We start from the raw sequence: 57,294 nt of genomic DNA on the forward strand, positions 1-57,294 counted from the left end.
CGAAGAAACAACTTGCTTTTGCTAAAATTCCCCAATTTCAGAAAATGCACCGACTGCGCCATGCACCAACCGCTGCTGAGCAGAAAAACAGTATTTATAGTGCCATAAGCCGTGTTGAGCAACAGGCGGGATTCGTGAAAAAGTTCGGGCTCTGCCCTTGCATTCAGCCCCATAAAAACCAGGGCAATCCCGAAGGTTACCAATTCCAAATAAATAATAATCCACAGCAGGATGCCGCCCGGTGGGTAAAAAATGTTTTTGTAATCTATTTTGGCCGTAGTGTCCATTTTAGCTTTGGTGTTTTATTTTATCGTACAGTTTTACCAGCGATTGCAGCAATTCCACGGGCGTGGTCAAAATCTGGAAATGGTTCTGCCCAAACATCTGTGGCAAGTAATATTTTGCCTGCGCTTCAATAGCCAAGGCATACGAATTGATGTTCCGCTGGTTCAATTCCCGAAGTGCTTGCTTTACATCGTTAATGCCGTATTTGCCCTCGTACTTGTCGTAATCATTGGGTTTTCCGTCAGAAATCAGGATGACCCATTTGTTTTTGGTATCGCGTTTATCGAGCAAGGCTCCCGAATGCCGCAATGCCGTACCGATGCGCGTATAGCCACTTGGCTGCAGGGCGCCCACCTTTTTTTTTGCCTTTTGCCACTGTTCGTCAAAATCCTTTAAAGTTAGATAGGTGCTGTGGTTTCGGGTTTTGGAATAGAATCCGGCGATGGAAAAATCCACATTAAATTCCTCCAAAATTTCCCCAAAAATGATGGAGACCTGTTTTTCCACATCAATCACCCTGTTGTCGGCAGCATAGCCATCGCTGGAAAGGCTACTGTCCAAAAGCATCAAAATGGAAAGGTCTTTTTCCTTTTTGCGTTTTGAGAGATAGATATTTTCGGAAGGCGTATGGCCCGAATGGACGTCAACGTAAAGGTCCGTAAGCGCGTCGAGATCAAATTCCTCGCCCTGCAATTGCCTGCGCTGCTGCTGGTATTTATTGTTTACCGAAGTGAGCATCTTCCGCAGGCCCATCAAAGTGGAAGCGTGCTGGCGAAGCGTATTTTTGTAATAATCAAAATCGGTTTCGGTTTGGGTTTGGGGGAAAACCTTGCAGAAATCCGCTTTGTAAGTGCGTTTGGAATAATCCCACTCGTCATACAAAATGTGATGGCCCGAAGTTTCCAATTCGGCACTCTCCGAAATGGTAGTATTTTCAATAAACTCGGCCTGATAGATGGAATGCGTTGGGTCGTCCACCCGCACGGTCTGTTTCATATTCAAGTCCTCCAGCGCATTGGCGTGGTCGTCCAGTTCGTCATCGCCATCAAAATCGCGCCAACCGCCCTCCCACTCTTCCGCGGTTTCGGCCTTTTCAAAATTGTGGGTAAGCACGTAATCTTCCTGCGCTTTCTTGTCAACTTCAATGGATTTTATCTCCTCCACCGCATTGGCCTTCAAAATGGTGTTTATCTCTTCCTCAATGGCGATTTTTACTTTTTCCGAAATATTCTCAAGTACCTTTTTCTTCACAGTTTCCGGGGAATTCTCCATCCATTTCCCATAAATAAACGAATAATCGGGCAGATTTTTTTCCGAAGCATTTTCTTCAAAAAGCAATTTCAGTTCGGCATAAATGGTTTCCGTTCCCGGGAATTGACTGAAAATCTCCTTCAATACTTTTTCAGAATTTTCCTCGGAAACCTTTCGCGCTTCTTCCAAAGTGTGCTCCTCGCCCAATTCATAATTTAGCTGAAAACTTTTTTGGATGGAAAGATAAAGCGTCCTAAAAATGTAAAAACCAAGATTTTTTTCCGAAGTATCAAAACCCGAAAACCGTTCGGGCAAAAAGAAGGCATTGTTCTTATAACCGCCCTCCTGCTCTGCCTCAAAAATTTCGATGGGATGGCCCGTTACGGCCCGTGCCATCAACGTAAGCCGTGGCTTTATTTCGCAAAGCTTTACGGTGTGCGCAATGGCTTCCCTCGCACTTTTTTTTCGGTGCTTTAGAAATTTGGCAACCTTCGCAAAGATAAACTCATCGGGTTCAAACATGGCTTTTGGATTAGATCATCAAATCGCAGAGGTCGGTGAGCGCTTGGGTAATTTCCACGTCGTCGGTCAACGGTTCCACAACGGCCACTTTTACCGAAAGCCGCTTCGGAAGGCCACTGTTTATAAGCATTGCCGCATCGACCAGCAAACGGGTGGAAACGGTTTCGGTAAGCCCCAACTCGGTGAGATTGCGGATTTTATTGGCAATGTTCACCAGTTTTTTTGAAGTGTCTTTGTCCAAGCCAGTTTCAGCTGCAACGATTTCGGTTTCGTCTTTCGCGGTCGGATATTGAAACGAAAGCGCCACAAAACGCTGGCGGGTAGATGGTTTCAGCTCTTTAAAACCTTTTTGGTAGCCGGGATTGAAAGACGCCACGAGCATAAAATCGGGATGTGCCTTTACGGTAATGCCTAGTTTGTCAATATAAAGTTCCTTTCTGTGGTCAGTTAAGGAATGTATGGCAACCACCACATCTGGGCGGGCTTCGGCAATTTCATCCAAATAAAGAATGGCGCCCTCTTTTACGGCTGTCGTCAAAGGCCCGTCCACCCAAATGGTCTCGGTGCCCTTGATAATGTAGCGCCCTATAAGGTCTGTGGAAGAGGTTTCCTCATGGCAGGAAACGGTGATAAGCGGTTGCTCCAACTGATGCGCCATATAATCTACAAACCGCGTTTTGCCAGTGCCCGTTGGCCCTTTCAGCAAAATGGGGAGTTTGTTCTTAAAAGCGTGCCGAAAAACCTCAACCTCGCGGTCTATGGGTTTATAAAAGGGTATTTCCGAAGAAAATTTTAGGCTTTCCTTTATGGTGATTGTTTCTGTGATTGACATAATTCAAGATTTTTAGTGTCGTTACAACTGTACTGAAATTAGACAGCGGAAAACTATTATTAAAAGGCCCGAAACATGGTTCTGGTCGGGAATGACTTAAAACTGTTTTATATGAAAAAATTCCCGGGTTTTCAGGTATAAGAGCGTAACCAGCTTCAGGCCTTTATATTAGAGATAGCTGCTTTCCACGGTTTCCAGGGCTTCATCCGTGGGGCGACCGTGCTTGTAAAAATCATAGATATAGGTTAGGACCCCAATGGCGAACAGACTGGCGCAGAGTATAAGCACCACAAAATGAATACTGATTTCTTTTTGGACGGCCATAAATTCCATTCCGAATTTTCGTTCCAGATAAACCTGCGCAACGCCAGCGACCCCAAAGGCCATCGTCATCCCAATCATTCCAATATTTGTGGTCCAAAAAGCCACGCGTCCGCGAACGCCGTCGTAAAATTTACGTCCCGTCATATTGGGCAGGCTGTAGCTTATAATTGCCAAAACAATCATTGCATAGGCGCCCCAAAATGCCAAGTGGCCGTGCATTGCGGTAACCAAGGTTCCGTGGGTGTAAAGGTTGGTTTGCGGCAAAGTGTGCGCAAAACCTAAAAGGCCTGCACCTACAAAGGAAACAATGGCAGCGCCGAGCGTCCAAAACAAAGCGATTTTGTTTGGGTGCTTTTTCTCTCCTTTTCGGTACATATTTACCGCGAAAAGCGCCATAGCAAGGAACGCCAAAGGCTCCAGGGCAGAGAAAATTCCACCGACGATGAGCCAAATTTTATTCACACCTATATAATAGTAGTGGTGGCCCGTGCCTAACACGCCTGAAAGAAAAGTAAGGCCCACGATTACATAAAGCCATTTTTCAATAACCTCGCGGTCCACGCCTGTTAACTTTATTAAAAGGAAGGCGAGGATACCGCCCATAATGAGTTCCCACACGCCTTCAACCCAAAGGTGCACTACCCACCAGCGGAAAAAGCTGTCGGTTACCTGACTGTCAAACGGCAACATTCCGGGAATGTACAGCAGCGCCGCAAACAGCAGGCCCATGGAAAGCACCAGCGCCGTTGTTGTTTTTCGTTTTCCTTTAAAGAGCGTCAAAAGTATGAGTGCCAAAAACAGCAGTACGTTTAAAACTACCAAATAGTCAAGCTGGCGTGGAATTTCCAAAAATTTACGGCCTTCCCACCAGTTAAAGTGATAGCCCACTATAGCCGCTACGCCAACCGCTGCAAGCGAAATGAGCTGTACATACGCCAGTTTCACGCTAACGAGTTCGCGTTGGGCCTCCTCGGGGATAATGTAATAGGCAGCGCCCATAAACCCAGAGAGCAACCAGACCACAAGCAAATTGGTATGCACGGCGCGCGCGGTGTTAAAAGGAATAAAGTCGTGCAGGCCGTCCATCCCGATACGGGCAAAACCCATAACAAAGCCATAGGTTATTTGAAGTACCAGTAAAAGCATGGAAAGTGCAAAAAACCAGTACGCTACTTTTTGAGATTTATATTTCATCGGTATAAAATTTAATTGGTGGTTAGTTGTTGGTGAGTTGCTTGTCTTTTGCCAGCGGCGAAACAATGCGGTCAAAACCGTTTAGGTCTATCTCGCCTATCCAGTTAAAAAAGGCGATAACGTCCATGGCCTCTTCCTCGGAAAAACCGTAGGCTACCATTTTTCGCTCGTTGGGAGCCCAGGGTACGGGCGTCATAAGAACGGCTTTTACGTAGCCTTCGCCACGGCGTTCAATAACTTTTGTGAGTTCCGGAGCATAATAGGCGCCCTCGCCCAGAATGGTGTGGCAGCCCATACAGTTGTTTTCTTCCCAGATTACCTTACCGCGCACCACTTGGGCGGTAATGTTTTCATAATTGGTTTGGTCCTGGCCGTCGCTGAAGGAATAGATGGTAAGGCCAATAAAGATCAGAAAGGTTACGAGTGTTCCCCCAAGGAAAAATGCCCGTGCTTGTTGTTTGGATAGCATATTGGTTGGTTTAAAATTATATTTAAGACTTATATATCTTAATAGCAAAATAAATAAGAATGACAAAAATGTAATATGACCATTATCATATAAATTAGAATTTTTAGTATTTTTCTAAAAATTGATGAGAGCGGACCTCGGCCGAGCTGGAAAAGATGGTTTAGAATTTATATATCGGGATTTCAATTTAAAAATAATTATGTACTGCCTTATGTTCTTATTCGTACGAAGGCTAAAATGTTACGCTTTTAAATAGCTTGTATGCACCAGTTGCCTTTACTGAAAAAAGTAAAAAATAAAGTTATCATTTTGGTAACTTTTGTGTTAACTTTGCTACAAATTATTTTACGTGAAAATATTTTCGAGAGGAACATTGCGGGATTTTTGGGAAAAGCACGGCGACTGCGAACTTCAATTGAAAACTTGGTATCGTGAAACTGAAAAATCAAATTGGTCATCAATCAACGATCTTAAATCCGAATACCCGAGTGCAAGTATTTTAAAAGATAACCGAATGGTCTTCAATATTAAAGGAAACGATTATCGACTGATTGTTAAGTTTAATTTTGAATATCAACTGGCTTGGATACGTTTTATAGGAACACACGGAGAATATGATAAAATTAACGCAAACGAAATTTAAGATGAAAATAAAACCTATTAGAAACGAAGCGGATTACCAAAAAGCCTTGGAGCGCTTGGAAGTTATTTTTGATGCCAAAAGAGGAACTGAAGAAAGCGACGAATTGGAAATTCTGGCAATGGTAATAGACAATTATGAAAATGAGAATTTTCCCATTGACCTGCCTGACCCGATTGCCGCAATTAATTTCCGGATGGAACAAATGGGCCTAAAACAGAAAGATTTAGTGAAAATGATTGGTTTTAAAAGTCGAGTGAGCGAAATAATGAACAAAAAACGCAAACTGACTTTGGAAATGATTAGAAAACTGAACGCTGATTTAAATATCCCGACAGAAATTTTGATACAAGATTATTGAGCAAGTTACCCGGAGCACGAAAAGCCGCGAGGACTCTCAAAAGCACTAATGTTTGGCTTGGGGATAATCTGAAAGGCAACTGCTTATTTGCTACCACATTCCTTTATACTAAATATTGTGGCGTATTTTAAAGATTTGAATCTCTGACCCATTACCCAACCTGCAACTGCAATTCCTGCAACTGCAAAATCTCCTTTTTGGCATCGGCTAAATCCCTTTCAAATTGGGCTTTATTGTCTAAAATATAATTTGCCGTCAAATCATAATAATGCGCAATCCCATCGAGAAGATTTTCACTGAATTTTTCCCAGGTTTTGAAATCGCGGGCAGTTGGCGTTAAGGTATGCTTCATTTCCTTCTTTAAAAAATCTATATAGAGCCTTAATTCGGCAACAAACATTAAAGGCCTGTTGGGGTATTGCATTATATTTTGGCGGCCGTAAATATGATCAGTCATCTCGCGCAGACTGGCAACCTTTGAGAAATTGACGATATTCGGTCCCGGGCAAATGGTTACCGCCGTAAGCTTTTTTAGAAAGGGCACTTCATACCGAATAGCCGCCGCATTGCTCAGGCCGATGCACAGACATTCTTTGCCCAACACCTCTTCGCGCTGCAGCTCCAGTTCTTCCTCGGAAAGATTTAAGCTTTCCAATTGCTCCAGTTTCATCTTTTGGTATTTGCTCGACGCGGTACATATCGGTTCTTTGGTAAACTCAGTATTGGATACCAATAGCTTTTCGGTACACGGACTGCCGGGCTTTTCCTTTGCTATCCGGTCCAAACGTTCCTTTTCGGCGGTGGTTCCCTTTAAATAATTGAACTGTACCCCCAACGGCGACGCTTTGCTCCGAACTACATCCCTGTCTTTCGACTGGCGGAGCAACTCCAACGTATCCTCATCAACCGTAGTAGCTTCCGGGCATAACAGAAAGGGCGTGCCCCAACCCGTGCCGTCCACTTGGTAGTAATTGCGCAGCAAGTTATCCTCCTCACTGGTGCCAATACCGCCCTGTACCTTAATTTTTATGGGATGCGGTTCAGAAAAGGTAAGTTTTCCCTTGGCCGTGAGTGCAGGATTGTAAAGCTCAAAAAGGCTATCCTGCAATTCCTGTCTTTTCTCTTTAAATTCCTGGAGAATCGGCCCCATCAATAGGCCCTGGGTGGCAAAAACGTGGCCACCGCAATTAAGTCCGGATTCAATGCGAAACTCACTGACCCAGATTCCCTTTTTCGCCAAATATTTCCCCTGTATCAACGCCGAACGGTAATCACTCACCTTAATCACTACTTTTTTGTGAAAGGAGCCCCATTCATAGGCATCAAAGGCCGAAAAATTTTCCATATAATTATAAAGTCGCGGGTTCATTCCCGCAGAAAAAATAAGGGACGAATTGGTAAGTTCGCTTTTGGCGTAACCTTTTAGGGCGGTCAGCGCATCCGATCCGTTTTCAATTATATCCTTGTTTTTGTCCAGATTTTCCTTGTCCACCTTAGTCATAATATTCACTTCCACCGCTCCTGGCACCACCAGTTTAAGCAGCAATTTTTCCAATAATCCTTTCTTTTCGGGATTTAGGGTAAAAAGCCATTCGTGATACTTATCCTTTAGCAGGCTTGTATCGGGAAGCATTTCGAAATATTTTACAAGATCCGATCCCCCTTCAAATGTGGATGCCTTGAGCCGTTCCATTTTTGAAGTGACGATGCGCTGCATCAGGTTCAGGTAATCGGTTATACGCCTGGCTCTGTAATCCTCCTCTTTTACGGTAATGGGAACGTATGGTTCGTTATTTTGGCCGTAGTAATATTTCCGCATTACTTCCAAAATGTTATCCTCAATAACCGAAATGGCCGAGTTGATGCCAAAGCAGGCAACTTTTATTGGGGAATCAATGGTGTAGGCAATGCCCATGACGGGAATGTGAAAGGTGTGCGGACTGGTAATTTGCATTTGAGAATGAATTTGGATTGAAAATTTGGTAAAGATGATTAATCCAAAATTGCCATAGTATGACAAAAATCATAAATAATACATATTACTCTTTAATAGGGCGAGAAATGATTTCAAAAAAAATATCACTCCGGTGGAGCGATATTTTTATATGAAATTTTTATGATGTTTTATCTTAAAAATCCTTCCGCTTCGCAATGCGCCAAATAAAGAAGGTTGGCACTACTACCCAAACAATTAGCATCGCAAAGGAAAGCAACAGTCCGAAACTGGTGCCGAAGAATTTTTGGAATACCGCACCGGTATAGCCCAATAATGCCGAAATGTCGAGTTTTAAAAGTATCAAAACTCGCGACAGATCTACTGGGTTCAGCATGGTTGCGATGAGTGAAAACTTATCCAGCGGATAATCCTCAAAATATAAAAGCGACATCAAAAAGATACCGTCATAAATTACGGCCATAAACAACCAAAGCAGAATGGCATAGCCAAAACCTTTGATTTTGTTCTCATTAGAAAGGGCTATAACGAAAGCCAATGCGGTGAAAATAAAGGTTAGAAATCCGCCTGTAATTAGGAGAAGTGTAAAATCCCAGATGGCACTGCTGTTAAAAATTCCGTAGAAAACAAAAGGGAGGCCCAAACCAATTACCAAGCTCATCGCCAACGAGGTGGCGACTCCAAAATATTGCCCCAAAAAGATGGAGCTCCGTTTTACGGGCTGTGCCAAGAGCAGCTCCGTAAATTCGCGGGAATTGTAATAATACATCACCCCGAAAATAGTGCCGATTAACGGTACCAAAATAATGATTACGTTCATCAGGGTTATCACCGCTTTTGAGAGGTCATTGTTCAAAAACAAGAGCACCACGCCCAGCAGTAAATAGAACAGGAAATACACGTAGCTCCAGCGGCTTCGCATTAAATCGTAAAAACTGTATTTTAGTATCTTAAGCATAACTTGAGGATAAAATGGAGGCTATGGCGTGTTCAAAATCAGGCTGTTCGGTCTTGGTTTTCAGTTCCGTAATGGTTCCCTTAAAGTAGATTTTTCCTTCTAAAAGAAAAACTATCTCGTCGGCAATTTCTTCCACAAAACTCAAAATGTGTGAGGTGACCAAAATGGTTTTTCCCTTTTCCCTTTCGGAAAAAATCAAGTTCTTCAACCGCAGATGCGAGATGGGATCGAGGCCACTCGTGGGTTCATCAAGAATAATCAAAGGGCTGTCAAACATAAACGTAAGCACCAAATTTACTTTCTGTTTTGTGCCGCCCGAAAGGTTTGCCAATTTTTTATTGAGAAAGGATTGCAACTTAAAAAGGTCAATCAACTCTTCGTCCTTGGTGGCTTTTGAATCGCGCAGATCCTTGATCATCGCGATAAGCTCATTCACTTTCAGATTGCCGGGGAAATTGGCTATTTGGGGCAGGTAATCGATCTTTTCACGATATTTAAAATTGTTCTTTAAGGATTTCCCATAAATGGAAATTTCACCTGAATCGGGCAAAACCATTCCCAGTATAGCTTTTATGAGCGTGGTCTTTCCCGAGCCGTTGGGGCCGAGAATGGAAAAGATGCCACCTTCTTTTATGGAGAGATCAATGCCCTTTAGCACTTCGTTCTTTCCGAATTTTTTATGTAAATCCTTAATTTCTATCATGAGCTATTTTTTTCATTCTTGGATTTTCGTCCATCAAATCGTCTGGGGTGAACACTGGGGAAACTTTTTCAGAAAAGTCAATGATGTCTATAAACAGACTTCGCATTAAAATTATGGTTTCCGGAGTGCGGTTCACTATGTACGAAAAGAGCTTTACAGGGCGGTAGGCCACATCGCCTATCCCGTTTTTGTTCAGGTCGTAACCCGTGTAATCGCTCCAGTAATTGCCGTCGAATTTATTGTTGTTGATCCGTCCGTTATAGGAAATATCAAATGAATTATAGAGAAAGTTGTTATTTATCACTTGGTTTTCGTAGCAGGCACCTTTCACTTTTATTGCGTAGCCATTGCTGGTAAAATCGTTGTTGGAATACTCCAAACGGTTGCTTCCTTCCACAGTTATACCCACCGTGTTTTCAAGAAATAGGTTGTTTTTGATATTGGCGTCGTTTACTTCCTTCAACAGTAACCCGTAGGCAGCGGTCCCCCAGTTTTTCTGAATAATATTGTGCTCCACCTCCATAAATTTTGAAAACATCAAAGCAATTCCGGCGCCGTTGGTTTCAAAAACGTTATTGATTACACGGTTATCGTTGCTGAACATAAAATGAAGGCCGTAACGCACATTGTTCTTGCTAAGATTATTGGTGATGGTTATATTATCAGAGAATTCAAGATAAATGCCATCGCGGACCTTCTGGACGTCATTTCCCGTTACTTCCACATTTTTACAATACCAAAGATGAATGGCGTTGCCCGAGTTGAATTCGGTTACGGCTTCCCCCCGAACCTTGTTGTTCAGCACTTTTCCATCGTTGGATTTTTGAAGGTAAATTCCGAAGAAAAGTTTTTCGAGCTCCAAATTCTGAATGAGGAATCCCGTGCTATTTACAACCCGTACGGCAGCATAGTCTGTAGTGTAGCTTACGCCTACGTTGATGATCCTAAAGCCATCGAGCGTAACATTATCTGTGCCAATGGTGATGATTTCCCCTTTTTCCTCGCCATCAATCGTGGGCATGTCTTCCCCGATTAAGGTAATGCTTTTATCAATTTTAATGTTGGCCTCTTTATAAATGCCTTTTTTCACCAAAACAGTATCGCCATCCGCAGCTTGAAGCACGCCTTCCTGAATTGATTTTACAGGGCACGTGGAGCAGACCGTTATTGTTTTTGACCATAGGTTTGCACTGGAAAACAATATGAGCAGGAGAAAAAATATGTGGTGTTTGTTTTTCAAAATGAAGTCAAAATTAATCAGTACAAGGTCATTCTCTTGCGAGATGATTAAAAAAATGAAGATACAGAATTTAAAGAAGTTTCAAAATTGAAATGCATGAAACTGATGGTTTCGGAAATCGGTTAGATTTCGGTTTATAAAAAAGCCTTCAGCAAGTTTTAAGAACTAATTAGTTATTCAGAAATTGCTGAAGCCACTTTTTACGCTATAATTTTAGGTGCTCCTGAATTTCCTTCCAGGAAAAAACAGTGCCCGTAAATTTCTCTTGGGCCTTCTTTCCTTCCTCTATATTTTTAAAAGCTGAAAGATTGGCACCCATTGGGCTTTGCAATTTTTCACTCACCAAATAGGAAGCTTTGGTAGCGTCAATCAATTGGCCGGGCTGGTTAAAATCTGCCACTAAATAATGTGCCATTTCTGTTTCCTTAAATTCATCTTGTAAGGAATGGACCATACATTCTATTGCATCATATTTATAAGCCTTTCCCTTTGCCGTAACTACCTGCGATGCGTGCTGCCTATCTACAATAGTCATATTGCAGAAATGACAAGCATCTGAGCCGTAATTTATGGGCTGTGGGCTAACGTTGCAGGCCGTGAACAAAAATGAAATAAGTAATAATTGTATGATTTTCATCTGTATAAAATATTTAAGAAATAGGAAGATGCCCGCCTGCCGGACGGGCAGGGAATGCCCATCCCGATAGCTATCGGGAGGTTTACAATTTGTTAACGGGCATTTCATAGTGTTAAAAATTTAAAGGTTTACCCTTTCTATATTTACTAATTGGGAATTTATCCCTTCAGTCCCCGATGAAAAATCGGGGCCACCTTCCCCTGAAAAAAGGGGAAGGAGCTCCAGATATATTATTATTTGGCTTTATATTCTTTTTTTCCCACAAAGAAGGCTACTACGGTGAGCATCATGCCAACAAACATCATATATGCTCCAGTTGCGGGCCAGGAGTCCACATCAAAATTCAGCATTTTTTGATAGCCTAAAAGGGGCGGTTTATAGGTCATTGGCGTGCCATCGGGGTTAAGGAGTTTCATTATAGCCTTTGGATCCAGATCGGTTCCGTAATCAATAAGCCATAGGTTAAAATCGTACATTCCCATAATTCCAAGTACGGACATCAGTACGAACCAGCCCAAAAACCATTTGTAGCTCACTTTTCCGAAGAAACCGAGCAATCCTATAAGCACTCCAATGGCTACCATTATTCCGATAACCGTTGGGAATACTTCAAATTCCCACATATCTTCAACTTTCGGAATGGTCTTCATCCCGATATAGTGGTTGAGACCGTCAATATTCTGAATATCAAATTCTTCTACGCCCTGTATTCCTTCAATGTAAATATCCATTCCCAATGGGTCTGGGTATTGGGGTGCACCAAGCATAATATTCCACAACGGGAATTTAAAAAGACCCAATAATAGCAAGGAGCCAATTATCATTATTATTCCTGCTTTTTTCATTTTGTTTAAATTTTAAATCTTAAACTTCAGTATGTGGTTGGATTCTGGTTTAAGCGTGCGTGCAGATATAATCCTTGCTGATTTTTTTATAGAAACATCGTGCTACAAATTTTTTAAAAAAGACGGGGGAAATCAACAACCCCCGTCTTTACTGAAAATACTATCAATCACTAATCTAGTATTTTCACAACTAAAAACATCTTATTAATCTTCGCCCAAGCTCCAAGACAATTCAATATTCGAATCGGCTGGGCTTACACGTACATATCCTTGCATTTCTTGGTGAAGGGCAGAACAGAAGTCGGTACAATAGATTGGCCATACTCCTACTTGCTTTGGTTCCCAAACCAAGGTTTCGGTTGCTCCCGGCATAACAAGCAATTCAGCATTATTGGCGCCAATTACTGCGAAGCCGTGCGGTACGTCAAAGTCCTGTTCGTGGTTTGTAACGTGGAAGAATACTTTGTCCCCTACCTTTATACCTTCAATATTATCAGGGTTAAAGTGGCTACGGATCATATTCATATAAACGTGTACTTCTTTGCCATCGCGCTCTACCCTAACCTCACTATCCTGAAGAACTGCATACTTGTGCTTGTTTTCCGCAAGTTTATAGATCTTTCTAGATTTTGGCGCAACCAAGTCCCCAGGAATTGCAGCGGCATAGTGCGGCTCACCAATGGTTGGGAAATCCAGCAACAGTTCCATTTTATCGCCAGTAATATCGAATAACTGGGCAGACTGTGTAAGTTCCGGGCCCGTTGGCAAGTATCTATCTTTTGTAATCTTGTTCAAGGCTACAAAGTATTTACCAAATGGCTTACGTGAGTTTCCTCCGGGAATCATCCCGTGACCTACAGAGTAAAATACGGGTTGACGGTCTAAAACCTCCCAAGTTCCAACTTTCCATTTTACAACTTCAGAAGAGATAAAGAAGGTGGTATAAGCATTTCCTTTATCATCAAATTCTGTGTGAAGTGGCCCTAAACCTGGCTGTTTAACTACGCCGGCAAGGATATCCTCAAATTTCAAGATTGGAATTCCGTAGGCTTCCCCATCAAATTTTTTGTTCTCAATAGCGTCAAGCATTTTGGTGAAGCTGTGCACTGTTAAATCTGCAGAAAGTTTCCCGTTACCTACAATATATTCACCTGTTGGATCAACATCGCAACCGTGTGGAGATTTTGGAGTTGGTAGGAAATAAACAGCTCCGGGAACATCCATTGGGTTTACGGTCAACACTTCTTTCAACATAGTAGATGTAGCGGTATGAGTGTGCTCATCCAAAATGTTATGTGCATAATTGGCAGGAACTTTTTTTCCTCCACCGTTGTTCACATAGTCCTCGATTACTTTCCAGTTTACTGCGGCGATAAAATCCTTATCGTTTTGTGAGGCGTTAACTTCCAATAGCGAGTGGGCTTCTTCAGTGTTATAAGTGGTGAAGAAGAACCAACCATGGCTCTTATCACGGCCAGGGTGCGAAAGGTCGTAGTTAAACCCAGGCATCATCAGCTGGAACTTAATCCCCATTCTACCTGTTTCTTGGTCAACACTAATAAATGTAAGCGCTCCTTTAAAGTTGCCCTTGTAGTCTTTTATAGACATATCTGTTTGTGGAACAGGCACGGAGAAACGTGTACCCGCTACCACATATTCGGTGTTTTCGGTAATAAAAGAGGAACTGTGGTTACCCGCACTGTTTGGTATTTCAATAATTTCCTCTGTTTTAAAGCTCTCCAAACCAATACGTGCAATTCGGGGGGTGTTGTTACCATTTATAAATATCCAACGACCATCCAACACACCGTTCGTTTGTGAAATATCAGGGTGGTGAGAGTCATCCCAAGGCACAAAGCCGTATGAAGTATTCAACATGGGTTTTGTTTCTTCGGAATATCCCCAACCGTTTTCCGGGTTCTGTGAGAATACAGGAAGTACTTTAAGCAAGCGGCCTGAGGGCAGCCCATAAACGCCAAGCTGTCCACTAAATCCACCAGACATAAACGCATAGAATTCATCGAGTTCGCCGGGAGCCACATATACTCGCTCGGCAGCGTTGGTAGCCAAGCCTCCTTGGCCTCCCTTTTTACCTTTTTGGTTTCCGCCATCATTACAGCTCACCAGTCCGGCAACCATAATCAGGGAGATTAAAATATTAATTGATTTTTTCATCATTTTATTGTTTAAATTAAATTGTTTCTGAAATTAGTTTGCCGGTAATATCACTTTATCCACTACGTGAACAATTCCGTTACCTGCGGGAACGCTAGCTAAAATTTTAGCACCGCCCACATATACATCTTCACCTTTAACCTCTACGGTAGCATCAGTACCATCTGCCTGTCCTACTTTTTTGAATTTTTTCAAAAAATCCTTTGAATAGTTACCGGGCGTTACGTGATGCTTCAGTATGGTAGCCAACTTTTCTTTGTTCTCAGGCTTTAAAAGTTCTTCTACAGTTCCTGCTGGCAAGGCATCAAAAGCTGCATTGGTAGGTGCGAAGACCATTAAAGGTCCAGCATTTACCAATGAATTTTCTAATCCCGCTGCTTGCACGGCTGCTACAAGAGTGGAGTGGTCTGGCGATCCGATTGCAATTTGCAAAACGTTTGGCGCCGACTCATCATCTTGAATAAAAGCCTGTCCTTGGTTGCTAGATGGAGCCTCGCCTTGGGCGGAACTCTCTACTGGGGTTCCAGTTTCGGTGGTTGTTTCGTTTTTGCAGGCCGAAAACACAAGCAGTGCGGCCGAAACAAACAGTAATTTGAATGTTGTTTTCATTTTGGTTCTGGTTTTTAAAACCTTGCAGGGCCTAAACCCTGCAAGGGGATTGGTTGTTTAAGTATATAGATTAGAGTGTTCTAAAATATTCCAATACCTGTCTGGCTTCTTCCTCGGTAAGGTGCTGGTTCGCCATTGGTGAGCCGTTAAACTCTGCCATAAGTGCAATTGCAAGCGGATCTTTTTGGGTCATTTCCTCAGGATTCAGGATCATGTTCATAATCCATTCTGGGGTACGTCTTTCCATAATCCCTTTTGGTGCCGGACCAATAAACTTTTTGTCCGGTTTATGGCAAGCCATACATTTTGTCTTGTAAACCTCCATCCCTTTGGCGGCCATGGCCTGGTCAATTTCAGCCGGAAGCTCTAAACTTTTAATTGGGCCAATACCTTTGTTGGTCAAATCTACCGTTTCCGAGGGTTTTACATCAGATGCTGCGCTGGTTGTAGTTTCAGCAGAAGCTTCGGTTGCGGCAGGCTTTTGGCCTATCTGGATATCGCTGCTTTTCTTTTCTTCTTTTCCGCCACAGCCAATCAAAGTCAAGATTGCAATTGCGGTTAGTGATTTCATTACGTTTTTCATAGTTGTTAAGATTAATTACAGGGCAAACTTACTGTGAAGACACGATATAGAATATGATTTTCGTCATATATAAGAGTTTTTTATCCTTGAATATCCGCTGTGCGGAACTCCCAAAGTTTTAAAATTCCCCTAAGCAAAGATTGAAGCTTTTGGGAAGTTAATTATGATGGAAATCATTTCAATACTTAATCCGTTAATGTACTTTTGGGAAAACTAAGAATATGAAAAATATACTTTTACCTACAGATTTCTCGAAGAACTCAAAAAACGCCATTAGGTTTGCAATGAAGTTTTTTGAAGGGGAAGCCTGTACATTTCATATTTTAAATACACAAAAGCCCTCCAGCTACTTAACTGCCGATGTACGCGCAGGTTCATTCGGAAGTTCGGTTTACGAAGGTGTTTTGGCCGACAACAAAAAGGAACTTGAAAAAATGATCACGTTTTGTGAATCCATTTCCGAAAAGGAAGATTTCACCTTTGTTCCAAAAATTGATTTCGCAAATATTGTTGATGCCGTAAATCAGGCGGTGGCAATAAATGACATTGAACTTATAGTTATGGGTACCAATGGCGCTACAGGTGCCGCCGAAGTTCTCTTTGGAAGCAACACCTTAAATTTAATACGAAACGCAAACTGCCCCGTACTTGCCATTCCACAAGGATATATTTTTGAAAAAATCCAGTCGGTCTTGCTCTCCGTCAACTATCAGTATGACGTTACGGACGAAGCACTTGAGGTTCTTTTGAAAATAGTACGAAAAAACAAAGCGGTTTTAAAAATTCTGGAGGTAGAAGAGGACAAGATTGAAGTTATGCCCCAAAAAATTGATTTTAGAGAACATTTTAAAGACATAACCTTCGAACGGTTCTGCATTAAAAACCTGCCCTATCCTATGGCTATAAATGCTTTTGAACAGTTAATACCCATACAGCTCCACGCTATGTTCTTAGAACGTAAGAGCTTTCTGGACCGCTTTATTTTTGGATCGGATACTTCAAAAATTAGTTACACTTCTCCCGCGCCACTTTTGGTGCTTAAATAATGGAGTTTAAAAAAGCTATTTTACAATCAAAAGATTGTTTTTCTTGAGCGTTTTCACAAGTTTTTTCACATAATCGCGAATGGTAGATGCAGCTCCGGGCGGATCAACGATGTCTATCTTTCCGCGCCAAATTAAATCCCGATCCTTGCCGGGACAGAGGCAATACAAAGAAGTTTCTGTGTTGTAAACTGGATAATCCTCAATTTGCGAGCTGCCATAAACAGGCTTATTCTCGTTATAATAATCACTGAACGACTCAAAGGATTTTGCGAGATTTCGGTAAGATTGCCCAATGGTAACCTTGCTTTCCTGCCCGGTGACTTTTGAAAAAAGAACTGCATCAAAACCAGCATCCATAAGCTGTTTCTCAAGATTTGCCAGATTTTCCTCAGATTGGTCAATCTCATTTACAGGTTCCTCGAAATAATCAACACTTTTAATAGCATTCACATTTTCTGCCTCCAAGGCATTCACAAGGCTGTATTCAAATTGACGCTGTAACCCCCCATTTGGGGTTAACCCTACCACCAAAACTTTATTGGCCTGAAAATTCGGGCTTTCCGCATTGATATATTCATCCACCAAACGGCTGCTGGAGCAACTGGCAAACAAAATTATGATAACCGAGAAGGCAAAGAGTCCTTTCATAGAGTTTAAATTAGTCAAGGCAAGTATTAAAAGTAGCCGTATGTAAAGATACGTTTCTCTTTTTCAAATTCCCGCGATTGTGAAAATGAAGTAAAACTAAAGAATTTCATATTTTCAAATAGGATTTAGCTCAGGCTTTACTTAAAGTTTTCCGAAAATTATTTAAAAGATTTCGGAGTAAAGATAAATTTTCTATCTTTGTTAACCAAATGGTTAAACCATAAAGTTGAAATATGGCAAAGACAAATAAAAATCAAGACACTGAAGGACAGATATTGGACGCCGCAAAAAACGTGTTCCAAAAAAAAGGAATGGACGGCGCACGAATGCAGGAAATTGCAGATGCGGCAGGCATCAACAAAGCGATGCTGCACTATTATTACCGAAGCAAACAATTGCTTTTTGAAGCGGTTTTCAGCAATGCCTTTTCCCTTTTGGCACCGCAGCTCAACAAAATTTTGAATGATGATTCCTCAATTGAAGAGAAGGTAAAAAACTTCACAAGCAACTACATTTCGTTTATTTCGAAGCATCCCTACCTTCCCAATTTCATCATCCAGGAACTGAACCGCAACCCCAAGTTTTTTGAAAAAATCCAAAAAAGCGCTGCCTTTCCAACGCTCGAAAAATTCAAAAATCAAGTTGAAGAAGAAGTTGAAAAAGGCATACTGAAACCCATCGATGGCGAGCAACTTTTTATCAATATTATTTCCCTGAATATCTTTCCTTTTGTTGCAACCCCTTTAATAAAAGGGTTTTTAAAAATTGACGACAAGGGCTTTAAACAGTTGATGGAACGGCGCAAGACCGAGGTTGCTGGGTTTATTATCAATTCAATAAAAAAGTAAAAATGAAAAGGCTTTTGTTCATACTTCTCAGTTTCGGCCCGCTACTTGTTTCGGCCCAGCAAGTATTGACTTTGGAGGAATGCTATACCCTTGCCGAAAAAAATTATCCGTTGGCCAGGCAAACCGCTTTATTGGAAGAAAAAACACAGTCTGAAATTGCAATCTTGGAGAAAGGAAAGCTCCCAAAGTTAGACCTGAACGCGCAGGCAACCTACCAATCGGATGTTATTGAATTGCCGCTTGCAATACCAAATTCCACAATAGAGCCGCCCAACAAAGACCAGTACCGCGCCACGCTGGACGCCAACCAATTGATTTATAACGGCGGAAATATCGCGGCAAACACCAAACTAAAAACCGCGGAACTCGCCGCACAGCAACAGCAGGTAGCGGTAAATCTATACACTTTAAAAAACCGCATCAACCAAAATTATTTCAGTGTTTTGCTCTTTCAGGAACAGGAAAAATTGCTCCTTTCAAAGATGGAAGTGCTCGATGCGCGTTTAAAAGAAATAAATACCGGCGTGAAATACGGCGCGGTCCTCCCCGCTTCCGAGCAAGTATTGAAAGCGGAGCAACTGAAGCTGGAGCAACAGCTTTCGCAGATTAATTTCGACAAGAAAAAAGCCTTGAAAAACCTATCACTATTGGTCTTTCAGGATTTGGACAGCAACACCACTTTGGCCAAGCCCTCTATTTTCATTGCACCCGAAATGGAGTCGCAGCGACCCGAACTGGAACTTTTCAATTTACAGGAAACGCAACTGGAAACTTCAAAAGAAGTTATTTCCAAAAGCAATTATCCAAAATTATTTGGGTTTGCACAGGCCGGTTATGGCAATCCGGGGCTGAATATGCTGGACAATTCCTTTCAGGATTTCTATATGGTCGGTCTAAAATTGAATTGGAACATATTTGATTGGGGCAAAACCAAGGAACAAAAACAGACCGTCGATATTTCAAAGGAAATTGTTTCCACCGAAAAAGAAACTTTTTTACTCAACAACGAAATGCAGCAGAAAGAGGCCGAAAGCGATATCGATAAATACGAGGCCATGCTTCGGAAAGACTCAGAAATTATTGAACTGCGCGAAAAAGTTTTACAGGCTACCACTTCGCAATTACAAAATGGCGCCATCACTTCTTCGGAATATATCACGGAATTGAACAATCTTTACGAAGCCAGAATTGACCAGCAATTGCACGAAGTCCAGTTGGCGCTTGCAAAGGCAAATTATAGAATAATAAAAGGGGATTTTAAATAAATATTTAGGATGAAAAATATAAAAACAATGGTTTTGGCAGGCTTGGTCGGAAGTTTATTCTCTTGCTCCAACGGCGAAAAAGCCGATGGGTACGGGAATTTTGAAGCAACTGAAATCACAATCTCTTCCGAAGCAAACGGAAAACTGGAATTTCTGAATTTGGAAGAAGGACAGGTTTTAGAAAAAGGAGAAGTCGTCGCGCTTGTAGATACACTTCAGCTTTATTTAAGCAAACAACAGTTACTTGCCTCAAAGGAAACCGTTGCTTCAAAATCGGGAGGCGTTTGGTCGCAAGTAAGCGTTTTGAACGAGCAATTGCAGACCGCCAAAACCGAACAGGAACGCATCCAAAATATGTTTGCCGAAAACGCTGCCACCCAGCGCCAATTGGACCAGGCCAACAGCCAGGTGGACGTATTGAAAAAACAGATAAAAAACGTGGAGACCCAAAATGCGCCCATCGTGAACGAGGTGAAATCAATAGACGCCAAAGTGGCTCAAATTGAGGAACAGATTGCCAAAAGCAAGATCACAAACCCGATAAAAGGCACGGTACTGACCAAATATGCCGAGCCGGGCGAAATTGTCTCCTTTGGAAAACCGCTGTACAAAATCGCCGATTTGGAAGAAATGACGCTGCGTGTTTACGTAAGCGAAACGCAGCTCCCAAACATTAAAATTGGGCAGGAAGTAAAAGTAAAAATTGATTCCGGTGAAGAAATGAAAGATTACCAAGGAACAATAAGTTGGATTTCGGCTTCGGCAGAGTTTACCCCCAAAATAATCCAGACCAAGGAGGAGCGGGTAAATTTGGTTTATGCGGTAAAGGTAACGGTAAAAAACGACGGTAGTCTAAAAATCGGGATGCCGGCGGAGATGTGGATTTCTGAGTAGGTAGTGGGTGGTAGGTGGTGGGTAGTAGGCAGGAAAATATAGCATTATGGAAACAATTGAATTTATTCTTTATGTCGCTGATCAGGCCCGGAGCGCGGAATTTTACGAGGGACTCCTCAAAACAAGTCCGAGTTTGAACGTGCCGGGGATGACGGAATTCAACCTTTCGGAAACCGTCAAACTGGGGGTGATGCCGGAAAGTGGTATTTCGAACATTCTTGGCCCGGCAATGCCGCATCCCAAAACAGCTAACGGCATCCCGCGTTGTGAATTATATTTAAAGGTATCAAACCCCTCAGACTTTATTGAGCGGGCAATCCAATTGGGCGGAAAGAAGATTAGTGAACTGCAAGCACGTAATTGGGGCGATACCGTGGGATACATCGCCGATTTGGACGGGCATGTAATCGCTTTCGCCACAAAAAAATAAATCCTAAACTATAAACCCTAAACATTTATACTATGAAAAAAACAATCTTATCATTAGCAATTCTTTCAGCTTTATTAATAAGCTGCAACGAAACAAAACACAAGCACGAAAATACTGACACCGTTGAAACCACTGAAGGAGTCCACGAACATGAAATGGAAGAAATGGCTGCCGAAACCCACACCATGTACAATTCTTGGGTTAACGAAATAAAACTGGACAATGGCAACAAATGGGAAGCCAATCTGGAAACAACTGAAGGGGTGGACAAAATGCTCAATTTGGTTAAAACCAGCGATCCAAAAACCGTGGAAGATTACCATACACTTGCGTCAAAACTGAACGAGGATAAAAATTATGTGGTAAAAAAATGTACCATGGAAGGTCCGTCGCACGACAACCTACACGTTTTTCTACATCCACTTATCGAAAAAATTGAGGCTTTAGGAAAGGTTTCAAGCACAGATGAAGGGGCTGAAGTTACCGCGAACATTCAAGAAAATCTGGAAGGATATTACGATTATTTTCAATAAGAAATATTTAGAATGATGGAAAAACACAGTTATAACGTAGATATCACCTGGCGCGAGGACCGGAAGGGAATGATGTGCTCGCCGGAATTGGCCGAGGGCAATTCGCATTCGGCCAATTGTATAGAGGTGGCCACTCCACCCGAATTCCCAAAGGGAATGCCCAATATTTGGTCGCCCGAACATCTTTTTACAGCCTCTGTGAGCAGTTGTTTGATGACCACTTTCTTGGCAATTGCCGAAAACTCAAAATTGGAATTTTCGGGTTTCAGCTGCAAATCGAAAGGCGTACTGGAAAGAGTAGACGGTAAATATGCAATGACCGAAGTAATTCTGGAACCCACCGTAACCATTAAAGACGAAAAGGATCGCGAACGCGCGGAGCGTATCCTTCAAAAATCGGAGTCGGCTTGTTTGATCTCTAATTCAATAAAATCGAAGGTTACGATGGAAGTCACCGTCAAAGTTGAAGCGTAATGGGTATTTCCCTCAGCAATATCAGCAAATCCTATAAAAAGGTAAAAGCGGTTCAGGACATTTCGTTCAAGGTGAATCCAGGCGAACTCTTTGGCCTAATCGGGCCCGATGGCGCCGGGAAAACCACCATTTTCAGGATTTTGACCACACTGTTAATTCCTGATAAAGGTACTGCCACCGTTGCTGGATTTGATGTTGTAAAAGATTTTAAGGCTATTCGCAAGGCCGTAGGCTATATGCCCGGGCGGTTTTCGCTTTACCAGGATTTGACGGTGGAGGAAAACCTGACGTTTTTCGCCACTATTTTCGGGACGACGATTGAGGAGAACTACGATCTGATCGAGGATATTTACGTTCAAATAGAACCATTTAAAGATAGGCGCGCAGGAAAACTCTCCGGCGGGATGAAGCAAAAACTCGCCCTTTCCTGCGCCTTGATCCACAAACCGAAAGTACTTTTTTTGGACGAGCCCACAACCGGCGTTGACCCGGTTTCGCGAAAGGAATTTTGGGAAATGTTGAAACGTTTACAGAAAAAAGGGATTACCATTTTGGTCTCAACGCCCTATATGGACGAGGCGGCATTATGCGATAGGATTGCCTTGATACAGGGCGGCGAGATTTTGGAAATCGACACCCCCGAAGCCATTGTAAGCCAATTCCCGAAAACCATTTACAATGTGGGCGCAGATAATATGTACAAATTGATCCAATCGCTGCAGCAATACGAGCACGTGTACAGCGTCTTTCCGTTTGGCGAATTTGTGCACTACACCGACCAAAGGGATTCATTTGAAATGGCCGATCTGCAATCCTATCTGGAAAAAGAAGGTCTGACAGATATCAACATTGAAGTAACACATCCGAACATTGAGGATGCTTTTATGGAATTAGCGCGGTAATGAAAGAAGAAAATGTAATAGAAGTCAATCAATTAACCAAAACATTTGGTGATTTCACAGCTGTAAACACAATCAGTTTTGAAGTCAAAAAAGGTGAAATCTTTGGGTTTTTGGGAGCGAACGGCGCAGGAAAAACCACGGCTATGAAAATGCTTATAGGAATCTCAAAGCCTTCCTCGGGTGAAGCTACCGTCGCGGGTTTTGACGTGTATTCCCAGCCGGAATCCATCAAGAAGAACATTGGCTACATGAGCCAGAAATTTGCGCTTTACGACGATTTAACCGTAAAGGAAAACATCACATTCTTTGGAGGGATCTATGGGTTGCCGAGAAAAAAAATATGGGAGAAAAGGGAGCAATTGATTTCGGAATTGGGCTTGGAAAACATCAGCAACAAATTGGTGGGCTCCCTGCCCTTGGGTTGGAAACAAAAGCTGTCGTTTTCGGTTTCGCTTTTGCACGACCCCAAGATTGTTTTTCTGGATGAGCCCACGGGTGGTGTGGATCCCATTACCCGAAGACAGTTTTGGGAAATGATCTATAAAGCCGCCGACCAGGGCACCACTATTTTCGTAACCACGCATTACATGGACGAGGCCGAATACTGCGACCGCGTTTCAATAATGGTGGAAGGAAAAATTGAAGCCCTGGACACGCCGAAGAAACTAAAGGAACAGTTTAAAGTTGATTCGATGAACGATGTGTTTTTGAAATTGGCGAGAATCCCATCCCCGACCCTTCCCAAAGGGAAGGGAGAAAATACTGATTGCAATTAAAAATTAACAGTGAAATAAGTTCTCCCCTTTGGGGAGTTAGAGGGGAAAATGAAACGATTTATAGGTTTTATAAAAAAGGAATTTTACCACATCTTTCGGGATAGGCGGTCGTTGTTTATACTTTTCGGAATGCCCATTGCGCAGATTTTGCTTTTTGGCTTCGCCATTACCAATGAAATAAACAATGTGGATATCGCCATTTTGGACCATTCAAAAGATGCTTCAACCGAAGAGATCATCAATAAGATCTCAGCTTCAAAATATTTCACCGTTAAACAAATTCTGACCCGGGAAGCCGATATAGAGACCGCCTTCAAAAAAGGAAAAATAAAAGCGGTATTGAATTTTGAAAAGCATTTCAGCAGAAATCTAATCAAGCAAAACCAGGCAACCATCCAGATCATAACCGATGCCACCGACCCAAACACGGCCAATTCCATCACCAATTACATCAATGCGATACTTCAAAATTATCAGCAGGAAAAAAACAGAGCGATAGTAGTGGAATATCAGATAATTCCGCAGACACGGATGGTTTACAACCCGGAACTCAAAAGTGTGTTTATGTTCGTCCCCGGCGTGATGACAATTATTTTGATGTTGGTTTCGGCTATGATGACCTCCATCTCCATCACTCGTGAAAAGGAATTGGGGACAATGGAAATCCTCTTGGTTTCGCCCTTAAAACCTTTTCAGGTTATTATCGGGAAAGTGGTGCCGTACATTTTCCTATCGGTTATAAATGCAGCGGTCATCGTGCTTTTGAGCATTTTCATCTTTAAGATGCCATTGCAGGGCAGTTTGATTTTACTCGGCCTGGAGAGTGTGCTGTTTATTATCACTTCCCTTGCTTTGGGAATATTAATCTCCACCATCGCGGAAACGCAGCAATCGGCCATGATGATTTCGCTGATGGGCTTGATGCTGCCCGTGATATTACTTTCCGGGTTTATTTTCCCCATTTCGAGCATGCCGGTGGCCCTTCAGGTAATCAGCAACATCATTCCCGCTAAATGGTTTATCATCATCATTAAAGGCATTATGCTAAAAGGGGTGGGAATGGCCTTTATTTGGAAGGAAACGCTGATCTTGATGGGGATGACGCTTTTCTTTATTGGCTTGAGTGTAAAGAAATATAAAATACGGCTGGAATAATGAAGACCATCGGCTACATAATACAAAAGGAATTCAAGCAGATTTTTAGAAATAAAGGGATGTTGCCTATCATATTTATCCTTCCGATTTTGCAGCTCGTTATTCTCTCCAATGCGGCCACCTACGAGGTGAAAAACATCAAGTTTGCGTACATAGATTACGACCGCACCTCAACCTCCCGCGCGCTGATTGAAAAGTTCAATGCCTCTACCTTTTTCAACGTTCTGACCGATTTTCCCTCGCAGGAAAAAGCCAGTGCCGCGATGCTTTCGGGCGAAGTGGATGTGGTAATGGAAATTCCGAGCCATTTTGAACGAAATCTGCTAAAGGAAAAAACGGCCGATCTTTCCATCACCATAAACGCCATCGATGGCGCGGCGGCGGGGGTGGAAAGCGGTTACGTAAACCAGATTGTGCACAGTTTTAACCAAGACGTGAAAATGACCATATTGGACACTTCAAAAAAAGTGGCGCAGCCCGTGACCATTCAGGCGATTCCCTCCTTTTGGTACAATACCACGCTGGATTATAAAACCTTTATGGTACCGGGGATTTTGGTTTTGTTGGTAACGATGATAACCCTGTTTCTCTCCGGGATGAACATTGTTCGCGAAAAGGAAATAGGCACATTGGAGCAAATAAACGTAACGCCCATCCGCAAAAGTCAGTTTATTATCGGTAAACTTTTTCCGTTTTGGATCATTGGAATGGGGCTGCTGACCATAGGGTTGATTCTCGCAAAAGTGATCTTCAACACGCCCATGCTGGGGAGTCTGCTACTGCTGTACGCCTATACTTCCATTTATATTTTGGTAATTCTCGGGATGGGACTGCTCATTTCAAATTTTACCGATACGCAGCAGCAGGCCATGTTTATTGCCTGGTTTTTTGTCGTGATCTTTATTTTAATGAGCGGCCTTTTCACACCTATTGAAAGCATGCCAAAATGGGCGCAGATTGTTACCGAATTCAACCCTATAAAATATTTTGTGGAGATTGTGCGAATGGTTCTGCTGAAAGGATCCGGCTTGGGCGACATTTTACCGCAAATGCTGAAAACGTTGCTTTTCGCAATACTTATGAACGTATTGGCGGTTTGGAGTTATAAAAAAGTGAACTAATGGATAAAAAACCTAAATATCACCTGCAAAGAACGGAATCTCCTTTTTTGAAAGGGCCGCGCTCCAGACTCAAGGAGCTTTGGTTTACCTTTAAAGTGCAGTACAACTTCATAAAAGGATTCCGGAAAATGCACTTTATTGGGCCCTGCGTAACGGTCTATGGTTCCGCCAGGTTTGAACCGGATTCCGCCCATTATAAAAATGCCGAAAAGATAGGCGCTGAACTTTCAAAACTGGGTTTCACCATTATGACCGGCGGTGGCCCCGGCATTATGGAAGCCGCCAACAAAGGGGCTTACGAAGCAGGTGGGTATTCGGTGGGGGTAAATATTATCCTTCCGTTTGAGCAAAAACCCAATCCGTATCTGCACAAATGGATCGACATTCCCTATTTCTTCGTCCGCAAATTCCTGTTGATGAAATACTCCTACGCCTTTGTGGTCATGCCCGGCGGCATGGGCACACTGGACGAACTTTTTGAAGCCATCACGCTGATACAAACCCAGATCATCCAAAACTTTCCGATCGTAATTTTTGATAGAAGCTATCACAAGGAATTGATTGAACATATTGAACTGATGGTTGAAAACGAAAGCATCAGTCCTGAGGATTTGGACCTAATCTTTGTGACCGATTCGGCAGAGGAAGTGGTTGAGCACATAAAAATCCAAGCCATTGAGCGATTTGGCTTGGTGAAGAAGCAATACAAGCCAAAGTGGTGGTATTGGGAAAATCGAAGGAAGTTTTAGAAGATAATACTATGAAATCAAAGAAAATATCCAGATATATAATTGTAGGAATATTGATTGTCTTTGCCTTAGTTACGGTATTTATGAGCAGTTCCGTCCTATTCGACTGGTTTGGCATCCGCGCCAAAGAAGGAAACTTCGTGCCCTTTATTGTGAAGACAAATCTGACAATGGGTATTGTGTATTTAATCGCGGCCTATGGCTATATAAAATCAGAAAATTGGACACTTTGGCTCATGCTATCAACAGTACTAATTTTGATTTTCGCCTTCGTAGCATTATTTATCCATATTCAGGCGGGCGGGCTATACGAAACCAAAACCATAGCGGCAATGACATTTCGGATTGTGTTTACCATACTAATTGCGGGACTTATGCACTTTACCACAATTAGAAAAAAATGAATTATTTATTCCACATAGCATTTATTCTTTTGTGGAGTACAAACGCCTTTACCCAAAAAGAGAGAGATACCCTTCCAAAACTCAACCTCTCAAAGATTGCCCACATTAACCAAAGCGATAGCTACATAACGTTTCCCACAGATAATGGCAACATAGAGCCGCTGATGTTCGAGGCCAACCTCAACCCCAATTTTGTGGTCAGAAAAAGGGCAGATTCAAGGCTGATGATGGTTTTGACGCCCCAGATTACCATTAGAATGTTCAACGAAGAATCGTACCCGGTAAAAACGCCAAGTTATATTCCGCAACTCACGCTGTATTACCTCTTCGGCTATCCCGATTTGGCGCATCACACCACCATGTTCGGAAAATTGGCTCACCATTCCAACGGGCAGGATGGCAATTTTTACAATAGCGATGGCTCCATCAACCTGCGATCGGGAAACTTTGCGACCAATTTTTTTGAAATCGGTTTTATCGATACCTCATACGGCTCTCAAGTAAATGCAGTAAAATTCTTTAAAAGTTCTTTGGAAATCCATCCCAAAGGCTGGATGCTCGAAGAATTGCAGGGTCAATATAGCGGTCTCCGTTGGCACAATTCATTTTTCGCTTACAAACTTCCTCTGGACCGGGATTTTTTCAGTAAGAAAAGAAAAGCTAACTTTTCAGTGAAAATTGAAACCACTTGGATGTTAGATAAAATAAATGATTGGAAAACCGTTGAAACCAAACGCTTCAGCGGGGCATTGACTTTTTATTACCACCCCAAGTTTTTGGAGGATATCGGGTTTTTCGTAAAATTTTATCACGGTTTGGATTATTACAATATTTACTTTAGGCATCAACTGGATATAATCCGTTTCGGTTTAATGACGGAAATTTTGCGATTTTAAATCAATTTATTATGAAAAACAAAAGCATAGAAATAGTAAAATTCAATGGAGAAATTGAAGAGTTTAAAGTTGAAAAACTAAAAACTTCCCTTAGGCGCAGCAAAGCTTCCGAAAGCGAAATAGACGAAATCGTGGAACATATCATGCCAACGCTCTACGACGGCATGCCTTCCAAGGAAATCTATAAAAAAGCTTTTTCGCAGTTAAAGAAACACAATCGCACTTCGGCTTCCAAATACAGTTTGAAACGGGCAATTCTGGATTTGGGCCCCACAGGCTATCCTTTTGAACAGTTGGTAAGTGCCTTGCTGAAGCATCACGGCTATAGAACGCAAGTTGGCATTATTATGCAGGGCGAATGCGTAACCCACGAAGTTGACGTTCTGGCCGAAAAAGACGGCAACACCTACACCGTAGAATGCAAGTTCCATTCAGACCCACGGGCGGTAAGTAACGTAAAAGTTCCGCTCTACATCAACTCCCGCTTTCTCGACATTCAAAACAGCTGGAACAGCGACCCCGCAAAAACTTCGCATTTAAAACAAGGCTGGTTGGTAACCAACACCCGTTTTTCTAAGGATGCCATTGATTATTCCCAATGTGTGGGACTTCAATTATTAAGTTGGGATTATCCCGAAAACAACGGAATAAAACAGAACGTAGATAAGTTTGCCCTCTACCCCATTACCACATTAACAACCTTGACCAAACACGAAAAACACCTTCTAATTGAAAAGAATATTATCCTCACCAAAGAACTTTACGAATCGTCCTTTTTACTTGATAAAATTGGTGTTTCGTCTGTGAGAAAAAATAGAGTTTTAAGTGAAATCAAAAAACTGTGCAATTTATAGTTAGCGAGCAGTATAAAATGATTGATTATTACACCAAAATTTCCTTTATTTCATACAACTTCGGAATACTTACTTTCCAACCATAACTATCCCGCAATTTAACCCGCAGGGCATCCTGGGCCGTGGGTTCCCCGTGAATAAGAAATGTTTCCTCGGGTATGTTTTTAATATTGCTTGTCCAATCCAAAAGCCCCTGCTGGTCTGCGTGTGCCGAAAGGCTTTCAATATGATGGATTTCAGCTTTTACGGGATAGTATTTTCCGAAGAATTTCAATTCGTGTGCGTCTTCCAGCATTTGCCTGCCGCGCGTTCCTTCAGCTTGGTAGCCTACCAATAAAACGGTTGTATTGGCTTTATCTATCATCTGTTTCAGATAGGTTAAAACCCTTCCGCCAGTAACCATTCCACTACCGGCAATTACCACTTTTGGCTGCGGATTGTCAATGGTTTTCCAAGTATCTTTATAGGAAGAAATAATGTGCATCCGATTGGTCATGGTATTGAACTCCTTCACCGACATTTTATGCCAATCGGGAAAATTTTGAAATACCGAAAGCACATTGTTGCCCATTGGGCTATCGATAAATATGGGTATGTTCGGAATTCGGTTTTCGTTATACAGTTTCCAAAGCAGAAACATCAAGGTCTGTAAACGCTCCACCGCAAAGGAAGGAATTATCAAATTGCCACGGTTGTGGATAGTTTTATTGATAAGCTCCACCAATTTATCTGAAACGCTTTCCTGCGGATGATTTTTGTTTCCGTAGGTACTTTCCATAAAAAGATAATCCGCCCACTCCGGTTTTTTGGGTGGATAAAGCAGTAAATCGTGCTCCCTGCCAATATCTCCGGAAAAGACGAAAGTTTTGCCGAAAATTTCCAGCTCGATAAAAGTTGCTCCGATAATATGCCCGTTATACCTGAAACGATATTTGATGTTTTCCGAAAGTTCAAACCATTCATCTCTTGCGTTAGATTGAAAAAATCCCAGGGTCACTTCGGCTTCCTGCACGCTATAAAATGGTTCGGCGGGTTTGTGTTTGGAATAGCCTTCCTCATTGGCTTTTTCGGCTTCCTCTTCGTGGATTTTAGCACTGTCCAACAAAATTATTTTAGTGATTGCAAGCGTGGGTGCCGTGCCAATAATTTTTCCGCGGAAACCTTGTTTTACCAATCGCGGCAGATAGCCCGTATGGTCCAAATGGCCGTGGGTAAGCAGGACAACATCAATCTCTGAAACATCAATTGGCAGTTGTTCCCAATTTTTTTCACGCAGCTCTTTTAGACCTTGGAACATACCGCAGTCTATCAATAAATTCTTTTCCGAAGTTTCAATTAAATACTTTGAACCTGTTACGGTTCCCGCAGCTCCGAGGAAATGTATTTTTACTTTTTGCATAATCAACTCTTTTGGCACAAAATGTTTATTTCCTCTAAAATCCGCGCTTTCCGCTTTTCCGAAACTCCCAAATGGTCGAGATAAAATTGGTCGTCTATCAACTGTTTGCAAAGCACCACATCGCGACTGAGGAGAAATTGCTTTTCGCGCTGACTGAGCAAGGTAGAAACGGTTACAGGATAAAGCCCCAAACGGTCTATGCGGTCCTTGATGCCGTTATCTTTCGGGAAATCCCAACTTAAAAGGTAAAGGCCAACGCATTTGCCGTAGGTCAAGGCGTCTTCGGTGAATCGCGTATTGGTGACCACCCAGCCTTCATTCGGCTTTTCCCCCTTGTTGCCGTCACCGTAATTGTTGAGTATATCGCGATAACGGGAATGTATGTAGAGCGGCACCTTTACATTGCAATTTCGCCCTTCATCACTGTGGAACTTACATTCGGCAACTATATATTGGCCGTTTTTGTGCGCTACCACATCTACCTCGTGGGTTACGCACTTACCGTTCAAAAATTGGCCCGTCTTTACATCATAACCGCTGTAATATAAAATGGCGCCCACAAATTTCTCAAATGGAAATCCCGTGGGACCCAACTCATAGATTGCTTTTTTCAACTTGTATTTTGAAGCGTAACCTTTTTTCTTTTTCTTCAGAAGTGCAAAGGCACGATTATAGATTTCCTTGGTTGAAATACCCTGATAAAGTTCATCGCGGACGTTATTGGCAATTTCGTTGACCAAGGCCTCCTCTGCGCCGCTTTTCCGAAGGGAATTTTTCAGTTTTTCAATTGAAAATATGGCCCGTTCACCCGAATGCTTTATTACTTCAATGGCATTGTTTTTCATAATTAAGGTTAGTTTCTGGTATCGTGGAGTGCCAGGATGGGTACTTTGGAATGGATGCCGAGACTTTTAACCAACGGATTTGAAAAAACACTGCCAAAGAACCAATGCTTTCTGTTCACAAAAGCTATCATCCCGCTATTTTGCTGGTCTGCAAAGGACAGCACGCCCTCCTTTACGCCCTTATGTTCAAGCCAGTGGTAGGTATATTTTACTTCGCTGAAATGGTTTTCCAATTCCTTCCGATTGTTCCTTTGCCTTTCCGAAAGGTCCTTCTCCTTGCCAAGGTGCAGGATTTGGATTTCTGAATTTCCGAGCTGTGCAATCTTCACAAAGGTTTTCATTTCCCGCTCGTTAAAATGGGTCTTAAAGTTGGTGGGGAAAACGATGCTGCCTATCTTTTTATAGGAAACATTGGCGGGCACGGCAAGCACGGCACAGCCTCTGATGTTTTCCATTACATTTACGGAGTTTCTGCCGTATGCTACCTTGGTATCGTCTGTTATACCGCGGGTTCCCATAACTATAAGGTCTATTTTATCGCGCATTACCTTCTCTTCCAACAACTCGATAAGGGTTCCAAATTTGTGGTCGAAATAAACGGTATGTTTTGGATTGTCTGCCAATAATCCCACTTTCTTTTTCAACCATTCCATTCTTTCGCCCGAAAGCCTTGCTGCCCTATCATAATCCGCCGGTTCGGGTTCAGGAAACAACACGTTGCCCTTGGCCGAACGCGCTAAAAAATAGGAATGGAAAATGTGAAACGTACAATCTTCCTCCGCAAAAAGCTCGAACGCATAAACAATGGCATTGAAGGCATTTTTTGAATAATCGGTAGGGATTAAAACTTGCTTTTGCATAACCAACTTTTTTGTTTTGATTCACATTAAATTTTTATAAGTACTCAATTTCTCAAATCGTGCATCGCCAGCAACGGTACATTGGCGTGCTTTCCGAGTTCTTTGACCATGGGGTTGGAAAAAACACTCCCAAAGAAATTGTGCTTTTTGTTCACAATGGCAATCATCTCGCTCTGTCGGCTCTGTACAAAACAGCGCACCCCGTCGTTTATGTCAACGTCGTATAGTGTATGGTGGGTAAAACTGGCGGCTTCCAAAATTTTCTCCAGCAACGCCTTATTTTCCTGCTGGGCTTTGGTCAAGCCTTTATTGTTCTGAATATGTAAGATACGGATTGGGGAATTGGTACAGCGCGAAATATCTACCAAAGTGGCCAGTTCCCTCTCTTTATAGTGCGTTCTATAACTTGTGGGGAAAACAATTTCATTCGGGTCCTTGAACAACACATTTGAAGGAATAGCGAGCACCGGGCAATTCCTGATTTTTTCCATCGCATTTACTGCATTGCTGCCCAAAATCACGGTCTTATTGTCCGTTTCGCCTTGGGTTCCCATAATTACCAATTCTATATCCTGCTTTTCAACCGTTTTCTTCATTACGTCGAAAAAGGAACCAAATTCGCTTAAATAATGAAAGCTGTGGCTATCATTTTCTTCGTAAAAAGCCATTTGCACCTTTAGTTTCTCCATATTTTTCTCCGAAGCTTCCCGAACTTTTTGCAGGGCTTCTTCCGTAGGCTCTGGGCTCAAAAGGTTCTCTTTTGAATACCCGGAAAGATAATAGGTGTGCAGCAAAAAAAAATCCGCAGGTTCCCTTTTATAGAGCTCCATAGCATATTTTATGGCGTTCCAGGCGTTTCTTGAAAAATCTGTAGGTATCAATATTCGCTTTTTCATCTTCTGAAATTTTAATTCTTAATAGGAATAACCAAAGTAGGCGTATGGGTATGCTTCCCTACCCTACTTACCACGGGTTCCCTAAAAAGTTGCTTTAGGAAAGCGTGCTTGTGGTACACGAGGGCCAGTAAATCCATATTTCGTCCATCAATAAAGTTATGAAGGGTTTTTGAGATATTGTCCTTTTTCGGAATAAAATGGAACTCGGTATCATATTCCGTGAGGTCGTTTTTATAATGTTCCAGATTTTGCTGTTGTAGGACGTCCAAATCGCCTTCCGCACCTACGTGGACCACGTGCAAATTTGAATTGTACTGGCGTACCAACCGAACGATGGGCCGCAGTTTTGAAAGTTGGTAGAAATCGTTAAAATCCGTTGCAAACGCAATGTTTGTGGGAATTACGTAATCCACTTCGCGCGGAACAATGAGCAACGGGCAACCTTCCAACGATTTGGTGATTTTAACCGTCGTGCTCCCCACAAGTACGTCCTCGGCACCCGTGCGGCCCTTGCTGCCCATAACCACGAGGTCTATTCCTTCGGTGGCAACCAATTTATTGATGGTTTTTGACAGGGTTGCCGGCGTGGAAATCACTTCAAATTTGTGTGCAACCTTGGAAGAATCCAGTGTTATTTGATGCACCAATTGCTGGCCGTCCTCATCAGATTGTCGGTACAATTTTTCAATTATATTTTCTGAACGGCCTATGTCCACACGGCTCGTTAGCTTCCCCACTTCTTCCCCAAAAGAATGGAGAATGGTTATTTGCAGTGCTTCATCGCTAAAAAGTTTTGTGGCATAAAACAAGGCCGCATAGGCGTTTTTGGAGAAATCGGTTGGAACGAGGATTTTTTTCATTGTCAATATGTAATTAAAAGGTTTATCTCGGTAAATTTTGAAGTACTAAAAAGGGAATGTCAATTTTTAACCCAATCTTTTCAATGGTTGACTGGTAGAGTATATTTTCCAGATAGGAATGGCGCGTATTGACCATCACCAGCATATCTATGGGATTTTCAATTATGAAAGTGTTGATGGCCTTGGTAACATTTGTCCCGCCTTTTTGATGGAAATTTATTTGGTTGTCGCAGAAGGCCGCTTCCAAAAATTTCCTGTTATCCTGCTGTCGCAAGGAAAGGGTTGGAAATTTTGAAACGTAGAGAAAATCTACTTTGGTAGCGAAGCATTTGGCAATGGTGCTCACCAGTTTCAGTTCGCGGCGTTTGTAGGGCAACAAATAATCTGTGGGAAACAACAAGTTTTTAGGATGCACATCGCCATAAACGGCAGGAATGGCGAGCACGGGGCATTTCACATATTTTATTACCTGCAGCGTGTTGCTACCGAAGGTTATTTTTTTATCGGCGGTTTCACCTTTGGTGCCCATAACCACCACGTCTATATTCTCCTTTTCTACCCAATCGTTTACCGAATCCACCAACAGGCCAAATTCGGCAATGGTATGCAATGTATGCTTTGGATTTGGGGAAAAGCTGAGGATTTGTTTTCGGGTTTCCTCAAGATTTTCCTTTGCTTTTTGAAGCGCCTTTTCCTGCAATTCCTCAAAAACAGCATCGGCCAAGCGGGCCTTGTCCTCATACACCGAATCGGAAAAAGCGTGGAGCAAATATATCTCGGTGGGGCCGTGCTTAAATAGCTCAGTAGCGTATTTAATGGCGTTCATTGCATTGTCCGAAAAGTCTGTGGGAATCAATATTTTTCGCATGGCGGTCTGTTTTTGAATGATTACGTAAATATAACCATTACAGTACAGTAAAACTATGATAAATATCAATCAACAGCCTGATTTTTAAGGAATCCTTAAGAGTGCGCAAGCCGTTTATTTCGTAATTTAAAACTAAAAAGCTATGAAACTTTCCGCTATCACATATCTCGTACTAACCACATTCGTGCTCGTTACAGTCGCAATATTTGCGGCTATGGATTTTCCGTTCGGGTGGGTATTTTATTTGACCGTTTTGGGACAAGCGCTTTTAATATTCTCGGTCTTTAAGGTTTTAAGGGACAGCTATACCACCGATAAAACCTTTAAGGATTTTTATGAAGACCATCCTATTGGCCAAGAGGAATGATTTGGTTTTTGGTATTTGGTATTCGGTATTTTGAATTTTGAATTTCAACTCACTCGTGGAGCACCAAAAAAGGCACATTCACCGAATAGCTCACCGATTTTACGGCAGGCCGCAACAGTAACCGCTGGATAAGGTTTAAGTTTTTTGCCACGATGGAAACAAGACTGATGTCCCAAGTTTCCACAAAATCCTGTATTCCTATTTCCAACTCTTTATTTTCCACAAAATGGAAACTGTGCTTTTTATCCTTGAAAAAGTAATGCAAAAACCCCTTGTTGTCGGTCTGTGCCGCGGTAAGCCCCGTATTTTGGGCTTTTATATGAAGCACCCTAAGCGGCGAACGATGCAGGTCCAACGTCTCCGAAAGTCTGGTGATTATTTTGTTGCGATAAATACAGTTGTAATCGGTTAAAAAGGCGATGTTCTTAATGCCGTTGAACTTGGCGTTTTCCGGAATCACGAGAATGGGACATTTCACTTTGGTAATCACATCGCAGGTATTGCTGCCCATTTCCCCGCCATTAATTTTAGTAGTTCCCTTGGTGCCCATCAAAATATAATCGATTTCCTTTTCAATTACATTTTTTCTAATGGCTTCGACCAAGTTAAGGTTTTCGTGAAGGGGGAAAAAGCTATGGGCTGGGTTTTGGGAACGGATTTGGTATTTCCTTATTTCTTCCCGCAGCGTAGCAGAAGTGCTTTGAACCGTCTGCATTTCAGTATCAAAGTCAGAAAAAAGCTCCTGTTCCTCTTCCTTAGTAATTGTATGTGTGTGCGAAACATGAAGGATATAAAAATTCACCGCAACATCGGAAAAATATGCAAGTGCATACGCAATGGCGTTCTGTGCATTTTCTGAAAAATCCGTCGGGATTAGTATATTCATCATAGCATCATAATCTTACCGACAAAAATATCTGTATGGGTCGGGACAGAAAATGATAAAAATCAGCTTTGGGAAAAAAGAGCTCGGAGTCTCAATCTATATCGCGCAGACTTTCCAAATCTACAATGCGGATGTCGCGGCCCTCAATTTCAATGATGCCATCTTTCTTAAAATCTGAAAGGGTCCTGATAAGGCTTTCCGTAGCAATCCCAGCAGTAGTGGCGAGGTCGTTTCTTGAAATTCGGAGCGGTGCCTCGGGCTTTTTATCCATAATCTCCACAAATTGAAGAATGGTGCTCGCCGTCTTTTTCCTGACTGAACTGTAGGCCATTTTAACCAATTGCTGCTTTATCTCGGAAAGGTTATCGGTCAAAAGGTTCATCAATTCCAAGGAAACATCTTGACTTTTCTTGAGAATATCGCGCACATAGGTTTTTGAAATTCCCACAACCTCCGTTTCTTCCACGGCTGTGGCGGTCTCGTTATAGGGAATGTTATCGTCAAAGGAAGTGAAGCCTAAAAAGTCATCGGCTTTGTAGAGTCCAGTAATAAGTTCCTTTGCATTGGCATCCATCGTATGTGTTTTTACTACGCCTTTCAAAATTAGGAACATACTGTTTGAGTGGTCGCCTTTTCGGTAAATTGTTTCGCCTTTTTTATAGTTGGACACTTCGCCTTCATCACAAAAAAAGTTCTTTAGCTGGTTCAGGTTTTGGGGGTTTTCGTCGTCCTCGGCATTGTCCTTTTCCTTACTGCTTTCGCGCATGGCCAGAATACTTGCCTTGGCCAACCTGCTTTCAATGGCGCTCAGCAATTCCTGCTCGTCAAAGGGTTTGGTGAGGTAATCGTCCGCGCCCATGTCCATGCCCTTGCGTATTTCCTTATGCTCCGTTTTTGCGGATAGAAAGATAAAGGGAATATGTTTCGTTTTTTCTTCCGAAGCAACACTCTCAAGCACACCGTAGCCATCAATTTCCGGCATCATTATGTCGCAAATAATAATGTTCGGGTTTTCGCTTTTAGCCTTTTGAATGCCAATTTTGCCGTTTGGCGCCGTAAAAACCTTGTATCCGGAAAGCTCCAAAAGTTCGGCGGTGTTTTCTCTTAATGCGGTATCGTCTTCAATAAGAAGTATTGTCTTCATACTATTCGGTAGTATTTTTGTTGGGGAAAGTAATGGTAAACGTGCTGCCCTTGCCCTCCTCGCTTTCAAAGATAATGGTGCCACCGAGACTTTCCAAGTGGCTTTTCACAATGTTCAGGCCAATGCCGGTGCCTTGGTCCAGCAGCGCATTTTCAGCCCTAAAATATCTGTTGAAAATATATTTCTGTTCCTTTTCGGGAATACCCATGCCCTCATCTTTAATCTTTATGGTGAGCGCCTCCTTTTCCTTTATAACCTCCACATCAATCAAAGTGTGCGCAGGCGAATATTTTATGGCGTTGTTTATAAGATTGGTAAGCGAAAGCTCAAGGATTTTTTCATCAAAATTAACCGAGATATCGTCAATATTCTGCGGATAATTTATACGCTGGCCTTCCTTTAAGAGCATGTTTGCGTTGTAGATTACCTCGTTCACCACTTTGCTCAGCGGGAAGGTATCAAATTTATAAGTGGCCTTCCCTGATTCCAGACGTTCAATGGAAAGGAAGTCGTTCAAAATATTATTCAAGTATTTAACCTTACTCTGGATGGTTTTCAAGTGCTTTTCACGCTTGTCCTGTTGGTCGGTTTCGGTGTATTTCCCCGCAAGGGTAGCCGAGGTGAGTATCCCGCTCAATGGGGTTTTAAATTCGTGGGAAACCAAGGATAGGAATTTGGTTTTCAATTCGTTGAGTTCCCGCTCCTTGCGCAGCGATTCCAGAATTTTGTATTCCGCTTCCTTGCGTTTGGCCACTTCTTCCTTTAGCTCTTTGATGGTCTGTTTCAGTTCCTTGGTGCGGGCCTCAACTTTTTGCTCCAATTGCATGTTGAGCTCTATAATTTCCCGCTCCTGGCCTTTCCGCACGGAAATATCGGTTACCAGGGCCATCACGTATTTGCTCCCGTAAATCTCAAACGGGTTCAGCCCTGCCTCCACGGGGAAAACACTGCCATCCTTGCGCCGCCCGTACAGATCGCGCCCGTGGCCCATTTGGCGCGGGTCGCTTTTTTCCATATACTCGTCCACTTGTTGGGTATGGATGTGTCTGTACTCCCGGGGAATGAGCAGGTTTATATTTTCGCCCAAAAGCTCTTTGGGGCCATAGCCAAACATTCGGTCGGCAGCCTCATTGGAGGTTACAATTTCCTGCTTTTCGTTAACGATTACAATGCCTTCGGAAATGGCTTCGGAAAGAATCCTAAAAATATTTCCCTTTTTTTCCTCAAATACTTTCACGACGCTAAAATACGCAAATTAAACAGTTTTGGAATAACTGATTTATATCATAGATTAATACGGCTTGGTCCTCTATTTTTACCGTTTAAAACAATTTTGAAAAATTTAATCCTATGGGAGCCATGGAGAAGCCACAATTGCTTTTTTACCAAAAAATGGGCGAGCTGTTTTACGCTATAGCCGCCGCCGACAAAGTGGTGCGAAAGGCCGAGTACGATATGTTGAAGAAAATCGTTTCCGAGCAATGGAAAGACCTCGACGATTATGAAGACCCCTTCCATACCGATGCCGCCTATCAAATAGAAGTGGTCTTTGACTGGTTTGATTATGAACAATTGGACGCCAACGACTGCTTTGACAGCTTTGCCGATTATAAAAAGGACAATCCACAACTCTTTACCGACGAGCGGAAAAAACTGATCTGGAAAACGGCCAACGCCATTGCGGGCTCCTTCGCCGGGAAGAACAAAAGCGAATTGATCATGCTCGCCAAATTGAAAAACTTGCTGAGCCAGTAATCCTAAAAAATTCCTGCCTGTTTTCGGTATAAAAAAGGTTTGCGTATTTTTAAACGATAAATCGAATTAAAATGAAAAACCTACTGCCCTATCTCTTGCTCATACTTTTTTTTGGGTGTAAAAACGATCCCAAAAAAGAGGAACCGGACAATGATACCGACTCAATTGAGGAAATAACGGATTCCCTAAAAGTTTCCGACAAAAACCTGGAAAATCAGCAACAGACCCTTATTCTAAAACGCAAGGAACTGTTGGAAAAAACAGATTCGCGCGCCGAAATGGAAAATCTTTTGATTTCCAAATCGTTCAAAAAGCAGGGCGACCATTATCTTTTGGATTTTAAGTACCCCTACCTCAACGAGAAAATCAAACCGCAGTTTGAAAATTTCAACGAATACATCAGCAAATATTATCTGGATGCCAAAGGTGTCGAGAAACAGATTTTAGAGGAAAAGCGGCTCTGCGATTCCTTGGGAATTCCCAAACAGAACGAATTGCGGAAGGTGGATTACAAAATATACAACCTCAACGACCGGCTCATCAGCGTGCTTTTTTACAAAGAAAACCACTATACAGGCGCCGCCCATGCAGCCTATACGTTTGAGACCATGAATTTTGATCTGGAAAGGGCGGTATTTATGAATTATGAGGATTTTTTTAACAATGGTTCCGAAGAAGAATTGCGCGAGATTTTAAATACGCTTTTAAAGGAAAAAATCAATTCCGGGGAAATGTACTACGATTGCTGGGCCATTTCCGCAGATGATTTCTTCGATGCAAAAAACAATTTTGTGATCAACGACGATGTGGTGGAGTTCTATTTTGACGACTGCGTAATCTGCCCCTCCTATACGGGAACCTATTCCATCCAGATTCCGATGGAAATGCTGATGCCCGTTTTGCGGAAGTATAAAAAGAATCCGTTGATTGGTTGATTTATTAGAAGAAAGAAAAAAGAGGAAAGATACCCCAGCCCTAAAGGGAGCTCTCTAAGCTCCTTAAAATAGAGCAGGCTATGCTCCCCTATAGGGGCTGGAGGCGATAACAAATGACACCCCAGCCCTAAAGGGAGCTCTCCAAACTCCTATAAATAGAGCAGGTTATGCTCCCCTTTAGGGGTTGGGGGCAAAAACAAATGATATGAAAAGCAATTTTAAAGACATCATAAATTCGGAAACGCCCGTACTTGTCGATTTTTTTGCCGATTGGTGCGGTCCCTGCAAAATGCTGGCACCCATTCTGAAACAGGTGAAGGATGAATTGGGCGACGACGTAAAAATCGTAAAAATAGACGTTGACAAAAACCAACCCCTGGCTGCACAATTTCAAGTGCGCGGGGTGCCCACGATGATTCTTTTTAAAAACGGAAAGCAACTCTGGCGGCAGAGCGGCGTTCTGCAGAAACACGAACTGGTCTCCATCATCAATCAACATAAAAATTGATGGAACTTAGCCAATATATAGACCACACCCTTTTAAAAGCCACTGCTACGCCCGAAGACATTATAAACCTTTGCAATGAAGCAAAAGAACACAACTTTTATGCGGTTTGCGTAAACAGTTGTTACGTATCCTTAGCTGCAGAAAAATTAAAAAATAGCGATGTAAAAGTAGCTTCGGTCGTGGGTTTTCCTTTGGGCGCAAGTAGCCTTCACCCCAAGGTTTGCGAGGCCGAACAAGCTATAAAGGAGGGTGCCGATGAAATTGATATGGTGCTGAACATCGGCTTTTTAAAAGCCGAAAAGTACAGCGAGGTGCAGAATGAAATCGCCGCTGTGAAAAAAGCCATTGGCGACCGAACCTTAAAGGTAATTCTGGAAACCTGCTATTTAACCGATGCCGAAATACGGACAGCCTGCCATATTTCAAAAAAGGCAGGTGCCGATTTTGTAAAAACCTCCACCGGCTTCGGAACCGGCGGTGCCACGGAAGAAGCCGTGAAAATAATGGTTGCCGAAATAGGCGATAGTTTAAAAATAAAAGCCTCCGGCGGAATAAAAGATGCTGCCACCGCCAAGAAATATATAAAATTGGGCGTGAGCAGAATCGGCACTTCCTCGGGAATCGAGATTGTAACGGCCACCAAAAAAGACACAGATGAGCACACATATTGAAGCCAAGCCCGGAGAAATTGCAGAATCCGTTCTGCTGCCCGGCGACCCATTGCGCGCCAAATGGATTGCGGAAACCTTTCTAAAAAACCCCAAATGTTACAACGACGTGCGCGGCATGTTGGGCTACACGGGTACTTTTAGAGGCAAGCCAATTTCAGTACAGGGAACCGGCATGGGCATTCCTTCGGCCTTGATTTATTGCCATGAGCTTATCAATGATTACGGCGTAAAAAACCTGATCCGCGTGGGGTCTGCAGGTAGCTATCAAAAGGACATCAACATTCGCGACATTGTAATTGCGATGGCGGCATCCTCCACTTCGGGCATCAACAACACCCGCTTTGTAAACTGCGACTACTCGCCCACCGCCGATTTTGACCTGTTTATGAAAGCCGCACTTTACGCAAGGGAAAACAACATTCCCATAAAGGCCGGAAACATACTTTCCAGCGACCAGTTTTATGAAGACGACTTCAACAATTATAAGAAATGGGCCGAGTTTGGCGTGCTTTGCGTAGAAATGGAAGCTGCCGGACTTTACACCATAGCGGCAAAATTCAATGTGAAGGCCTTGGCCATTTTGACCATTTCAGATAGTCTGGTAACGGGGGAAAGCACCACAGCCGAGGAACGCGAGGGCAGTTTTTCAAAAATGATTGAAATTGCCTTGAATACCGTTTTGTAATAATTAATTCATCAAAAAAAAATGGAAAATGGCTTTGAAATACAAACACCACAAAACCATTTTCTGCCAAAATTGGTGGATTATTATTTTTTTATAGACATTCCCGTTTCCGAATTAGCGATGAAAGAAGAGTATGTGCTGCCCTTCCCACGCCTCACTTTTGGTTACTTTTTTGAGCATCCTTTTTTGGTTACCAATCATTCAAAAAATAAATCGGAAACTGCGGAAATGATTATTTCGCGCCTTTCGACGGATCAAATTTCGGTTGCGCCATTGACCGATCGCGTGAAAATACTGGGGGCGCACGTAAAGCCCTTTGCCTTGGCCTATCTCACTAATAAAAACGTTTCGGAATTGCCGTGGGTTATCAATACGAAGGAATTATTCGGAAAAAAAGCCGAATCATTCCAGAAAAAAATTGATACCTGTGCCTCAACCAAAGAAATGTTTGCAGAGGTGGAAAAAATCTTCCGAAATACGGTTTTGGTGAAAGATCTCTCGCAAATTGAAACCGTAATCGCAACAATTGAAGCCGAAAGAGGAAGGGCCTCCATTTCGTTTCTCGCCGATACGGTTGGCGTTTCTACCAGAATGCTTCGGAATTATTTCCATAAATACATCGGCTGCTCTCCGAAAGACTATTTGCAACTGGTGAAATTGAAGCAGTCTGTTTTTCAAATGAAGAACGATCCTTCCTCGCTAACCTCACTTTCCTACGATCAAAATTTTGCCGATCAGGCGCATTTCACCCATACCATAAAAAACATTACCGGCCGAAGCCCAAAAAATATACGGGAAGATCTGCCCGATTTCCGATTCCTACAATTTTAAGAACAGGAAGCTCCATAATTTTGTTTCTTAAATTTAAAGGAAATGAAACGGAAGCAACTTATAAGAATCCATATTGCGGCAACAATTATTGCCGCACTGACCATTGCGAATTTCTTCACATTTTCGCTAATTGCCGAAATTATTGGCGATGCAGATTTTATCAAACAAGTGAAAACGGTTATTCTGTATTGTCTTCCCATTTTAATAATTGCGATGCCCATGCTCGCGCTTTCCGGGAAAAGATTGGCCGGGAAATCCAAAAATCCTATTGTAGTCCAAAAACAAAACAGGATGAAACTCGTGGCCGTTAATGGGGTCTTCTTGATTTCGCTGGCAATTTATCTTTACTATCACGCCAATTTTAAAAACATTGACACCACATTTTTTACCGTTCAAGGCATTGAGTTGCTGCTCGGCGCCATTAATTTGAGTTTGATGGGGCTGAATATTCGGGCTGGAATGAGGCTTGCGGGAAAAATTTCTTAAAAAAAAGCAGGAACCCAAAAATATGAAGTTCCTGCTCTTAACGTTAATTGTTGTCGATAGCAATTAACTAAATTAACTATACTTTAAAGGTCATTACCGGCAAGTCGGAATGGTTTACCACGTCCTCGCCAATACTGCCTGAGAAGAAGTGCGCCAGCCCTTGACGGCCCTGTGTGGGCAGGGCAATAATATCGGCATTGCTCACTTGGCTATAGCCGAAAATTCCCGCTTCCACCGAATACTCGTTGTACTGTACCACCTTGTTCAAGGTTTCCAGCGGATTCTCTTCGCCGGCGCTCTTTAAAAAGTTGAGGATGCGTTTTTCTATTTCGCGGGTACTGCGGAAATCGCCCGCAAGGTTCACATAGAGCATTTCCATTTCAATTCCCAAATCTTCAAACATTTTTTGGGCGCGCTGGTAGGGACCAATTGAGTTTTCCAAAAAGTCGCAGGCAAAAACCCCAACTTCCGGATTGAAATATTCATGACGGTGCTTTATCACCAAAACGGGTATTTCGGAAGTGCGGACTACTTTTTCGGTATTGCTTCCCACAAAAACCTCCTTAAGACCAGAACTGCCGTGCGAGCCCATGATAATTAAATCTGCTCCAAACTCGCGGGCCACATCGTTCAATTCACTAAAAATTTTATAATTGTGGACGGCATCGGTTACGGTTACGTCTTTTAAATAATCTTTATCGAGAAATTCGGCAAAACGCTTTTCTGCCAATTTCATGTAAAACATCGCCTCAAAAGCTTCCTTGCTTTCATCGCGCGTTAAGACTGCGTCGCTAAGACCCATCATATGAACCGCAACAATTTCAGCATTTTGTTTTTTCGCAATATTTGCTGCAACTTCCAATGCATAGTCTGAATGTTCGGAAAAATCTACGGGAACTAATATTTTTTTCATGTTTTTGATCTTTTAGTGGGTTGAGAATTTAGCCTTGCGTTTTTTAAGCTGTTTTTCAAGGTCCGAAATTGTTTCTTTTGCGGCTGCCTCAAACGTAGCCTCTTTTGATGTTGCAAAAATTTTCGGTCCCGGAAGGCTCAATTCCATTTCGCAAATATTGCCTTTGCCGTAAACGTTGTTTTCCAACTTAAAGCTTACGTCGGCCCTAATTAGCCAATCATACTTTTCAGCAAGTTTTTGAAGTTTTTTTTCAACATAATCGTTCATTGCCTCGCTGGTGGGCATTTTCACATACTGAATGTTTATAGTCATGATACTCTGATTTTTTTATTCATCTCAAATATATCCAGAATTTGCGGGTTTTAAAATGACCAAAGTCATATTGTACCCGTATTCACAAAAAAACCCGCTTACAATTTTCTGCAGCGGGATTTGGATTTATTGAATTTTAAAGCGAAACTTTAAGCGCAGCAGCTATCCCCTTCGTCCTTCACGCCAAGTTTTTTAAGGATTTTTTCCATCAAACACCATTTTGTAAATGACGATTGCAAGAGGTTGACGCCCACAAAACCTGTAAACCACAACCAGTTTATGTTTACATATACAGCCAACAAAAGGCTGATTAAAATGAAAGTTCCGGCAATTGCCCTAATATATCTGTTAATCATAATATTGAAATTTTAAAATTAAACAATCTTGTTTGTCCTCTCCATCACCTCCCCTTCGGGGAGGCCGGGAGGGGCCTAAATACTCCGTTCTATGGGTACTACCACCGCATGGATCGGGTTGTTGGTTTCAAGATTTTTATTGAATTCTTTTACCAAACTGAAAAAAGAATCAATCTTTTCATCTTCAGTGAAGGAGAAAAACATACTGCTGTCCGCGCCTCCTTTTTCCGATGGAAACCAACTGGAATTCATCATAAAGGAAGAAGCATTTTTATAGCCCTCAATATCGGAACCGCTATAGCTCTCAATATTCGCTTTTTTAAAAAGTCGCAGCACGTCTTTCTGAAATTCGTCCACAACGGTTACTATTAGTAGTTTCATTGGGTTATTTTCTATTTTTTATTGTTATTGTTTATTGTTATTGTTTATTGTTATTGTTTATTCAAAGTCATACAAACCTGACTGTCTTACGTCTTACGTCCTACGTCTTATGTCTTAAGTCTTTTTTCTTTATTTCTTATTTAAATCTCAAATCTCACGTCTCAAATCTCACCTCTCAAATCTCACCTCTCAAATCTCACCTCTCCCGTCTATTTTCAATCATATAATAAACCAACGGCACTACAAGCAAAGTCAGTACTGTAGAAACAATAGTTCCACCCATAAGCGAAATAGCAAGTCCCTGGAAAATTGGGTCAAACAGGATTACGAATGCTCCAATTACCACCGTTCCGGCGGTCAATAAGATTGGGGTTGTCCGTACCGCTCCCGCTTCTATTACGGCTTGTTTTAACGGAATTCCCTCTGCGGTTCGCAGATTAACGAAGTCTATCAGCAGCACCGAGTTACGCACCATAATTCCCGCTAGTGCAATCATCCCGATAAAGGAGGTTGCGGTGAAAAACGCGCCCATTATCCAGTGGCCTAGCACGATTCCTATCAACGAAAGTGGAATGGCAACCATCATAACAACAGGTGCCTTAAAGTTTTGGAACCAACCCACAATCAAAATGTAAATGATGATGATTACACCCAAAAAGGCAATCCCCAAATCGCGGAATACTTCCAGTGTAATCTGCCATTCGCCATCCCACTTTACAGTGAAATCGTCTTCGTGCTCGGGCTGTTGCAAGTACAGTTCATTCATTTTGTAACCAGCTGGTAGTTCAATATTATTCAGCTTGTCTGTCATCCCCAAAATAGCGTAAACAGGACTCTCGAGTTCTCCCGCCATATCCGCCAACACATAAACCACCCGTTTTTGGTTTTTGCGATAAATACTCTTGGCGCGTGTGCTTTCTTGAACAGAAACCAAATCGCCCACAGAAAGCATATTGCCCTGTTTGGAAGCAATCTTCAACTGCGAAATATCCTGGATGGTGGATTTTTCCTTTTCATCCAAAGCAAGCAATATTCCCACCTGATTGGTGGCGTTTTCATCGTATAGATGGGTTACTGGCCTATCCGAAAGCGCCATATTCATCGTATGGACAATCTGCTGTGGTGCCACGCCGTAGCGCATGGCTTTTTCCTTGTCAATGATAAATTCGTACTCCTTTTGGTCGGCTTCTACCATCCAGTCCACATCAACCACATCCTGGGTTTCGTTCAAGATGTTTTCTACCTTTTTGGCCACGGCAATCTGCTGGTCGTAGTCAGGACCATAAATTTCTGCTACGATAGTTGATAGCACGGGTGGTCCGGGCGGAACTTCCACGATCTTCACATTGGCGCCAAACTTCTTTCCAATTTTCTGAATACCGGGTCGCAGTTGTTTGGCAATGTCGTGGCTTTGGTCGCTGCGGTCTTCCTTGCCTACCAAATTCACTTGGATATCGGCCATATTGCTACCCCCACGAAGGTCGTAATGGCGTACCAAACCGTTGAAGGTTATCGGGGCCGAAGTGCCCACGTAGTTTTGATAATTTACAACCAAGGGCTGTGTGGAAAGGTATTGTCCAATTTCGCGGGCAACCACTGCTGTTCTTTCCAAAGTAGTTCCCTCCGGCATATCGATCACTACTTGCATTTCGTTTTTATTGTCGAAAGGCAGCATTTTTACGGCAACCGATTTGGTAAAGAACATTGCCACAGACCCCAACAGCAACAGCACGGTAACTCCCAAAAACAGCCAGCGCGTCTTTTTGTTTTCAATCAAAGGGGTTTCAAGTTTTGAATAGATGCGATAGATAAGCGTGCTTTCCAAAGGTTTTTCTTCTTTTGGCGCTTTTCCTTTCCCACCACGGCGGGCAGGCTTTTCTTTTTCTCTTAGGAAAATGTAGCCCAAATAAGGTGTTATCGTTAAAGCCACAAACAATGAAAGTATCATCGCGATGGAAGCCCCAATTGGCATTGGCGACATATACGGCCCCATCAACCCAGAAACGAAAGCCATAGGCAATACCGAAGCGATTACCGTAAAGGTTGCCAAAATGGTTGGGTTCCCCACCTCGTTTATTGCATAAATAGCCGCTTGCTTAAACGGCAGGCGTTTCATCTTAAAATGCCGGTGCATGTTTTCGGCTATGATGATGGAGTCGTCCACCACGATCCCCGTTACAAATACCAAAGCGAAAAGTGTGATCCGGTTCAGCGTATAGTCGAGCAGATAATAGCTCAAAAGCGTGAGCGCAAAGGTAATGGGTACCGAAAGAAATACCACCAAACCACCGCGCCAGCCCATTGCGAGCATTACAATCAAGGTAACGGCAAGGATTGCGCCTATCAGGTGCATCAACAATTCCGAAACTTTTTGGGAAGCGGTTTCCCCGTAATTTCTCGTAATTTCTACGTGAACGTCGTCGGGGATTAGGTTGCTTCGCAAATGGTCAACCTTGTCGATAATCACATCGGCAATTTTCATCGCATCGGCACCTTTCCGCTTTGCTACCGAAATGGTTACGGCGGGATATTCGGAAGGATACTTTGAAGCATTTTCACCAGCGCCTCCAAACCCAAACGAAACATATTGTCTTGGGATTTCGGGGCCATCAAAAATAGCCGCGACTTGTTTTAGATAAATGGGTTGGTTCTGCTGTACGCCCACTACCAAGTTTTCAACATCGGTTGCGGATTTTAGGAAATTTCCCGTTGTAACCAAAAACTCCGTATCGTTCTTATCAAAACTGCCCGAGCCCAGTTGCTGGTTGTTTGCCTTTATCATTTCGGCAACGCCCAAAAAGTCAAGGCCGCTGGCAGCCAGTTTGTCCTTATCCAACACTACGCGCAACTGCCTGTTTCTACCGCCAATTTTATCGGTCAGGGAAACTTCATTTACCTTTTCAATTTCTTGGGTAAGTTCGTCGGCAAGCTGTTTTAGCTGGAAATCGTCATAATTCTCGCTCCACAGCGTTATCCCGAGCATCGGCACATCGTCTATGGCACGCGGTTTTACAAGCGGCATGGTAACGCCCGGGGGCATCAGGTCCATATGCTTGTTCATTTCGTTGTAAAGTTTTACAAAGGAACGCTCAATATCCTCGCCCACATAAAACTGTACGATCACCATCGCCCCTTCCTTGGAAGAAGTGGAATACACATACTCCACCCCGGGAATGTTGGACACCAATTTCTCCAAAGGTTTTACCACCCTCGATTCCACTTCGGTTGGGGAGGCGCCGGGGTAGCCCACGAAGATGTCGGCCATGGCCACATCAATCTGCGGTTCTTCCTCGCGCGGTATCAAAAAAGAACTGTAAACGCCAATGACCATAAACACGATCATCAACAGTACCGTAAGCTTTGAGCCTATAAATAACTTGGCAATTTTGCCTGCTAATCCGTCCTTCATGCTTATTGTTTAATGGTTATTTTCGCTCCGTTGAAAAGTTTTCCTTCGGAAGAAATAATATAATTTTCATCTGCGGCGAGGCCCGAAAGTACTTCCACATTATCACCAAAAGTGCGGCCCAGGCGCAACCAGCGCAGTAAGGCGGTATTGCTTTGGCTCACCGTGTAAATGCCCGTCAATTGTCCGCGTTTTACCAAGGCCTCCTTTGGCACCATTACCGTGGTAACATCTGTTTTCTTTTCTATGGGAAATTGAACCGTAGCGTACATGCCTGAAAGAATATCGGCATCGGTTTTATCCAATACCACTTTTACCAAATACTGCCCGCCTGTGTTTTTAGCGGAAGTGCTGACCTCGGTAACCGTTCCTGGTAATGTTTTATCTGAAGATTTTACAATTACTTGCACATCGGTGCCTGATTTTATTTTTGAAATCTCACTCTCTGGCACCGAAGCCGTCACCTCAAAATTCCCTGGCCCTTCCACTGAAATCAATGGAACGCCGGGATTTGCCATATCGCCTGCCTCGATAAATTTACTGGTAACCACGCCGTTGAATGGCGCGCGAAGGTTTACATAGGCAAACTGCGATTGCACCTCGTTTTTCATCTGCTTTGCCCCTTCCAATCTAGCCTTGGCCATTTCGTATCGGGCGCGTTGGTCGTCGAGTTCCTTTTGGCTTGCGCTGTTTTCGGCAAACAAGTTTTGAAAACGCTGATAATCCTTTTCTGCATTGTTAAAAGCCGCTCGGGCTTCGGTAATCCCGGCACTGGTCTGTGCTTGTTTTGCAGAAAGGTCTGAATTGTTGATACTGACCAACAACTGTCCTTTTGCCACCTTGTCGCCCACATTTACGTGCACCTTATCCACAAAGCCCATCATTCGGGTGCTAAGAGTGGCGCTGTTGGCGGCCTCTATTTTGCCACTGGCGGTTAAAAACGGTGAATTGTTTTCCGCAGCTACTGAACTTACACTTACCGGCACTGCAGGAGTGTTATCTATATTTTTTTCTTCGGAAGCATTGCCGCAGCTGGCTAGGCTTAAAACTCCGAGGAAAAACAAACTTGTGTATAGTGACTTCATATAAATATTTTTTAAATCTTTTTTGATACTGTATTTAATTTTGATTTTTCGATTTCGATTTCGATTTCGATTTCGTCCCGATCACTATCGGGATCAATTTCATTAGTTTTTCGTTAAAAACTGAAGGTATGCCAAGGCGTAATTATGCTGAAAAACGGTGTTGAAATATTCCAATTGCTTTTGCGAATACTGCGTCTCGGCCATTAACAGATCGGTGGTTTTCTCCAGACCTTCCTTAAATCGGTTGGTGCGGATGCGCAGGGCTTCCTTTGATTGCTCCAATGCCAGTTCGGTTAATTTTAAATTGTTCTGCGCATCTTGGAACATACGTTTTGCTTTGTTCAGCTCCAATTTGCTTTCGGCTTTGTATTGCTCCAGTTCCAGATTTGCCTTATTGAATTCGGCTTTGCTTTTTTGTGTTTTCCCGAAGCGTTTTGAGCCTTCAAAGAGATTCCAACTAAGGGATGCGCCAAATAAATAACCATTGGCATCGGCCTGAAATATTTCATCATCATAAAGCTCATAACTTCCAAAAGCATTCAGTCTTGGCAAAAACGTCATTTTATCGGCCTTGTAATTTTGTTTGTAGGCTTCGGCGGCAAATTCCATCGCCTGAATATCGGCCCTGGAATCGGATAGGGTTTCCGCAGCATTCAATTCCGAAGCAACCATTAAGGAATCCGTTGGTTTTAAAACTCCCCCAACTTCCTCGTTCATAAGTACGGCAAGATATTCCGAAGCGTTTATCACGTTGCTCTTGGCGTATTGCAATTGATTTTCCACTTCGGTAACGCGCACTTGTACGGCAAGCACATCGCTCTGTTGCAGATAGCCCTGCTTAAAGCTGTTGTTTGCCAAGCGCAGGTTTTCACTGGCCGCATTTAGGGCGGTCTCCAAAACGGCTACGCTCTTATACGCCAACTGCAACTGCATATAGGCCTTTTCGGTTTCCAGGGCAAGGTAATCGCCTGTGCGCGCCAACTGCATCTGGGTAGCTTCCCATTTTGCCTTTGCGGCTTTCCGTTGGAAGATACCATCCACATTTATCAGCGGCTGTTGAACTTCAATTTTGGTAGCAAACATATTGATCTGTGAAGGATCATTCAGTTTGTTCGGGTCAAAATCGGCTTGGGTCACTATTTCCTGGTTCAGTTTAAACCCGAAGGCCATCAACGGATTGGTAGTGGCCATTCCGCTGTGCGAGGCTGTGATATTGGGAAGGAACACGGCGTTCGTCTGGTTGAAATCGCCTTTGGCGGCAAGCACCTGCTGTTCGCTAATCTTCAGCTTGTTGTTTTGTTGGATCACCTTTTCCAGCACTTCGGCCTTGGAAATGGGAACGGTTTGCTGCGCAAAAACCATCGCTGGCAGCAACCCGATTAGTGTAACTATATTTTTAATCTTCATTTTAATAATTAATTTGGTGCAAACATACGTTAGAAATCGAGCTTGGTCAGTAACTAATGTTACCGAAGAAGTATTGATAGTGGGTAGTGGGTATTAGGTATTAGGTATTAGGTATTAGGTGGTAGGTAGTGAATGTTGAAAATTGATAATTGAATATTGAATATTAAAAATTAATCTCTCAACCCTACCCTATTATATCAAAAAGAGACTGCCTATTAAGACAGCCTCTTCACTAACCAAATAAATCTGCACTTATTAGGAACGAACCAACCACGAAACGTTCCTAAATACTTTTAATGACCTTGGTCAATTTTTTTTGTACGTCCTTGGCTATTTCCGCCAAGGAGTCATTTTCCACCGCCATCATGGAAGCCGCGGGATCTACCGCCGAAACCTCAACAATGCCAGGCTCGCGTTCCTGCACTATCACGTTGCAGGGCAGCATAGTGCCAATCTTGTTTTCGGCCTGTAATGCCTGATGTGCCATCTGCGGATTGCAGGCGCCGAGGATGGTGTAATTGTAAAAATCGGCATCCAACTTCTTTTTTAGGGTGGCCTTTATATCTATTTCGGTCAACACGCCGAAACCTTCCTCCTTTAAAGCTGCCGTTGTCTTGTCAATGGCCTCCTTAAAAGTGGTGTTTTTTAATGTTGTACTGATGTAATAACTCATAGCTTTAGATTATTTTATTTATTTGAACAATCTGGTACAAAGGTAAGATTGCTGTTTGGGAAGTTCTGTAACAAAGATTACATAAGGGAAAATTTATGAAATACGAAGTACGAGGTACGAGGTATGAGGTACGAGGTATGAGGTACGAGGTATGAGGTACGAGGTATGAGATACGAAGTAAGAACCCACAACCGAAAACTAATTCGCCGGGGTAATCATAATATGCGAACGGTGCGTGCCCGCATCCATCAGCCACGGCATGCCGGGGACTTGGGGTTTTGTGGGCAGGCCGGTGCTTTCGCCTGTCATATAAGGTTTGTAGATTACGTAGCGTATCTTGCTTTTAAGAAGTTCGCCCGTTTCGGCGCTATAGTCGTTTTCCTCTCCGGCCAGCACATAGACCATTGCGGGTTCCTCGGGCATTTTAAGCGTGCCTGCCTCTATTTCATTTTTACGCGCCTCCCGTTTTTCTTCGTTTGATTTACCCTCAGCCACCAACTCACGGCCGCGGGCCATAAAGGGTTCCAGTTCGGCGCCGTAACAGGCTACGCTAATGCCCGCCTTGTTAGGGTCGTCTGCCAGGCATACCATTCCGTTGTTGCCCTCGCGCAGGGTAATGAGCTTTCCTTCTTGGTTATAGCCCAGAACCGTGGCATCTTCTCGATACATTTCGGGGGCGGCCAAGACGGCTGTCTTAATTTGTATGTCTTTTGGAAGGATCTTGTTTTGGGCGAAGGTGGAGAACGCCACTGCCAAAACGAAAAGAGTCATTAGTTTTTTCATAGTCCGAAGATTTTAAAAGTGAAGGCTTAAGATACGGATTTTTGGGGGATTATGGGAGTGGGTTGTTGTGGAGACTGATATGTTTTAGGGGCAATGGATTTGGGCACGCGTTGCAAATGCGCGCCAGCTAGGGGTGCCAGCCCGGGGTTTTTGGGGATTGTTTTAGTGGGATATGGAGATTGGGGTACCACGAATGCACGAATTTTTTGGTTTTTAAGAGGTTGGGGTTTGATAAATTTCTAAATAGAGACACGCGTGGCAAACGCACCAGCCAGAGCCTAGTCCCCAACGGCTACTAAAACGTGTATGAACACAGGCAATTATAGGTCTTTTTATAGGTTGGGGGAAGTAGGAAATACACCATTTTAAATTTTGTAGGAAAAAGCACCTGTTTTCTTACAATCTAATGACCTTGCTATGGCTTTGCTATGGCTTTGCTATGGAGTATCGGTGAAGGTGACCCATCCTTGACCCGTCCTAAAATAACTATACAGGTTAAAGAATAAATCGTGAAAGGACTAAACAGCATATTTTTATGGTTTTGGGCGTGAGATTTGAGAGGTGAGATGTGAGACGTGAGACTTGAGACTTGAGACTAGAGACTTGAGATTTGAGACTTGAGATTTGAGATTTGGCCACGCATTGCAAACGCGCAAAGAGCGGGGCGGAAAGCCTGGTTTTGTGTTTTTTGCCAAAAATAGTGCTTCAGAATGTAGCATGGCATTTTTTAAAAGCACCAAATTTGGCTCATTCTCAAGTCCAATCAAAAAAACAAAGCCGCTTAAAACGGCTTATATTGGTTCAGGTCTAAAAAAATTAAGGGGTTGTGCAACGGTTACCATTGTTATCTCTCGTTTTTATTCACACGGTTTGTAAGATGTGCTCTATCTCTTCTTTCAAATAGGGAACTTCCACTTTGTAATAATTTTCAAATTCTGGGTACATTATTACGAGGTACATTTTTCCTACTTTAATACCGTAGTTTTTTTCCAAAATATATCTGTAAAGACTTTGCTGTAAGCTATAGCGGTTATAGCTGGTGTCGTCAATGTGTTCTAATTGACCTACACCACAATTTCCCCATTTATCAATTTTGATTGGTTCGCCGTCAAATACATTTATTACTTTTCTAGTTCTTTTCCAATCGTAGATGTCAAAGTCATTTTGATTTTGGACAATCATATCAATTGTACCAGCAACTCCTATTTCCTCGTCAAAAATTCGCCATTCAGAACGGTAGGGTTTTAAGTTTGGGTGTTCGCTAACAAAATTTTCAAATTGATAAAATTCCTCAGTCTGATTGAAATTTTGATTTAGAAAGTAATTCTCAATTTGTTGGTGTAAGAAAGTTCCAAGCTTAGCGGATTTAAGACCTTTCTCTTTCCAAATTCTTACTATTTCTTCCGCCTCCAACCCATAAAGTGCATTGTTAGGACTCAAATTGATAGCTTTACCAAAAGCATCAAATTCTGGAAAAAAACGACCGACAATAGTACTTGCAGATGGAAAAGCGACACCGTCAATAGTATAAATGTGTTTTTCAGCATAGAATTTTACTCTCTTATCTCTTGGATGTTGATTAAGTTTATTAAAGGCAATAATTCTCTCGTTTTCCTCCTGTCCGAATGATGTTGGAACAACGTATTTCTCTTCTTCAATCTCTTGGCTATCAAATTCTCTTTTGAGAGTTTCCTTTTGTTCTTCAAGTATTTTAAACTCGTGGTTTAAGTATTTCTCTCTGTACTTATTTTTTTCCCACTTTTGGGCTTGTACAATATCCCAAACCTTTTCTTTGTTTAGTTGAGCAGAGGTTTTAAGGTCACTTGGTGTTTGAAACTCTGTTCTAATTTCTGATATTAGGTTAGAAATGAATTTTAAGCACTCCTTTTCTTTTGTGTGAACTTGATGTTCAGAAAACCTTACTACTATCCAACCTCTGTCTTTAAAATAATTATCTCTATTGACGTCATCGCCAATACAATGTGTTGGTTGTCTTGTAATGCCTGCATACGGCTCATCTATTTCTATATCAATTCGTATGTTATCATTGTTCTTACCAATCATAGCAATATCAGGTTCAAATGGTCTTGTATTTTTACCTGTATTTAATCTAATATTCCCTGAAATCTCAAAATCAGTTGAAAAAAAGTACTCAATTGCTTTTTGAAAAGAAGCCTCCTTAAAGCCTCTTCTTTTTGTTGAACCTAACCTGTGAGAACGAACAACACAATTTTTATTAGGAATTTTTAGGATTGGGAAGTTTGTTTCACTTTCAGAGAGATTTAGGCTATAGTTGACACGTTTTATTTCAGAAATTTCCTTTTCATTTTCTTTGACAGAATTTGGTAAAATCTCTTCTTTTCGTGGTTTTATAATTTGCTCTGTTCTTATTGGCTTTTCTTTCTGTTCGGTCGTTGGTTCTGTTTTATATTCTATGGAAGGCTCGGCTACTTTTGTGTTCGTTTCTTCTTTTTCAAATGATTTATAATTGGAAGGTTTAGGTTTAAAATCATCGTGATTTGATGAATTCGCTATAGTAACTTTGGTATTTTCATTCTTCTTCGTCAAAGTAACTTCATCCTGTTCAGTTTTTAAATAGCCTATGATGAAGTACTTAAAACAAAGAATAATTAGTATCGATAGATAAATTCCAGCACTAACTTCCCTGATTATTAAATAATCATCTGGAATAAGTTTAATTAAAAATATAGGTAGAACTGGTATCATTAAGAGAAGTGCTCCACCTAAAAGAAACCCTATTAGAACAATGAAAAAGTTTTTTTCTTTTGTAAATTCTATGAAAAAAATAATTGTTGCTAAAGCAAAATAGAACCAATATAAAAATTCAACCATATTTCGGATGTTGCTTTAAATGAGAGATAACGGTTTGCATATGGCTTGTAGCGGTTTCGGAGCACTTTTCTGTCCACCGAAATTAAAGCTGGCTACCGAGCGAAAACCCTGCTGGCAGCTGTTCACCCGCCATAAGCTATATGCGTTGTTGGCATTTCGTTGTTTTTTTATTTCAATAGTTGTTCTTCTCTCATTATTTCAATAGCCTTTTCTGTTTCATTCTGTCCGTCAGTCAATGAGCCTGGAAGCATAATCAGTCGTTTTTTGATTTTTCCGTTCTCATCTTCGAACAGCACTTCAAATCTCGAACGAGTCAGTCCTTTAACAGCTTTTTTAAGTTTTACATCTTTAATTTTTTCTCGGTCAATAATTGGTGTCGCTGAATTATTTAGACTACTTACAATTCCGTAAATCAGATATAGTCCAATTAGTCCAAACAATATTGGCTGTAACGTCTGTCCGTTTTTATATGCTTCATAACCAAAATAGAGCAGTCCAACTGTTATTGCTCCGTATATTAGAAGGATTCTTGCAACGTTGTTACCAACAGTCACTTTAGCCACATTTCCAACAACCCCGTCTCTTGTCAAGACAATTTTGTCAGGAAGGATATGGCAAAATCCCGTTTTTGTCTTAAATGTCTTTTCTGATTCCATTTCGTTTTTTCAATAAATGCCAACGGTCGGGCTATGAGTAGTTGCGTGGTTTAGCGGTTAACTTTGCAAGTATACACCAAACTGAAAATCCGCGAGGATTTTCAGAAGTAGGCAAGAACAAGCAATTACTTATAGCCATTGTGCCCGTTGCACAACCACCTCTTCAAATATAGCAAAAGGCTTGTATAAAATTGAGAAGTTTATTAATTTCATGCCTATGCAAGGCAAGAAAAACTATCAGGAAAAACTCTTCACAAGCTTTAAGCTAAGCGACAGGGTTTCAAAAGAAAATTTTTACCGACGGCTAAAAGAAGTTCTATACCTGGACTTTCTTTACCCGCTCACCAATAAGTTCTATGGACAAAGCGGGCAAAAAAGCATAGACCCCGTGGTCTTTTTTAAGATATGCCTGGTGGGCTATCTGGAAAACATAACCACAGACCGTGGCCTAATGGACCACTGCAGTATGCGCATGGACATCCTTTATTTTCTGGACTATGATATTGACGAGCCTTTACCTTGGCACAGCACCATCAGCCGCACACGGCAACTTTTCCCGGAAGATATTTTTGAAGAAGTCTTTACCCGTGTTCTGAAATTGTGCATAGAAGCCGGTCTGGTAAGCGGCCATACCCAGGCCATCGATTCAGCTCCTGTAAAGGCCAATGCCTCGATGGACAGTCTTGAGATCAAAGTGCCGGCAGATGAACTTGAAGAACACCTTTCCAAGGTGCGCGTACAGAGCAGCAGGGACAGAAAGGCCAAAGAGAACAAAGCGCCTAAAGAACAACAAGAAATAACGGCCAGTAAAAAAGAATTACAGGAGATCAAGAGCCGCAACAAAAGATGGAGCGAAGACCAGGATATGCGCCCGGGAGCCAAGAACAAGGGCAGCCGTTACACCAGCAACAAGACCCATTACAGTCCTACCGATCCCGATTCCAGGATAAGTGTCAAGCCCGGGAAGGCAAGAAAGCTCAACTACCTGTGCAACATAAGCGTAGATACCGGGGGCCACGTGATTACCGATGTGCAGGCTTACCACGCCGACAAGAAAGACAACCAGTATTTGCAGGACACCGTGGCAAGACTTAACAGGCGGTTGAGAAAGGAGGGAATGATTTGGGAGCACCTCTTGGCAGACACCGGCTACAGCAGTGGGGAGAACTATGCCTATCTGGAAGCCAGGGGCATTAAAAGCTACATTCCGCCCCACGGAACTTACAAAGGCGGCCCCGAAGACTTTAAATATATAAAAGAAGGCAACTACTGGCTGTGCCCACAGGGAAAGAAAGTAACCTTCCGCAAGCAGAAACTTGAAAAAGGCACATTAAAGGATAATTATTTTACAAAACGAAGTGATTGCAAGGGATGTCCCATCAAAGAAAGCTGTATAGGCAAGAGCCACGAGAAGCGGATCAATATCACTGCTTACCGGGAAGAATATGAACGCAACATAGCGAGAATAAAAAGCCCCACTGGTCGGTATCTAAAAAGCAAACGGCAAAGCACCGTGGAGCCTGTCTTTGGAACCCTCAAGGAGTTTATGGGGCTTCGCAAGGTCAATACCATTGGCATTAAACAGGCCAACAAATGCATGCACCTCTCGGCAATGGCCTACAACCTCAAGAAATACCTCAAGTTTATCCAAAAACGCGCAAAGAGCGGGGCGGAAAGCCTGGTTTTGTGTTTTTTGCCAAAAATAGTGCTCCAGAATGTAGCAAGGCATTTTTTAAAGGCACCAAATTTGGCTCATTCTCAAGTCCAATCAAAAAAACAAAGCCGCTTAAAACGGCTTATATTGGTTCAGGTCTAAAAAAATTAAGGGGTTGTGCAACGGTTACGCATGTTAGCTGCATTTTATTTTACAAGATTATAAATACAATCTCCAAGTTT

62 protein-coding genes (2 of these 62 only partly in view) are annotated in these 57,294 nt (G+C 42.4%); 26 read left to right on the forward strand and 36 right to left on the reverse strand.

Annotated elements, in window-relative coordinates; translation table 11 throughout:
* From POV26_RS09775 to POV26_RS09795, 5 genes are all read right to left on the reverse strand, one after another.
* Positions 1–287, reverse strand: partial view of a cytochrome c oxidase subunit 3 gene (locus POV26_RS09775; RefSeq protein WP_272856292.1) — the 5' end (the start) only. It extends 298 nt beyond the left edge of the window; 287 of the gene's 585 nt are visible here — the first part of the coding sequence; its start codon is at positions 285–287; the stop codon falls past the left edge of the window.
* 1 nt (position 288) lies between these two features.
* Positions 289–2,058, reverse strand: coding sequence for a nitric oxide reductase activation protein NorD (locus POV26_RS09780; protein WP_272856293.1), 1,770 nt, complete (start codon positions 2,056–2,058; stop codon positions 289–291).
* 10 nt (positions 2,059–2,068) lie between these two features.
* Positions 2,069–2,890, reverse strand: a complete 822-nt coding sequence (locus tag POV26_RS09785) for a CbbQ/NirQ/NorQ/GpvN family protein (protein WP_272856294.1) — start codon at positions 2,888–2,890, stop codon at positions 2,069–2,071.
* Positions 2,891–3,058: 168 nt separating this feature from the next.
* Positions 3,059–4,408 (reverse strand): cbb3-type cytochrome c oxidase subunit I, encoded by a 1,350-nt coding sequence (locus tag POV26_RS09790; RefSeq protein WP_272856295.1) that lies wholly within the window; start codon positions 4,406–4,408, stop codon positions 3,059–3,061.
* Between the two features lie 22 nt (positions 4,409–4,430).
* On the reverse strand, positions 4,431–4,877 hold the full coding sequence (locus POV26_RS09795; protein ID WP_045080005.1) for a c-type cytochrome: 447 nt from the start codon (positions 4,875–4,877) through the stop codon (positions 4,431–4,433).
* Between the two features lie 349 nt (positions 4,878–5,226).
* Between POV26_RS09795 and POV26_RS09800 the strand changes: the two genes are divergently transcribed.
* Entirely contained in the window at positions 5,227–5,520 is a 294-nt protein-coding gene (locus POV26_RS09800) for a type II toxin-antitoxin system HigB family toxin (RefSeq protein WP_272856296.1), read from the forward strand.
* 1 nt (position 5,521) lies between these two features.
* The gene (locus POV26_RS09805) at positions 5,522–5,878 is read left to right on the forward strand and encodes a helix-turn-helix domain-containing protein (RefSeq protein WP_272856297.1); all 357 of its coding nucleotides are present in this window, start codon (positions 5,522–5,524) and stop codon (positions 5,876–5,878) included.
* Between the two features lie 151 nt (positions 5,879–6,029).
* On the opposite strand, the gene POV26_RS09810 is transcribed toward POV26_RS09805, so the two are convergent.
* From POV26_RS09810 to POV26_RS09850, 9 genes are all read right to left on the reverse strand, one after another.
* Complete coding sequence (locus POV26_RS09810; protein WP_272856298.1) at positions 6,030–7,832, reverse strand: hypothetical protein; 1,803 nt, start codon at positions 7,830–7,832, stop codon at positions 6,030–6,032.
* Between the two features lie 175 nt (positions 7,833–8,007).
* Complete coding sequence (locus tag POV26_RS09815) at positions 8,008–8,790, reverse strand: ABC transporter permease (RefSeq protein WP_272856299.1); 783 nt, start codon at positions 8,788–8,790, stop codon at positions 8,008–8,010.
* A complete protein-coding gene (locus POV26_RS09820; RefSeq protein ID WP_272856300.1) occupies positions 8,783–9,493 on the reverse strand; it encodes an ABC transporter ATP-binding protein in 711 nt (236 codons plus the stop codon). The genes POV26_RS09815 and POV26_RS09820 overlap by 8 nt, the downstream gene beginning before the upstream one ends.
* Positions 9,480–10,733: a nitrous oxide reductase family maturation protein NosD gene (locus POV26_RS09825; protein ID WP_272856301.1), complete on the reverse strand. Its 1,254-nt coding sequence runs from the start codon at positions 10,731–10,733 to the stop codon at positions 9,480–9,482. Before POV26_RS09825 ends, POV26_RS09820 begins: the two co-directional genes overlap by 14 nt.
* 205 nt (positions 10,734–10,938) lie before the next feature.
* Positions 10,939–11,370, reverse strand: a complete 432-nt coding sequence (locus POV26_RS09830; RefSeq protein WP_272856302.1) for a nitrous oxide reductase accessory protein NosL — start codon at positions 11,368–11,370, stop codon at positions 10,939–10,941.
* A gap of 233 nt (positions 11,371–11,603) precedes the next feature.
* On the reverse strand, positions 11,604–12,215 hold the full coding sequence (locus tag POV26_RS09835; RefSeq protein ID WP_272856303.1) for a hypothetical protein: 612 nt from the start codon (positions 12,213–12,215) through the stop codon (positions 11,604–11,606).
* Between the two features lie 204 nt (positions 12,216–12,419).
* The gene (nosZ, locus tag POV26_RS09840) at positions 12,420–14,390 is read right to left on the reverse strand and encodes a Sec-dependent nitrous-oxide reductase (protein ID WP_272856425.1); all 1,971 of its coding nucleotides are present in this window, start codon (positions 14,388–14,390) and stop codon (positions 12,420–12,422) included.
* Between the two features lie 33 nt (positions 14,391–14,423).
* Positions 14,424–14,999 carry a fasciclin domain-containing protein gene (locus tag POV26_RS09845; RefSeq protein WP_272856304.1) on the reverse strand — a complete coding sequence of 192 codons (576 nt, stop codon included), beginning with the start codon at positions 14,997–14,999 and terminating at the stop codon, positions 14,424–14,426.
* Between the two features lie 70 nt (positions 15,000–15,069).
* On the reverse strand, positions 15,070–15,582 hold the full coding sequence (locus POV26_RS09850) for a c-type cytochrome (RefSeq protein ID WP_272856305.1): 513 nt from the start codon (positions 15,580–15,582) through the stop codon (positions 15,070–15,072).
* A gap of 221 nt (positions 15,583–15,803) precedes the next feature.
* On the opposite strand from POV26_RS09850, the gene POV26_RS09855 reads away from it, so the two are divergent.
* A complete protein-coding gene (locus POV26_RS09855; RefSeq protein WP_272856306.1) occupies positions 15,804–16,628 on the forward strand; it encodes a universal stress protein in 825 nt (274 codons plus the stop codon).
* Positions 16,629–16,643: 15 nt separating this feature from the next.
* Here POV26_RS09855 and POV26_RS09860 read toward each other — a convergent pair whose 3' ends face one another.
* Positions 16,644–17,276, reverse strand: coding sequence for a hypothetical protein (locus POV26_RS09860; protein WP_272856307.1), 633 nt, complete (start codon positions 17,274–17,276; stop codon positions 16,644–16,646).
* A 233-nt stretch (positions 17,277–17,509) separates the two neighbouring features.
* Here POV26_RS09860 and POV26_RS09865 point away from each other — a divergent pair, with 233 nt between their 5' ends.
* The 14 genes from POV26_RS09865 to POV26_RS09930 are packed head-to-tail and all read left to right on the forward strand — an operon-like array spanning position 17,510 to position 28,577.
* Complete coding sequence (locus tag POV26_RS09865) at positions 17,510–18,124, forward strand: TetR/AcrR family transcriptional regulator (protein WP_272856308.1); 615 nt, start codon at positions 17,510–17,512, stop codon at positions 18,122–18,124.
* Between the two features lie 2 nt (positions 18,125–18,126).
* Positions 18,127–19,389 carry a TolC family protein gene (locus POV26_RS09870; protein ID WP_272856309.1) on the forward strand — a complete coding sequence of 421 codons (1,263 nt, stop codon included), beginning with the start codon at positions 18,127–18,129 and terminating at the stop codon, positions 19,387–19,389.
* Between the two features lie 9 nt (positions 19,390–19,398).
* Entirely contained in the window at positions 19,399–20,283 is an 885-nt protein-coding gene (locus POV26_RS09875; RefSeq protein WP_272856310.1) for an HlyD family secretion protein, read from the forward strand.
* Between the two features lie 46 nt (positions 20,284–20,329).
* A complete protein-coding gene (locus tag POV26_RS09880; protein WP_272856311.1) occupies positions 20,330–20,713 on the forward strand; it encodes a VOC family protein in 384 nt (127 codons plus the stop codon).
* 32 nt (positions 20,714–20,745) lie between these two features.
* A complete protein-coding gene (locus POV26_RS09885; RefSeq protein ID WP_272856312.1) occupies positions 20,746–21,246 on the forward strand; it encodes a hypothetical protein in 501 nt (166 codons plus the stop codon).
* Positions 21,247–21,258: 12 nt separating this feature from the next.
* On the forward strand, positions 21,259–21,720 hold the full coding sequence (locus POV26_RS09890) for an OsmC family protein (protein ID WP_272856313.1): 462 nt from the start codon (positions 21,259–21,261) through the stop codon (positions 21,718–21,720).
* Positions 21,720–22,622 (forward strand): ABC transporter ATP-binding protein, encoded by a 903-nt coding sequence (locus POV26_RS09895; protein ID WP_272856314.1) that lies wholly within the window; start codon positions 21,720–21,722, stop codon positions 22,620–22,622. The genes POV26_RS09890 and POV26_RS09895 overlap by 1 nt, the downstream gene beginning before the upstream one ends.
* A complete protein-coding gene (locus POV26_RS09900; RefSeq protein WP_272856315.1) occupies positions 22,622–23,398 on the forward strand; it encodes an ABC transporter ATP-binding protein in 777 nt (258 codons plus the stop codon). Before POV26_RS09895 ends, POV26_RS09900 begins: the two co-directional genes overlap by 1 nt.
* 48 nt (positions 23,399–23,446) lie before the next feature.
* Entirely contained in the window at positions 23,447–24,553 is a 1,107-nt protein-coding gene (locus POV26_RS09905; protein WP_272856316.1) for an ABC transporter permease, read from the forward strand.
* Entirely contained in the window at positions 24,553–25,674 is a 1,122-nt protein-coding gene (locus tag POV26_RS09910) for an ABC transporter permease (protein ID WP_272856317.1), read from the forward strand. The genes POV26_RS09905 and POV26_RS09910 overlap by 1 nt, the downstream gene beginning before the upstream one ends.
* Positions 25,674–26,423, forward strand: coding sequence for an LOG family protein (locus tag POV26_RS09915; protein WP_272856318.1), 750 nt, complete (start codon positions 25,674–25,676; stop codon positions 26,421–26,423). The genes POV26_RS09910 and POV26_RS09915 overlap by 1 nt, the downstream gene beginning before the upstream one ends.
* An 11-nt stretch (positions 26,424–26,434) precedes the next feature.
* Positions 26,435–26,827, forward strand: a complete 393-nt coding sequence (locus POV26_RS09920; RefSeq protein WP_272856319.1) for a hypothetical protein — start codon at positions 26,435–26,437, stop codon at positions 26,825–26,827.
* The gene (locus POV26_RS09925) at positions 26,824–27,723 is read left to right on the forward strand and encodes a hypothetical protein (protein ID WP_272856320.1); all 900 of its coding nucleotides are present in this window, start codon (positions 26,824–26,826) and stop codon (positions 27,721–27,723) included. The genes POV26_RS09920 and POV26_RS09925 overlap by 4 nt, the downstream gene beginning before the upstream one ends.
* 11 nt (positions 27,724–27,734) lie before the next feature.
* Entirely contained in the window at positions 27,735–28,577 is an 843-nt protein-coding gene (locus POV26_RS09930; RefSeq protein ID WP_272856321.1) for a restriction endonuclease, read from the forward strand.
* A 28-nt stretch (positions 28,578–28,605) separates the two neighbouring features.
* Here POV26_RS09930 and POV26_RS09935 read toward each other — a convergent pair whose 3' ends face one another.
* Genes POV26_RS09935 through POV26_RS09960 form a run of 6 tightly spaced genes read right to left on the reverse strand, consistent with a single transcriptional unit; the run spans position 28,606 to position 34,374 of the window.
* On the reverse strand, positions 28,606–29,976 hold the full coding sequence (locus POV26_RS09935; RefSeq protein WP_272856322.1) for an MBL fold metallo-hydrolase: 1,371 nt from the start codon (positions 29,974–29,976) through the stop codon (positions 28,606–28,608).
* 2 nt (positions 29,977–29,978) lie between these two features.
* Positions 29,979–30,821: an ATP cone domain-containing protein gene (locus POV26_RS09940; RefSeq protein WP_272856323.1), complete on the reverse strand. Its 843-nt coding sequence runs from the start codon at positions 30,819–30,821 to the stop codon at positions 29,979–29,981.
* An 8-nt stretch (positions 30,822–30,829) separates the two neighbouring features.
* Positions 30,830–31,681 carry a universal stress protein gene (locus POV26_RS09945; RefSeq protein ID WP_272856324.1) on the reverse strand — a complete coding sequence of 284 codons (852 nt, stop codon included), beginning with the start codon at positions 31,679–31,681 and terminating at the stop codon, positions 30,830–30,832.
* Between the two features lie 44 nt (positions 31,682–31,725).
* On the reverse strand, positions 31,726–32,577 hold the full coding sequence (locus POV26_RS09950) for a universal stress protein (protein ID WP_272856325.1): 852 nt from the start codon (positions 32,575–32,577) through the stop codon (positions 31,726–31,728).
* A gap of 11 nt (positions 32,578–32,588) precedes the next feature.
* Positions 32,589–33,437, reverse strand: coding sequence for a universal stress protein (locus tag POV26_RS09955; protein WP_272856326.1), 849 nt, complete (start codon positions 33,435–33,437; stop codon positions 32,589–32,591).
* A gap of 22 nt (positions 33,438–33,459) precedes the next feature.
* Positions 33,460–34,374 (reverse strand): universal stress protein, encoded by a 915-nt coding sequence (locus POV26_RS09960; protein ID WP_336375902.1) that lies wholly within the window; start codon positions 34,372–34,374, stop codon positions 33,460–33,462.
* 73 nt (positions 34,375–34,447) lie between these two features.
* Between POV26_RS09960 and POV26_RS09965 the strand changes: the two genes are divergently transcribed.
* On the forward strand, positions 34,448–34,672 hold the full coding sequence (locus tag POV26_RS09965) for a hypothetical protein (RefSeq protein WP_045080031.1): 225 nt from the start codon (positions 34,448–34,450) through the stop codon (positions 34,670–34,672).
* Positions 34,673–34,721: 49 nt separating this feature from the next.
* On the opposite strand, the gene POV26_RS09970 is transcribed toward POV26_RS09965, so the two are convergent.
* The 3 genes from POV26_RS09970 to POV26_RS09980 form a co-directional block, all read right to left on the reverse strand.
* Positions 34,722–35,561 carry a universal stress protein gene (locus tag POV26_RS09970; RefSeq protein WP_272856327.1) on the reverse strand — a complete coding sequence of 280 codons (840 nt, stop codon included), beginning with the start codon at positions 35,559–35,561 and terminating at the stop codon, positions 34,722–34,724.
* Positions 35,562–35,649: 88 nt separating this feature from the next.
* Positions 35,650–36,702, reverse strand: coding sequence for a response regulator (locus POV26_RS09975; RefSeq protein ID WP_272856328.1), 1,053 nt, complete (start codon positions 36,700–36,702; stop codon positions 35,650–35,652).
* Position 36,703: 1 nt separating this feature from the next.
* The gene (locus POV26_RS09980) at positions 36,704–37,939 is read right to left on the reverse strand and encodes a PAS domain-containing sensor histidine kinase (RefSeq protein ID WP_272856329.1); all 1,236 of its coding nucleotides are present in this window, start codon (positions 37,937–37,939) and stop codon (positions 36,704–36,706) included.
* A 113-nt stretch (positions 37,940–38,052) separates the two neighbouring features.
* On the opposite strand from POV26_RS09980, the gene POV26_RS09985 reads away from it, so the two are divergent.
* The 7 genes from POV26_RS09985 to POV26_RS10015 all read left to right on the forward strand — a co-directional run bounded on the left by POV26_RS09985 (position 38,053) and on the right by POV26_RS10015 (position 42,573).
* On the forward strand, positions 38,053–38,457 hold the full coding sequence (locus POV26_RS09985; RefSeq protein WP_272856330.1) for a hypothetical protein: 405 nt from the start codon (positions 38,053–38,055) through the stop codon (positions 38,455–38,457).
* Between the two features lie 71 nt (positions 38,458–38,528).
* A complete protein-coding gene (locus POV26_RS09990) occupies positions 38,529–39,392 on the forward strand; it encodes an RsiV family protein (RefSeq protein WP_272856331.1) in 864 nt (287 codons plus the stop codon).
* Between the two features lie 205 nt (positions 39,393–39,597).
* On the forward strand, positions 39,598–39,900 hold the full coding sequence (trxA, locus tag POV26_RS09995) for a thioredoxin (protein WP_045080036.1): 303 nt from the start codon (positions 39,598–39,600) through the stop codon (positions 39,898–39,900).
* Positions 39,900–40,571 carry a deoxyribose-phosphate aldolase gene (deoC, locus tag POV26_RS10000; protein ID WP_272856332.1) on the forward strand — a complete coding sequence of 224 codons (672 nt, stop codon included), beginning with the start codon at positions 39,900–39,902 and terminating at the stop codon, positions 40,569–40,571. Before trxA ends, deoC begins: the two co-directional genes overlap by 1 nt.
* Positions 40,555–41,256, forward strand: coding sequence for a purine-nucleoside phosphorylase (deoD, locus tag POV26_RS10005; protein ID WP_272856333.1), 702 nt, complete (start codon positions 40,555–40,557; stop codon positions 41,254–41,256). The genes deoC and deoD overlap by 17 nt, the downstream gene beginning before the upstream one ends.
* A gap of 21 nt (positions 41,257–41,277) precedes the next feature.
* Entirely contained in the window at positions 41,278–42,087 is an 810-nt protein-coding gene (locus tag POV26_RS10010) for a helix-turn-helix domain-containing protein (protein ID WP_272856334.1), read from the forward strand.
* Positions 42,088–42,129: 42 nt separating this feature from the next.
* A complete protein-coding gene (locus POV26_RS10015) occupies positions 42,130–42,573 on the forward strand; it encodes a hypothetical protein (protein WP_272856335.1) in 444 nt (147 codons plus the stop codon).
* A gap of 76 nt (positions 42,574–42,649) precedes the next feature.
* On the opposite strand, the gene POV26_RS10020 is transcribed toward POV26_RS10015, so the two are convergent.
* From POV26_RS10020 to POV26_RS10070, 11 genes are all read right to left on the reverse strand, one after another.
* Positions 42,650–43,486, reverse strand: coding sequence for a universal stress protein (locus POV26_RS10020; RefSeq protein ID WP_272856336.1), 837 nt, complete (start codon positions 43,484–43,486; stop codon positions 42,650–42,652).
* Positions 43,487–43,498: 12 nt separating this feature from the next.
* On the reverse strand, positions 43,499–43,798 hold the full coding sequence (gene hpf / locus POV26_RS10025) for a ribosome hibernation-promoting factor, HPF/YfiA family (protein ID WP_062619342.1): 300 nt from the start codon (positions 43,796–43,798) through the stop codon (positions 43,499–43,501).
* Between the two features lie 149 nt (positions 43,799–43,947).
* On the reverse strand, positions 43,948–44,154 hold the full coding sequence (locus POV26_RS10030; protein WP_062619344.1) for a YgaP family membrane protein: 207 nt from the start codon (positions 44,152–44,154) through the stop codon (positions 43,948–43,950).
* A 75-nt stretch (positions 44,155–44,229) separates the two neighbouring features.
* Positions 44,230–44,535, reverse strand: coding sequence for a hypothetical protein (locus tag POV26_RS10035; RefSeq protein WP_272856337.1), 306 nt, complete (start codon positions 44,533–44,535; stop codon positions 44,230–44,232).
* A gap of 196 nt (positions 44,536–44,731) precedes the next feature.
* On the reverse strand, positions 44,732–47,944 hold the full coding sequence (locus POV26_RS10040) for an efflux RND transporter permease subunit (RefSeq protein ID WP_272856338.1): 3,213 nt from the start codon (positions 47,942–47,944) through the stop codon (positions 44,732–44,734).
* Positions 47,945–47,946: 2 nt separating this feature from the next.
* Positions 47,947–49,026 (reverse strand): efflux RND transporter periplasmic adaptor subunit, encoded by a 1,080-nt coding sequence (locus POV26_RS10045; protein ID WP_272856339.1) that lies wholly within the window; start codon positions 49,024–49,026, stop codon positions 47,947–47,949.
* A gap of 102 nt (positions 49,027–49,128) precedes the next feature.
* Positions 49,129–50,433, reverse strand: coding sequence for a TolC family protein (locus tag POV26_RS10050; RefSeq protein ID WP_272856340.1), 1,305 nt, complete (start codon positions 50,431–50,433; stop codon positions 49,129–49,131).
* Between the two features lie 283 nt (positions 50,434–50,716).
* Positions 50,717–51,106: a DUF302 domain-containing protein gene (locus POV26_RS10055; RefSeq protein WP_062619356.1), complete on the reverse strand. Its 390-nt coding sequence runs from the start codon at positions 51,104–51,106 to the stop codon at positions 50,717–50,719.
* Between the two features lie 198 nt (positions 51,107–51,304).
* A complete protein-coding gene (locus tag POV26_RS10060; protein WP_272856341.1) occupies positions 51,305–51,889 on the reverse strand; it encodes a hypothetical protein in 585 nt (194 codons plus the stop codon).
* An 861-nt stretch (positions 51,890–52,750) separates the two neighbouring features.
* Entirely contained in the window at positions 52,751–54,742 is a 1,992-nt protein-coding gene (locus POV26_RS10065; RefSeq protein ID WP_272856342.1) for a PD-(D/E)XK nuclease family protein, read from the reverse strand.
* A gap of 167 nt (positions 54,743–54,909) precedes the next feature.
* Entirely contained in the window at positions 54,910–55,398 is a 489-nt protein-coding gene (locus POV26_RS10070) for a phosphoribosylaminoimidazolesuccinocarboxamide synthase (protein ID WP_272856343.1), read from the reverse strand.
* 217 nt (positions 55,399–55,615) lie between these two features.
* Between POV26_RS10070 and POV26_RS10075 the strand changes: the two genes are divergently transcribed.
* Positions 55,616–57,214: an IS1182 family transposase gene (locus POV26_RS10075; RefSeq protein WP_272856344.1), complete on the forward strand. Its 1,599-nt coding sequence runs from the start codon at positions 55,616–55,618 to the stop codon at positions 57,212–57,214.
* 44 nt (positions 57,215–57,258) lie between these two features.
* Here POV26_RS10075 and POV26_RS10080 read toward each other — a convergent pair whose 3' ends face one another.
* Positions 57,259–57,294 carry the 3' end of a HEPN domain-containing protein gene (locus POV26_RS10080; RefSeq protein WP_272856345.1) on the reverse strand. The gene runs 561 nt beyond the window's last position, so only the last 36 of its 597 coding nucleotides appear in the window; its start codon lies off the right edge, out of view; its stop codon occupies positions 57,259–57,261.

The sequence above is a fragment of the Aequorivita todarodis genome, from assembly GCF_028561335.1.
Lineage (GTDB): Bacteria > Bacteroidota > Bacteroidia > Flavobacteriales > Flavobacteriaceae > Aequorivita > Aequorivita todarodis.

Bases quoted from the DNA above. Each gene is read 5' to 3' on its own strand.
- POV26_RS09945 (WP_272856324.1), bottom strand. From the start codon at position 31,681: ATGCAAAAGCAAGTTTTAATCCCTACCGATTATTCAAAAAATGCCTTC.
- POV26_RS09875 (WP_272856310.1), top strand. From the start codon at position 19,399: ATGAAAAATATAAAAACAATGGTTTTGGCAGGCTTGGTCGGAAGTTTA.
- POV26_RS09830 (WP_272856302.1), bottom strand. From the start codon at position 11,370: ATGAAAATCATACAATTATTACTTATTTCATTTTTGTTCACGGCCTGC.
- POV26_RS10070 (WP_272856343.1), bottom strand. From the start codon at position 55,398: ATGGAATCAGAAAAGACATTTAAGACAAAAACGGGATTTTGCCATATC.
- POV26_RS09790 (WP_272856295.1), bottom strand. From the start codon at position 4,408: ATGAAATATAAATCTCAAAAAGTAGCGTACTGGTTTTTTGCACTTTCC.
- POV26_RS10065 (WP_272856342.1), bottom strand. From the start codon at position 54,742: ATGGTTGAATTTTTATATTGGTTCTATTTTGCTTTAGCAACAATTATT.
- POV26_RS09905 (WP_272856316.1), top strand. From the start codon at position 23,447: ATGAAACGATTTATAGGTTTTATAAAAAAGGAATTTTACCACATCTTT.
- POV26_RS09870 (WP_272856309.1), top strand. From the start codon at position 18,127: ATGAAAAGGCTTTTGTTCATACTTCTCAGTTTCGGCCCGCTACTTGTT.
- POV26_RS09955 (WP_272856326.1), bottom strand. From the start codon at position 33,437: ATGAAAAAAATCCTCGTTCCAACCGATTTCTCCAAAAACGCCTATGCG.
- nosZ (WP_272856425.1), bottom strand. From the start codon at position 14,390: ATGAAAAAATCAATTAATATTTTAATCTCCCTGATTATGGTTGCCGGA.
- POV26_RS09930 (WP_272856321.1), top strand. From the start codon at position 27,735: ATGAAAAACAAAAGCATAGAAATAGTAAAATTCAATGGAGAAATTGAA.
- POV26_RS09855 (WP_272856306.1), top strand. From the start codon at position 15,804: ATGAAAAATATACTTTTACCTACAGATTTCTCGAAGAACTCAAAAAAC.
- deoD (WP_272856333.1), top strand. From the start codon at position 40,555: ATGAGCACACATATTGAAGCCAAGCCCGGAGAAATTGCAGAATCCGTT.
- POV26_RS09985 (WP_272856330.1), top strand. From the start codon at position 38,053: ATGGGAGCCATGGAGAAGCCACAATTGCTTTTTTACCAAAAAATGGGC.
- POV26_RS09805 (WP_272856297.1), top strand. From the start codon at position 5,522: ATGAAAATAAAACCTATTAGAAACGAAGCGGATTACCAAAAAGCCTTG.
- POV26_RS09915 (WP_272856318.1), top strand. From the start codon at position 25,674: ATGGATAAAAAACCTAAATATCACCTGCAAAGAACGGAATCTCCTTTT.
- POV26_RS09810 (WP_272856298.1), bottom strand. From the start codon at position 7,832: ATGCAAATTACCAGTCCGCACACCTTTCACATTCCCGTCATGGGCATT.
- deoC (WP_272856332.1), top strand. From the start codon at position 39,900: ATGGAACTTAGCCAATATATAGACCACACCCTTTTAAAAGCCACTGCT.
- POV26_RS09940 (WP_272856323.1), bottom strand. From the start codon at position 30,821: ATGAAAAACAATGCCATTGAAGTAATAAAGCATTCGGGTGAACGGGCC.
- POV26_RS09970 (WP_272856327.1), bottom strand. From the start codon at position 35,561: ATGATGAATATACTAATCCCGACGGATTTTTCAGAAAATGCACAGAAC.
- POV26_RS10040 (WP_272856338.1), bottom strand. From the start codon at position 47,944: ATGAAGGACGGATTAGCAGGCAAAATTGCCAAGTTATTTATAGGCTCA.
- POV26_RS10010 (WP_272856334.1), top strand. From the start codon at position 41,278: ATGGAAAATGGCTTTGAAATACAAACACCACAAAACCATTTTCTGCCA.
- POV26_RS09880 (WP_272856311.1), top strand. From the start codon at position 20,330: ATGGAAACAATTGAATTTATTCTTTATGTCGCTGATCAGGCCCGGAGC.
- POV26_RS09950 (WP_272856325.1), bottom strand. From the start codon at position 32,577: ATGAAAAAGCGAATATTGATACCTACAGATTTTTCAAGAAACGCCTGG.
- trxA (WP_045080036.1), top strand. From the start codon at position 39,598: ATGAAAAGCAATTTTAAAGACATCATAAATTCGGAAACGCCCGTACTT.
- POV26_RS09895 (WP_272856314.1), top strand. From the start codon at position 21,720: ATGGGTATTTCCCTCAGCAATATCAGCAAATCCTATAAAAAGGTAAAA.
- POV26_RS10055 (WP_062619356.1), bottom strand. From the start codon at position 51,106: ATGAGTTATTACATCAGTACAACATTAAAAAACACCACTTTTAAGGAG.
- POV26_RS10060 (WP_272856341.1), bottom strand. From the start codon at position 51,889: ATGAAAAAACTAATGACTCTTTTCGTTTTGGCAGTGGCGTTCTCCACC.
- POV26_RS09785 (WP_272856294.1), bottom strand. From the start codon at position 2,890: ATGTCAATCACAGAAACAATCACCATAAAGGAAAGCCTAAAATTTTCT.
- POV26_RS09860 (WP_272856307.1), bottom strand. From the start codon at position 17,276: ATGAAAGGACTCTTTGCCTTCTCGGTTATCATAATTTTGTTTGCCAGT.
- POV26_RS09865 (WP_272856308.1), top strand. From the start codon at position 17,510: ATGGCAAAGACAAATAAAAATCAAGACACTGAAGGACAGATATTGGAC.
- POV26_RS09965 (WP_045080031.1), top strand. From the start codon at position 34,448: ATGAAACTTTCCGCTATCACATATCTCGTACTAACCACATTCGTGCTC.
- POV26_RS10050 (WP_272856340.1), bottom strand. From the start codon at position 50,433: ATGAAGATTAAAAATATAGTTACACTAATCGGGTTGCTGCCAGCGATG.
- POV26_RS09835 (WP_272856303.1), bottom strand. From the start codon at position 12,215: ATGAAAAAAGCAGGAATAATAATGATAATTGGCTCCTTGCTATTATTG.
- POV26_RS09935 (WP_272856322.1), bottom strand. From the start codon at position 29,976: ATGCAAAAAGTAAAAATACATTTCCTCGGAGCTGCGGGAACCGTAACA.
- POV26_RS09890 (WP_272856313.1), top strand. From the start codon at position 21,259: ATGATGGAAAAACACAGTTATAACGTAGATATCACCTGGCGCGAGGAC.
- POV26_RS09850 (WP_272856305.1), bottom strand. From the start codon at position 15,582: ATGAAAAACGTAATGAAATCACTAACCGCAATTGCAATCTTGACTTTG.
- POV26_RS09900 (WP_272856315.1), top strand. From the start codon at position 22,622: ATGAAAGAAGAAAATGTAATAGAAGTCAATCAATTAACCAAAACATTT.
- POV26_RS09815 (WP_272856299.1), bottom strand. From the start codon at position 8,790: ATGCTTAAGATACTAAAATACAGTTTTTACGATTTAATGCGAAGCCGC.
- POV26_RS10035 (WP_272856337.1), bottom strand. From the start codon at position 44,535: ATGAAACTACTAATAGTAACCGTTGTGGACGAATTTCAGAAAGACGTG.
- POV26_RS09820 (WP_272856300.1), bottom strand. From the start codon at position 9,493: ATGATAGAAATTAAGGATTTACATAAAAAATTCGGAAAGAACGAAGTG.
- POV26_RS09990 (WP_272856331.1), top strand. From the start codon at position 38,529: ATGAAAAACCTACTGCCCTATCTCTTGCTCATACTTTTTTTTGGGTGT.
- hpf (WP_062619342.1), bottom strand. From the start codon at position 43,798: ATGACTATAAACATTCAGTATGTGAAAATGCCCACCAGCGAGGCAATG.
- POV26_RS09920 (WP_272856319.1), top strand. From the start codon at position 26,435: ATGAAATCAAAGAAAATATCCAGATATATAATTGTAGGAATATTGATT.
- POV26_RS10030 (WP_062619344.1), bottom strand. From the start codon at position 44,154: ATGATTAACAGATATATTAGGGCAATTGCCGGAACTTTCATTTTAATC.
- POV26_RS09885 (WP_272856312.1), top strand. From the start codon at position 20,746: ATGAAAAAAACAATCTTATCATTAGCAATTCTTTCAGCTTTATTAATA.
- POV26_RS10015 (WP_272856335.1), top strand. From the start codon at position 42,130: ATGAAACGGAAGCAACTTATAAGAATCCATATTGCGGCAACAATTATT.
- POV26_RS09925 (WP_272856320.1), top strand. From the start codon at position 26,824: ATGAATTATTTATTCCACATAGCATTTATTCTTTTGTGGAGTACAAAC.
- POV26_RS09780 (WP_272856293.1), bottom strand. From the start codon at position 2,058: ATGTTTGAACCCGATGAGTTTATCTTTGCGAAGGTTGCCAAATTTCTA.
- POV26_RS09795 (WP_045080005.1), bottom strand. From the start codon at position 4,877: ATGCTATCCAAACAACAAGCACGGGCATTTTTCCTTGGGGGAACACTC.
- POV26_RS10020 (WP_272856336.1), bottom strand. From the start codon at position 43,486: ATGAAAAAAATATTAGTTCCCGTAGATTTTTCCGAACATTCAGACTAT.
- POV26_RS09845 (WP_272856304.1), bottom strand. From the start codon at position 14,999: ATGAAAACAACATTCAAATTACTGTTTGTTTCGGCCGCACTGCTTGTG.
- POV26_RS09910 (WP_272856317.1), top strand. From the start codon at position 24,553: ATGAAGACCATCGGCTACATAATACAAAAGGAATTCAAGCAGATTTTT.
- POV26_RS10075 (WP_272856344.1), top strand. From the start codon at position 55,616: ATGCAAGGCAAGAAAAACTATCAGGAAAAACTCTTCACAAGCTTTAAG.
- POV26_RS10045 (WP_272856339.1), bottom strand. From the start codon at position 49,026: ATGAAGTCACTATACACAAGTTTGTTTTTCCTCGGAGTTTTAAGCCTA.
- POV26_RS09975 (WP_272856328.1), bottom strand. From the start codon at position 36,702: ATGAAGACAATACTTCTTATTGAAGACGATACCGCATTAAGAGAAAAC.